General features: G+C 71.1%; 36 protein-coding genes and 3 pseudogenes. 31 read left to right on the forward strand and 8 right to left on the reverse strand.

Translation table 11 applies throughout. From position 1 onward, the window contains the following. The 4 genes from NUM_RS09590 to NUM_RS09605 form a co-directional block, all read right to left on the reverse strand. Positions 1-179, reverse strand: a 179-nt coding sequence (locus NUM_RS09590; RefSeq protein WP_225918407.1) for a helix-turn-helix domain-containing protein, incomplete at its 3' end; no start/stop codon positions are given. A gap of 127 nt (positions 180-306) precedes the next feature. Then, on the reverse strand, positions 307-1,608 hold the full coding sequence (locus NUM_RS09595; RefSeq protein ID WP_207124456.1) for a S8 family serine peptidase: 1,302 nt from the start codon (positions 1,606-1,608) through the stop codon (positions 307-309). A 59-nt stretch (positions 1,609-1,667) separates the two neighbouring features. Then, a complete protein-coding gene (locus NUM_RS09600) occupies positions 1,668-2,963 on the reverse strand; it encodes a hypothetical protein (protein WP_207124457.1) in 1,296 nt (431 codons plus the stop codon). Next, positions 2,960-3,622 carry a hypothetical protein gene (locus tag NUM_RS09605; RefSeq protein ID WP_207124458.1) on the reverse strand — a complete coding sequence of 221 codons (663 nt, stop codon included), beginning with the start codon at positions 3,620-3,622 and terminating at the stop codon, positions 2,960-2,962. The genes NUM_RS09600 and NUM_RS09605 overlap by 4 nt, the downstream gene beginning before the upstream one ends. A gap of 224 nt (positions 3,623-3,846) precedes the next feature. Between NUM_RS09605 and NUM_RS09610 the strand changes: the two genes are divergently transcribed. From NUM_RS09610 to NUM_RS09625, 4 genes are read left to right on the forward strand one after another with little or no spacing between them, the layout of a single operon-like run. Next, a complete protein-coding gene (locus tag NUM_RS09610; RefSeq protein ID WP_207124459.1) occupies positions 3,847-4,383 on the forward strand; it encodes a hypothetical protein in 537 nt (178 codons plus the stop codon). Between the two features lie 3 nt (positions 4,384-4,386). Further along, positions 4,387-5,187, forward strand: coding sequence for a hypothetical protein (locus NUM_RS09615; protein ID WP_207124460.1), 801 nt, complete (start codon positions 4,387-4,389; stop codon positions 5,185-5,187). Positions 5,188-5,203: 16 nt separating this feature from the next. Then, entirely contained in the window at positions 5,204-5,638 is a 435-nt protein-coding gene (locus NUM_RS09620) for a hypothetical protein (protein WP_207124461.1), read from the forward strand. Continuing rightward, positions 5,638-6,693, forward strand: coding sequence for a hypothetical protein (locus tag NUM_RS09625; protein ID WP_207124462.1), 1,056 nt, complete (start codon positions 5,638-5,640; stop codon positions 6,691-6,693). Before NUM_RS09620 ends, NUM_RS09625 begins: the two co-directional genes overlap by 1 nt. Before the next feature lie 93 nt (positions 6,694-6,786). Here the strand turns inward: NUM_RS09625 and NUM_RS09630 are convergent, their stop codons facing one another. Beyond that, the gene (locus NUM_RS09630; protein ID WP_207124482.1) at positions 6,787-7,125 is read right to left on the reverse strand and encodes an RNHCP domain-containing protein; all 339 of its coding nucleotides are present in this window, start codon (positions 7,123-7,125) and stop codon (positions 6,787-6,789) included. Positions 7,126-7,683: 558 nt separating this feature from the next. Between NUM_RS09630 and NUM_RS09635 the strand changes: the two genes are divergently transcribed. The 3 genes from NUM_RS09635 to NUM_RS09645 all read left to right on the forward strand — a co-directional run bounded on the left by NUM_RS09635 (position 7,684) and on the right by NUM_RS09645 (position 10,661). Then, entirely contained in the window at positions 7,684-8,904 is a 1,221-nt protein-coding gene (locus NUM_RS09635) for a glycoside hydrolase family 18 protein (protein ID WP_225918461.1), read from the forward strand. Positions 8,905-8,986: 82 nt separating this feature from the next. Next, positions 8,987-10,108 carry a serine hydrolase domain-containing protein gene (locus tag NUM_RS09640; RefSeq protein ID WP_207124463.1) on the forward strand — a complete coding sequence of 374 codons (1,122 nt, stop codon included), beginning with the start codon at positions 8,987-8,989 and terminating at the stop codon, positions 10,106-10,108. A 70-nt stretch (positions 10,109-10,178) separates the two neighbouring features. Continuing rightward, positions 10,179-10,661, forward strand: coding sequence for an HIT family protein (locus NUM_RS09645; protein WP_207124484.1), 483 nt, complete (start codon positions 10,179-10,181; stop codon positions 10,659-10,661). Here NUM_RS09645 and NUM_RS09650 read toward each other — a convergent pair. Further along, positions 10,651-11,409, reverse strand: a complete 759-nt coding sequence (locus NUM_RS09650) for a potassium channel family protein (protein WP_207124464.1) — start codon at positions 11,407-11,409, stop codon at positions 10,651-10,653. The two genes, NUM_RS09645 and NUM_RS09650, sit on opposite strands and share 11 nt — an antisense overlap. Positions 11,410-11,556: 147 nt before the next feature. On the opposite strand from NUM_RS09650, the gene NUM_RS09655 reads away from it, so the two are divergent. Next, entirely contained in the window at positions 11,557-13,293 is a 1,737-nt protein-coding gene (locus tag NUM_RS09655) for an MFS transporter (protein ID WP_207124465.1), read from the forward strand. Between the two features lie 53 nt (positions 13,294-13,346). Further along, the gene (locus NUM_RS09660) at positions 13,347-13,826 is read left to right on the forward strand and encodes a MarR family winged helix-turn-helix transcriptional regulator (RefSeq protein ID WP_207124466.1); all 480 of its coding nucleotides are present in this window, start codon (positions 13,347-13,349) and stop codon (positions 13,824-13,826) included. A 99-nt stretch (positions 13,827-13,925) separates the two neighbouring features. Here NUM_RS09660 and NUM_RS09665 read toward each other — a convergent pair whose 3' ends face one another. Next, positions 13,926-16,121: an elongation factor G-like protein EF-G2 gene (locus NUM_RS09665; RefSeq protein ID WP_207124467.1), complete on the reverse strand. Its 2,196-nt coding sequence runs from the start codon at positions 16,119-16,121 to the stop codon at positions 13,926-13,928. 440 nt (positions 16,122-16,561) lie between these two features. Here NUM_RS09665 and pgsA point away from each other — a divergent pair. The 16 genes and pseudogenes from pgsA to NUM_RS09745 all read left to right on the forward strand — a co-directional run. Further along, positions 16,562-17,185 (forward strand): annotated as a pseudogene (gene pgsA, locus NUM_RS09670) (phosphatidylinositol phosphate synthase); the annotation flags it as partial. Between the two features lie 167 nt (positions 17,186-17,352). After that, positions 17,353-18,318, forward strand: a complete 966-nt coding sequence (locus NUM_RS09675) for a phosphatidylinositol mannoside acyltransferase (protein ID WP_207124469.1) — start codon at positions 17,353-17,355, stop codon at positions 18,316-18,318. 2 nt (positions 18,319-18,320) lie between these two features. Then, positions 18,321-19,427, forward strand: a pseudogene (locus NUM_RS09680) (glycosyltransferase family 4 protein); the annotation flags it as partial. Between the two features lie 261 nt (positions 19,428-19,688). Further along, positions 19,689-20,225, forward strand: a complete 537-nt coding sequence (locus NUM_RS09685; RefSeq protein WP_207124485.1) for a hypothetical protein — start codon at positions 19,689-19,691, stop codon at positions 20,223-20,225. 242 nt (positions 20,226-20,467) lie between these two features. Continuing rightward, positions 20,468-21,391, forward strand: a complete 924-nt coding sequence (gene pdxS, locus NUM_RS09690; RefSeq protein WP_030447369.1) for a pyridoxal 5'-phosphate synthase lyase subunit PdxS — start codon at positions 20,468-20,470, stop codon at positions 21,389-21,391. A gap of 50 nt (positions 21,392-21,441) precedes the next feature. Then, positions 21,442-22,053, forward strand: coding sequence for a pyridoxal 5'-phosphate synthase glutaminase subunit PdxT (pdxT, locus tag NUM_RS09695; RefSeq protein WP_207124486.1), 612 nt, complete (start codon positions 21,442-21,444; stop codon positions 22,051-22,053). Between the two features lie 126 nt (positions 22,054-22,179). Next, positions 22,180-22,929, forward strand: a complete 750-nt coding sequence (locus NUM_RS09700) for a YebC/PmpR family DNA-binding transcriptional regulator (RefSeq protein WP_207124471.1) — start codon at positions 22,180-22,182, stop codon at positions 22,927-22,929. Between the two features lie 90 nt (positions 22,930-23,019). Continuing rightward, complete coding sequence (gene ruvC / locus NUM_RS09705) at positions 23,020-23,562, forward strand: crossover junction endodeoxyribonuclease RuvC (RefSeq protein WP_030447366.1); 543 nt, start codon at positions 23,020-23,022, stop codon at positions 23,560-23,562. Beyond that, a complete protein-coding gene (gene ruvA / locus NUM_RS09710; protein WP_207124472.1) occupies positions 23,559-24,182 on the forward strand; it encodes a Holliday junction branch migration protein RuvA in 624 nt (207 codons plus the stop codon). The genes ruvC and ruvA overlap by 4 nt, the downstream gene beginning before the upstream one ends. Before the next feature lie 16 nt (positions 24,183-24,198). Beyond that, positions 24,199-25,272: a Holliday junction branch migration DNA helicase RuvB gene (gene ruvB, locus NUM_RS09715; protein ID WP_207124473.1), complete on the forward strand. Its 1,074-nt coding sequence runs from the start codon at positions 24,199-24,201 to the stop codon at positions 25,270-25,272. A 156-nt stretch (positions 25,273-25,428) separates the two neighbouring features. Continuing rightward, positions 25,429-25,713, forward strand: a pseudogene (yajC, locus tag NUM_RS37915) (preprotein translocase subunit YajC); the annotation flags it as partial. 402 nt (positions 25,714-26,115) lie between these two features. Beyond that, entirely contained in the window at positions 26,116-27,999 is a 1,884-nt protein-coding gene (secD, locus tag NUM_RS09725) for a protein translocase subunit SecD (protein WP_207124488.1), read from the forward strand. A gap of 1 nt (position 28,000) precedes the next feature. After that, positions 28,001-29,218, forward strand: a complete 1,218-nt coding sequence (gene secF / locus NUM_RS09730) for a protein translocase subunit SecF (protein ID WP_207124474.1) — start codon at positions 28,001-28,003, stop codon at positions 29,216-29,218. 140 nt (positions 29,219-29,358) lie between these two features. Then, the gene (locus tag NUM_RS09735; RefSeq protein ID WP_225918466.1) at positions 29,359-29,877 is read left to right on the forward strand and encodes an adenine phosphoribosyltransferase; all 519 of its coding nucleotides are present in this window, start codon (positions 29,359-29,361) and stop codon (positions 29,875-29,877) included. Between the two features lie 293 nt (positions 29,878-30,170). Beyond that, positions 30,171-32,450: a RelA/SpoT family protein gene (locus NUM_RS09740; protein ID WP_225918467.1), complete on the forward strand. Its 2,280-nt coding sequence runs from the start codon at positions 30,171-30,173 to the stop codon at positions 32,448-32,450. 95 nt (positions 32,451-32,545) lie between these two features. Next, positions 32,546-32,716, forward strand: coding sequence for a hypothetical protein (locus NUM_RS09745; RefSeq protein WP_207124476.1), 171 nt, complete (start codon positions 32,546-32,548; stop codon positions 32,714-32,716). Positions 32,717-32,808: 92 nt separating this feature from the next. Here the strand turns inward: NUM_RS09745 and NUM_RS09750 are convergent, their stop codons facing one another. After that, positions 32,809-33,681, reverse strand: coding sequence for a peptidylprolyl isomerase (locus NUM_RS09750; protein ID WP_225918464.1), 873 nt, complete (start codon positions 33,679-33,681; stop codon positions 32,809-32,811). 447 nt (positions 33,682-34,128) lie between these two features. On the opposite strand from NUM_RS09750, the gene NUM_RS09755 reads away from it, so the two are divergent. From NUM_RS09755 to NUM_RS09780, 6 genes are all read left to right on the forward strand, one after another. Continuing rightward, the gene (locus tag NUM_RS09755) at positions 34,129-34,866 is read left to right on the forward strand and encodes an MBL fold metallo-hydrolase (protein ID WP_207124477.1); all 738 of its coding nucleotides are present in this window, start codon (positions 34,129-34,131) and stop codon (positions 34,864-34,866) included. A gap of 84 nt (positions 34,867-34,950) precedes the next feature. Next, positions 34,951-36,285, forward strand: coding sequence for a histidine--tRNA ligase (gene hisS, locus NUM_RS09760; protein ID WP_207124478.1), 1,335 nt, complete (start codon positions 34,951-34,953; stop codon positions 36,283-36,285). A 90-nt stretch (positions 36,286-36,375) separates the two neighbouring features. Continuing rightward, complete coding sequence (gene aspS / locus NUM_RS09765; RefSeq protein WP_207124479.1) at positions 36,376-38,202, forward strand: aspartate--tRNA ligase; 1,827 nt, start codon at positions 36,376-36,378, stop codon at positions 38,200-38,202. A 123-nt stretch (positions 38,203-38,325) separates the two neighbouring features. After that, positions 38,326-38,817 carry a hypothetical protein gene (locus tag NUM_RS09770; protein ID WP_207124480.1) on the forward strand — a complete coding sequence of 164 codons (492 nt, stop codon included), beginning with the start codon at positions 38,326-38,328 and terminating at the stop codon, positions 38,815-38,817. Between the two features lie 13 nt (positions 38,818-38,830). Further along, positions 38,831-40,033, forward strand: a complete 1,203-nt coding sequence (locus tag NUM_RS09775) for a sensor histidine kinase (RefSeq protein WP_207124481.1) — start codon at positions 38,831-38,833, stop codon at positions 40,031-40,033. A 14-nt stretch (positions 40,034-40,047) separates the two neighbouring features. Next, positions 40,048-40,707 (forward strand): response regulator transcription factor, encoded by a 660-nt coding sequence (locus tag NUM_RS09780; protein ID WP_225918465.1) that lies wholly within the window; start codon positions 40,048-40,050, stop codon positions 40,705-40,707. Positions 40,708-40,765: the final 58 nt, after the last annotated feature.

Here is a 40,765-nt window from a genome sequence, read left to right on the forward strand (position 1 = left end):
GCGCTGGGCCGGTCGAGTAGACCGGCTGGTCCTTCGGCCTGGTAACGGCGTTTCCACTTGGTCAAGCAGGCGCGAGACACGCCGGCTTCCGCGGCAACGTGGGCCAGCGGTCGGGTGGCGCACCGCTGGATCAGACGCAGCCTTCCGGCCGGTGTGAGTGGGGCGTTAGCGTGGGTCACGAGGGGTAGGTCCTTGCTGGCAGAGACGGTTGGTCGCACTTCCATCCTGCCGCCGGGACCTACCCCTCCCTCATCGCCAGGCCGGTGTCAACAACCTCACGAACCACAACAGCTAGCGGACCGACGCCTACCGGTGCTCGTCCGGAGGCGGGGGAGCGCCCAGGCTCGGCCCCCCGTGCGGTGCGCCCGGGCCGCCGCTCGACGACGGCTCGGTCCACGGCGCCGATCGTGCCTCCCCACCGGAGTCGCCGCCGGCCGGTACGGACATCGACGCGGTGGATGGCCCGGTCGGAGCCGTGTCCGATCGCGTGCTTCGCTTACCCCGTCGGGTCGCCACGACCAGCACGATCACCAGTAGCGCGATGACCGCGACAGCACCGATCGTGAGCGAGACGATCAACAGCCCGTTCGACGTACCGGACTTCTCGGCGGACGCGGCGGACTCGCCCGGGGTCGGCGCGGACGACGCCAACGGGTCGGCGACGATGCCGCCGAGCGGGTTCTTGTCGACCGTCGGTACGTCCGCCGTCAGCGCGGCGACCGGATTCACGATCCCGAACCCGTACCGCTGGTCCCACCCCTTCGGCCCGCGATCGGTGGCGGTCCTGATGATCCGGTTGATCACGTTCGCCGAGTCCATCCGCGGAAACTTCGCCCGCACCAACGCCGCCACCCCCGACACGATCGCCGCCGCGTCACTCGTGCCAGTGCCCTGTGCGTAACCACTGTTGCTCGCTGGTGACGGGCCAACGATCTTCACCGCAGGCGCCGCGAGCGTCGCATACTTGCCTTGTGCCGACCCTGTCCAGAAGTCACCTTCTTGGTTAACGCCCGTGACGTTGAGGACACCCTTCAAACGGCCCGGAGCCCCGACTGAGGTGATGCCCATGTCGGTGTTGCCAGCGCTGCCCACGACGAGCACGTCATGGATCTCGGCATAGTGGATCGCCGAGACGAGCCGTGGCGTGGATGAATTGCTACTCAACGAGATGTTGATGACGGTGACATGCCGGTCCACTGCCCAACGAACGGCATCCGCGACTGCGTTGTAGTCGAGGTCGGCGCCATCATCCGCAGCAACACGGGCGGGAAGGATCTCCACCCCGGGCGCCACGCCAAGCGCGTGCTGCGCGTTACCCCCTTGCGCGGCAATAATTCCAGCCATCGCGGTGCCGTGGCCGTTCGTGTCTTGCCGAGCGGGCGACCCCGCAGCTGCGCCGAACGACCGACCGGGCAGTACATGTCCAGAGAGATCCGGGTGGTTCGCATCGACTCCAGTGTCGATCACCGCGACGGTGACCCCGGCGCCGGAGCTGACGTGCTGTGCCTGCGGCACGTGCAGATAGTCGAGATACCACTGGCCATTGCGCACAGTGTCGGCGCGGGCCGCCGTGGGAACCGCCAAGAGCCCGATCACGGTGAGCGCCACGATCGCTGCGCGCCGTCGCCAGCCTGAGCGGTGCGCTGTCTCCGCGCTGCCTGTGTCGATCACTCAATCGCCCCTGCGCTGTTGGTCTTCGGCGCCAGGTTCTTTGGACGCCAGATCTCGTCATCGTCCTCGGTCAGCCAACTGCGCCGCTCGTCACGCTCCTTGTTGCCGCCGGTACCGCCGTTGTGCGGCATGGCGCCGTACATGTTCGATCGGCCCGCCGTGGCCGCGCCGCCTCTGCCAGCAGCGATGCCTCCCGGCCGGTCCGCTGCGGGACTAGCGGGCGGCATCACGGCCGCTCCGGATCCGATTGCCGGATCCGGCCCACCGATGCCTGTGCCGTAGCCGCCGCTGCCGCCACCGAAGCTGCCAGCTCCCGCGCCTCCGCCAGCTCCGAGCCCACTACCCGGTCCGCCACCAGGCGCGGCCGAGGCGGTACCACCGGCTAGCGCCGATCCGGGAATCTCGGCCCGGTGCGAATAATCGGTCGATTCACCAGACGCCCGGGCGTCGTTCGCCCAGTCCAAATCGGAGCGGCTGGAAGCAGCGTCCCATCCTGCCGCCGCCGGCGGAGGTGACCCGATACTCGGCCCGGTCGAGCCGCCATAGCTGCTGTAGCCGGCACCCCCGAGATCTCCACCGCCGTGGGCTCCTGCGCCGCTTCCGTCGCCAGTCGCATACGGATCCTCAGCACCGGCAACGCCAAAGTTCCCGGAGGGGATGGCGTAGGTCTGTTCGTTGTAGGCGTCGAGAAGGGTGCCGAAGGCGGCACGGGCCTGGCGGGTACCTTCGGCGTACCAGCGCTTGGCGTTGGCGTACCGCTGTGCGTTGGGGTTGGCCGATCCGCGGAAGTTGTTCTGGCTCGGGTCGGGCTTGCCGCCGATCTGCTCGTTGACGTAGTCGAGAAAGCCGCCGTCGTCGTAGCGGTCGCGGTGGGTGCGGAAGAAGTGGTACTGCACCTGGTTGCCGGTCTCCGCGTCGGAGTACTGGATCCCGTGCATGCCGAGGTGGTCGAGGTCGCCCATGTCCGGCAGCGGGATGTCGGCGATCGCGCGGGCCAGCGCGCCACCGGTGTCGCCGGACAGCTCGACCACCTTCGACGTCTTCCCGTAGAACGTGTCGATGGCCTTCACCAGGCCGTCGTAGTGCTTGCGGTAGGCGTCGGCGCCGGTACCCGACCAGTCCTTCTCGTTGAGCCGGCCGCGGATCTCGCGCAGCGTGCGGGATGCGGCGTCGAGGATCTGGAAGTACCTGTTGTAGGCCAGTTGCAGTTCGAACACTCGGTCCGGCCGGCCCGCCATGGTCACCGCGCGGATGATGCCTTCCCAGGTGAACCCGTCAACATCCTCGCTCACGCCCCACCGCCTCCGCCGTAGCCGCCGGTCGACCCGCTGCCGCCCGACCCGCCCGATTCACCGCCCGCGTCGGTTCCGGACCCGCCGGTGTCCCCCGACCCGCCGCCCTGTCCGCCGGTCGGGTCGGCACCCGGCGCATACCCACCGAACGCCGTGGCGGTGCCGTCGGTGCCGGTGCCTGAGTCCTTCGACGTGAGCAGCGACTCGACCTGCTTGGCCAGCAGTCGGTTTCGCGCCTCGGTCGATCGGTATCGCTTGGCAATGAGTTCGGTGCCGTCGGCCAGCTGCTGAATCGCCGAGGCCAGGCTCGTACCGAACTCGCGCGTCGACTCGGCGGCGGCGCCGTATCGCCCCCACAGGAAGTCCGCGTCGGAGAACCGGCCCGACGGATTGTTCCAGTCGTTCATCGCGCCGCCGTAGTGGTGCCCCGCGTGCCGGTCGGACAGCTCGACGATCTGCTTCGCCGCCTTGCTCAGGTCCCGGCTCAGATAGTCGGCGAGGTTGCTCAGCTCGCTGGCGACGTCCGCGAGGTGCTTGGCGTCTGCATGCAGATGGTGCCCGCCGGCTCCCACGGTCAGGTCGGGCGTCGTCGCTGTACCTTCGCCGTCGATCGCGTGCTCCGGCCCGTCGCTCGGCCCCGCCGCCCCGTCCAGCGCCACCCGGCACACTCCTCGCAACTCCCGCAAACCAACCGCCGCGACCCTATCGAACCTCCACCACCCCTCCGTGTCGCCGCCACGACAGGTCGACCGAAACACCCGGGGCTGCCCGAGTCCGCTGCGGCCGGGACCGGGCAGGTTTTCCCGGCGAGAAGGTGCCGTCGGGCGTTTGCGCCGACCTGACAGACTGCCTCGCGATCCATCTCTTTCACGATTGGCCCCCGATGGACGATGACGCACAACCCTGTGAATTGCCGGTCGAAGCGACGTCACCCGATGGGCAGATCATCGGTCGCATGCGAAACCGTGAAACCATCACGGTCGCCTTCCAGCCGTACACGTATCACCACTACACGGATGGCGAGCTGGCGCGCCAGCTCCGTCAGCTCGCTCGGCTCCTCAGCGTGACCTTCCGGCGAGAGTTCGACTCCTACCTGGAGGAGACGCTCGGCGGCCCTCGGACCACGACCGATTCGGCCGACAGCGCGGAGTACCAGCGGCGCCTGGCGGCAATCACCGCAGTCGGGCAGTCCCCTGACGGCTTCGTACGCCTTCGAAGCACCGCGCTCCTCGATTGGGAAGTAGAGGTAGCGACGGGCACGATCGCCCGCTTGCCCGAGACGGCGTTTCTTGACAACGTACACGCCGCCGTCCAGGACTTGATGCGCCGTCACCGGATGCAGGTATTGGCGCTCCAGGACGAGTTGTTCGGGCTGGGCCTTCCCTTCAAATTGAATACCGCCCAGAAGGTCAGGAGGTAGCGAATGAAACGCAGGTTTCGACGCTGTGCTCTCGTGGTGCTCGGGACTTCCCTCACTGTTGCCGTCGCCTCGTGTGGTCGCGCACCGGCCGATGACGCATCCACGCCGGGCAATTCGCCGACCGCAGCCGCCACGAGCGCAACGCCGTGTCGATTGACGGCCGTTGAAAACGGGTTCACTGCGCGCAACATCGATGATGCCGGCGTGATCGAGTGGGCGGCCGTAATAGAGAACAAGTGCGATCGGGTCGCCTACGGTGTCCGTGTCCATGCGGATGCACTGGATCGGCTGGGCAAAGAGATCAAGGTGCAGGGCGGGTATGTTGGCGGCGGCGCGGACTTGTCCGTGATCATGCCCGGCCAGACGGTGGCGGTCGCAGGCACCATAGATGCGGAAGAGAGCGATCCATTCACGACCGACGACGTCAAGTCGTTGAAGGTCACGACTGGTGGAACCGGCTGGTCGAAGGAACCAAATTGGATCACCGTGGACGAGTTGACGAAGGAATGGGGATATTGGCCACGAGTGCGTGCGGTCAAGATCCATCTCAGTGCACGTGACAAGGATGGGTCCGTATGGATCGACTTCGACCTCCGGGCCAGCGGCGGGCGGACGGCCACGCTGATGGATCCGTTTGGTGTCGTGGTGCTGCGCGACAGAAGCGGGAATGTTGTCTCGGGGGAGCGGATTCAGATCGCCGACCATGTGTATCAGCATCAGCGGACTGGTGTTTGGATCCCAGCCAGGGCAGATCCTAGCAAGACCGAAGTCTACGTCAACCAGCAAGCGCCCGACGTCTACTGAGAGACTTGAGGACCGTATGAAGGACAAGGGTTGGGAGTTCGGCATAGATCTCGGGGAGCTCATGTCGATTGGTCGAATTCAACTACCGCATCTCGCCTCGTCCTTCGCGGTAGCGAACAGGGCCGTTGCCCGTACGGCGCAACACGATCAGCAGATGTTCGTGGTAGGCATGGTCCCAGCAGGTTTGGAGCATTCGATGCAGGAGACGCATGGGCTCTTCACGGAGCTACGAGACATTGTTCAGGAGGCCATGGGTCACACTGCCGTGGCGCTGGAGCACTCCGGTCGGGTCATCGTGCACGTAGCGAACGCCTATGCCGACCGCGACGGCGAGGCAGAGGCGACGATGAAGAACTTCCTGAAAGACGATCCGACATATGGTCTGGCAAGCGGCGACACGGCGGACCCGAAGGTTCCCGACGTCTCCATGGTCGGCAGCGAGGCGACCTGATGTCAAACCTGACTTTCCATGGTCGAGATTCGCTCTATGCACTCGGGTTCGACGTACAAAAGGAAGCTGCGCGCGCACAGATTCGGTCTTACAACCATTTCATGAGTGCCACCGAGGCTGGTCGTGAAACCAGTGCCCAGGCCAGAGGTGTCTACGAGGAGACCGGGATAAGCATCCGCAGCGGCCGACATGGAGGAGTTGACACGCCAAGTGGCTTCTCTGATACGGCCTTCGAGATGTGGAAGGACATTCCTGGCCTTTTCGTCCAGTTCGCCGGGGCGAATCCACATGATTTCGAACCGGCGATCAGTGCCTTGTCGGAAGCGGCGTACTGCGTTCATATGGATCTCGCGCCAAGTCGCGCAAGCGGTGGCGATGGCTACGCGGTTCCTGAGAGGTTCCGGGCACCGGATGAGCCGATATCGACGAGGGTGGGAAATATCAAGCATCTGATGCAGGGCTGGAATGGCCGGGCCGCCGGCGCGTTCTCCGGATACATGTCAAAGCTTCCCGCCGCCGCTGAACTGCAGAGCGGGGTATCTCTTTCAATGGCCGCTGCGCTCGCTGGCAGGCAACAGATCCTCTCCGCAGCATACGCGGACATCTGGACCATCGGGACGAAGACCCGCGATGTCCTCCGGGCGTGGGGAACCTGCGACGGGGAAACGGCTACAGTCGTTACCCTGAGCGTCGTCGGTGTGTTGGCGACCATCGTTTCTGAGGTTGCCACCTTAGGGTTCGCGACACCGGAGCTGGTGGCCGCTGGCGCCGCAATAGGATCGGGCGTGGCCGGACTGGCAGGGACCTTTGCCAGCGTCGACCTCGGCGGAGCAAGTGTGCCCCGAATCATCTCGAACATGAAGGTTGCGATCAAAAAGCTCATCGGCGCGATGAAGAACGAGAACGACATGGTCAATGACCTGCTGGGTCGCGTTGCGGCCCGAGCGAATCAGTCTCGGAACTTTATCAGCATTCCGGAGCCGGACGCGCTCTACACGGTCGAGAAGTCCGATGTCTCCTACCTGGAAACTCGTAACGGCTTTTACGATGAATGATCGGAGCAACTGCGCCCGGAACCGCCGAGCCTTGTCGGGTGTGTGCATTGCGTCTGCCCGCCCGCGGGGCTGAGGCCCTCGGGCGGGCCTGCTTCATGGAGCCATCAGGGCAATGAGACGGTCCGGGTTGTCGGGGGAGTGGGTGTTGGTGGCGGTGCGGTTGCGGCGGGTGGCGCCGCAGCGGGTGCACCGGTGGATCAGTTGGTAGCCCTTCTTGCTGTGGTAGTCGACGGCGATCGGTACGAGCAGTCCGCCGCAGTCGGCGGCCCGGTCGCCCGGGAGGACGTCAACGTGCACCGAGTGCAGGCAGTGCGGGCAGTGGTTGCGAAATCCGCCGCCGGTGTGCGGCGGTATCTGGGCATGGCAGTGCACACACCGGAATCCGGTGTTCTGCGCGGCCTTCTTCTTGACGTTGGTGCGGTGCGTGGCGATGGTGCCGCCTCCGGCGAGTCGACGTGGTCGAGGACTCGGCGGGGCAGGGTTACGTTCGTTCTTCCCGCACGGGGCGGGTTCCGGGCTGGGGTGCGCGAGGGACTCGGTTCACCGCCGTCTGCTGCGGCGATTACTTCCGGTTCCGACTTCACCGCGTCTCCGCGGATCCGGACCACGACCGGGTTTCCGGCGCCGATGCTCGGTGCCGTTGTACCGGCCACTGTCGCGAAGGGCCTCCCACGCGCCACCGGTAGGTGTCAGCGCACCCGCACCGGCATCGGCGTCTTCCCCTGATCAGGCAGCCATCGCAGCGGGTCGGGCCATCCCTCCTCCAATGCGGTGAGCGGTCTGGTGCGGCGATCACGTTACCGACCGGGCATCCGGATGGCTCGTCCGTTTCGGACGGGCCGCGGGCGGTTATTCGCCTCAGCGCTGCCATGCCGGCGGCGAGGCGGTGGCGCGGTGCGACGTGCGTTGACATTTCGGGCAACCGGCGGGATCTTGGATCCGACAGCGTGGATTCTTTACTGTTTTCCCCTTCTGTCCTCGGAGGCCGTGATGGCCGTTCCTGCGCTCCGGTGGTCGATCCTCGCCGCCGTCCTCGTCGCCTTGTTTCCGCTGGTCGCCGGCACACCCGCGGCCGCAGGCCCGGCCGCCGGTGCCGCGACCGGCCCGCAGCGGCCCGTTCCCGGCACCGCGACCGGTGCGGCGCAACCGATCGCGCGCGCCGCGACGGGTGCGGTACTGCCCGGCCAGGGCGCCGCACGCCCGGACGCGGCGTCATCGGTGTCGGTGTACGGCGCCTGGCACTGTTCCGACGACGCGTGCCTGTGGGGCACCGTGCGCGACATGACCCAGTTCGACGCGGACAACCACTGGCTGATCGACCGGGGCGACGGCCGGCCGTCGGTCAACCTGGTCGTGCTCAGCTTCGTCAACCCGCTGCGGTTGCTGAACCAGACCACCGACGCGCAGACCGCCGACGGGGTGCCGGTGGGCATGAACCAGGCCGTCGTCGACTACTTCACCAGCCACGGGGTGCGGGTGATGCTCTCCATCGGCGGCATCACCTACGTCGACGACTGGAACACGGCACTGGCCACGGACGGCGCCCAACTGGGTCGCAACGCCGCCGCCGTCGCGCGCCGGCTCGGCGTCGGCATCGAGATCGACTACGAGGAGAGCAGCAGCCCGAACCTCACCGGGTTGCAGGCGTTCGTCGACGCCTACCGGGCGGCCGTCCCGTACGACGCGTCCGGCGCCGACCCGGCGGCCCGGCTGACCATCGACCTCGCCGCCGGTGATCGGTGGCTGATCGGCCTGACGCAGAAGGCGACCGCCGACTGGCTGCGCACCGACACGCCGGTCCTGGACTACGCGAACGCGATGGTGCCCAGCCGGCAGCCGTCGACCGGCACCGCCGAGTCGAACTGGACGGAGCATCTGGTCGGCAAGCCCAACTACAGCCCGCCGATCCCGCCGCTCGCGCCGGCCAAGTTCACCGGCAGCCTCTACATCGCCGAGGGTGCCAAGGTGCGTCCGGAGTGCACGGACTTCGCCGACTCGCTGCAGAACTCCACCGGCGACTTCGTCGGCAACGCCGCGCCGCAGGGCGCCGGCGCCAGTACCGGCATGCTCGGGTACATGTTCTGGGCCGCCGAGCGCCCGTCCACCCGCGGCGTGACGACCGATCCGCCGAACAGCTGCGAGGGCGGCGTCGGGGCCGGCGCCACCGCGTACTCGGTGCCGGTCCCGATGCCCGCCCTCCGCCAGAGCTGACGCCGTGCCGTACGTCGCCGATCCGCCGTCGTCCCGGCGGATGCCGGCGCATCATCGAAGGCGGCGACGGTGAGGTGCGGCGATGGTGGACTGGACGGAGAGTCTGACCCGGCGGGCCGGGGTCGATCCCGACCCGCTGGCCCGGGCGGTACGGCTGGTGGCCGGGCGCGGTGGGAGCGCGCAGCTGTGCGTGGTGCACGGCGACCGGGTGCTGGTCGACCGCTGCTTCGGCTGCCGGCCGGACGCGCTGTTCTGGCTGTTCTCCACCAGCAAGCCGTTCGTGGCGCTGCTGGTGCACCGGCTGGCCGAGCGGGGCCTGCTGGATCTGGACGAGCCGGTCGCGCGGTACTGGCCGGAGTTCGCCGCGCGGGGAAAGCAGCACGTCACGGTGCGGCACGTGCTGGCGCACCGGTCGGGGCTGCCGCTGGCGCACCACAGCATCGCCGCGGACTCGCTCGCGATGGTCGACGGGCCGCGCTTCGTGCGTGCCCTGGCACGGGCGCGTCCCCGGTGGGTGGCGGGCGCGGTCCCGGCGTACCACATCATCAGCTACGGCTACCTGCTCGGCGAGCTGGTGCGCCGCGTCACCGGCCGCCCGGTCGGCGCGGCTCTGCGCGAGGAGTTGCTGGATCCGTTGCGGTTGGGCGACATCCACCTCGGCCTGCCCGCCCCGCTGTACGGCCGGTCGGTGCCGGTGCACACCCGCGGCCGCACCCTGCCGGCCCGGTACTTTCTGAACCGCGGCGCGCTGCGGGCGGCGCCGATCCCGGCGGCCGGTGTCTCGGCGACCGCGCGCGACGTGGCGCTGTTCTACCGGATGCTGCTGCGCGGCGGTGAACTCGACGGCGCGCGGGTGCTCGCGCCGGCCACCGTCGCCGCCGCCCGCGAGCCGTCCACCACCGACGGAGAGCTGGACCGGCTGCTGCACGTGCCGGTCCGCTGGTCGTACGGGTTCCAGCTCGGTTCGGCGACGCCCGGCTCACCGTCGGCGAACCCGCTCGGGCAGACCAGCCATCGCGACGCGTTCGGCCACAACGGCTCCAACGCCTGCCTGGCCTGGGCCGACCCCACCCGCGACCTGGTGTTCGTGCACCTGGGCAACGTGTTCACCGCCGGGCACGAGGGGGCCCGCTACCTCGCCGAGGTCTCCGACGCCGTGCTGGCCGCGGTCGACGGCGGCCGTAGGATCGGTGGGCGTGAGTGACGAGCAGGTGATCCGGCAGGACGGTACCGGCGATCCGGACGAGCTGGAGCGACTCTGGACGCCGTTTCGGATGGCCTACATCCAGGGCGAGAACAAGCCGACCGGCCCGGCCGACGACCCGGCCGGCTGCCCGTTCTGCCGGGTGCCGACGCTGCCGGACGCCGAGGGGCTCGTCGTCGCCCGCGGTGCCAGCGTGTACGCGCTGCTCAACCTCTACCCGTACAACACCGGGCACCTGATGGTCTGCCCGTACCGGCACGTGCCCGACTACACCGATCTGACCGACGCGGAGCTGGCCGAGTTCGGCGCGTTCACCCAGACGGCGATGCGGGCGGTACGCCGGGCCAGCGGCGCCGAGGGCTTCAACATCGGAATGAACCAGGGCTCGGCCGGTGGTGCCGGTATCGCCGGCCACCTGCACCAGCACGTGGTGCCGCGGTGGGACGGTGACACGAACTTCATGCCGGTGATCGGGCACACCAAGGTGCTGCCGCAGCTGCTCGCCGACACCCGTACCCTGCTCGCCGCCGCCTGGTCGGCGATCACCGGCTGACGTCCGGGCCGCGATCGGTGCGCGACGCCGGGCGTTGGCCGGGGCCGGCGGGGTCGCGGCGCGCGGTGCGCCGGCGGGGGCGGCCGATGTTGGCGACCGCCATCGCCACCACGGTCACCAGGTACAGCTGGCCGATCACCGCCTCGGAGGCGGCGACCATCTGCCCGAGGCGGGCACGCGGCACGAGATCCCCGTACCCGGTCGTGGTGATCGTGACGAGGCTGAAGTAGAGGTAGTCGACGGGCCGGTCGGGCCCGCGGCCGGCGAAGAACGTCGGCCGGGCCGCGTCGATCAACCCGAACGCGTCCGCGTAGCCGACCGCGACGAGCAGGTAGACGCTCAGCGCGGCGGCGACGGTGGCCAGCGTGATCCGGGGCGAGCGGCCGACCCGGGCCAGCACGAGCGCGATCGTCCCGGCGACGAGCAGCATCGTCAGCGCGTCCCCGGCGATCACCAGCGGCCGGTACCCGGCGAGCAGGCCGGCGATCTCGATGAGCACCGCGACGGCGCCGGTGACGGCCGCGGCCCGCACCAACCGGGCGGGATAGCGGGCGGTGTGTACCGCGAACAGCAGGGTCAGCGCGAGCAGTACCGCGGCGAGGGCTCCGCCGGGACCGCCGAACCCGGTGCACACCAGCGCCAGCAGCACGGCGAACAGCACCACCCCGTACGCGTCGGGTTGCCGGGCCAGTCGCCACAGCCGGCGCAGCTGGCCCGGCGGCGCGGCGGGGCGCGGCGTGTCCGACATGGCTCCAGCATCCCAAGCGGAACCGGTACGGAGCTGGCATTCCGTCGGGTCCGACGTGACGTGCGTCCCGATCCGGCCGGATCGATCGGCGCCGCTATGTTAGTTAGCAGCAAGCAACTAGAATGGCGTGCGGGAGGTTGTGCACGCATGTCAGAGGCTGCCGTGTCGCAGGCCGCATCAGGTCGTCGAAACCGGTTCGATCGGGACCATCCGCGCTACAAGTGGGTGGCGCTGTCCAACACCACGGTGGGCATGCTGCTCGCCACCATCAACTCGTCCATCGTGATCATCTCGCTGCCGGCGATCTTCCGCGGCATCGGTCTCAACCCGCTGGAGCCGGGCAACGTCAGCTACCTGCTGTGGATGATCATGGGGTTCCTGCTGGTCTCGGCCGTGCTGGTGGTCTCGGTGGGTCGGCTGGGCGACATGTTCGGCCGGGTCAAGATCTACAACGGCGGCTTCGTCGTGTTCACCGTCGCCTCCATCGCGCTGTCGCTGGACCCGTTCCACGCCAGCGCCGGTGCGCTCTGGCTGATCGCCTGGCGGGTGGTGCAGGGCGTCGGCGGCGCGATGCTGTTCGCGAACTCCACCGCGATCCTGACCGACGCGTTCCACGAGAAGCAGCGCGGCATGGCGCTGGGCGTCAACCAGGTCGCGGCGATCGCCGGTTCGTTCGTCGGACTGGTCATCGGGGGAGTGCTGTCGGAGTACCACTGGCGGTGGGTGTTCCTGGTCAGCGTGCCGATCGGGATCGTCGGCACGATCTGGTCGTTCACCTCGCTGCGGGAGCTGGGGCAGCGCAAGCGCGAGTCGCTCGACTGGCCCGGCAACATCACCTTCGCCGCCGGGTTGTCGGTGCTGCTCGCCGCCATCACCTACGGCATCCAGCCGTACGGCTCGCACGCCACCGGGTGGGCCAATCCCAAGGTGGACGCCGGGCTGGTCCTCGGCGTGGTGCTGCTCGTCGCGTTCTGCATCATCGAGAGCAAGGTGCGCGAGCCGATGTTCCGGCTCAGCCTGTTCAGGATCCCGCGGTTCTCCGCCGGCAGCCTCGCCGTGCTGCTGTCCGCGATCGGCCGCGGCGGCCTGCAGTTCATGCTGATCATCTGGCTGCAGGGCATCTGGCTGCCGCTGCACGGCTACAACTTCGTCGACACCCCGCTGTGGGCCGGCATCTACATGCTGCCGCTGACCATCGGTTTCCTGCTCGCCGGCCCGGTCTCCGGCTACCTGTCCGACCGGTTCGGGCAGCGCGTCTTCGCCTCCGGCGGGCTGGTCATCGTGGCCTGCACGTTCCTCGGCATGATGCTGCTGCCGGTGAACTTCTCGTACCCGGTGTTCGCGCTGCTGCTGTTCGTCAACGGCGTGGGCTCGGGCATCTTCTCCTCGCCCAACACCTCGCGGGTGATGAGCAGCGTGCCGGCGCACCAGCGCGGCGCCGCCGCCGGCATGCGCGGTACGTTCCAGAACTCCGGCCAGGCGCTGTCGATCGGCATCTTCTTCTCCCTGATGATCGTCGGGTTGGCGGCCACCCTGCCGAGCACCCTGACGCACGGGCTGGAGCAGCAGGGCGTTCCGGCCGCGACCGCGCAGCAGGTGGGCAGCCTGCCACCGGTCGGCAGCCTGTTCGCCGCGTTCCTCGGGTACAACCCGATCGGCACCCTGGTGCCGCCGAGCGTGCTGCACCACCTGACCGCGCACCAGCAGCACACCCTGCTCGGCAAGCAGTTCTTCCCGCACCTGATCTCCGGCCCGGTGCATCAGGGGCTGGTCGTCGTGTTCACCGCCGCGGCGATCATGATGATCGTCGGAGCCGTGGCGTCGACCTTCGACGGCCGCCGTGCCCGCCGCGCCGACACCGATCCCACCGGGGCGGATGCGTAACAGCACGGTGGCCTAGGGTGGGGCATCCGCGATCCGGGAAGAGGGGGAAGGCAGTGTCCGACAAGCCCGCCACGGCCGCCGCTGCCGACACCGTGCCCGCCGCGGACCCCGCCGAGCCGTACGCGGCCGACGCCGCCGCCCTGTTCGTCGCGATGGCCCGGCTCAACCGGTTGGTGCGCCGCAAGGCGCCGGCGCAGCTGGGTCACTCCGCCGTCGCGGCGCTCGCCACCGTGGTGTGGTTCGGGCCGCTGCGGCCCAGCGACCTCGCCGCCCGGGAGGGCGTCAGCGCACCGACCATGACCCGGGTGTTGTCCGGCCTGGAGGCCGGCGGCTACGCGATCCGCGAGCCCGATCCGGCCGACGGCCGGGCCAGCCTGGTGCGCGCCACCGCCGAAGGTGTCGCGCTGATCAAGGGCAACCGGTCGGCGCGTTCCCGGGTACTGCGGGAGCGCATCGCCGCGCTGACCGACGAGCAGCGGGCGGCGCTGCGGGCCGCGCTGCCGGCCCTGCACGCGTTGACCGGCGACGACTGACCGCGCCGCGGCGACCTCCGTGGTCGCCGCGGGTGGCCGTTCGCCCGCGCACGTGGCCGCATCCGGCCGGGGACGGCGACCGGAGGCGGCCCGCGGTCGTCAGCGTGCCGCGTGCTCGGCCCGGATCTTGTCCGCGAGCTGCGCCGGCATCGGCTCGTACCGGACGAAGTGGCGGGTGAAGCTGCCGGTGCCGCTGGTCATCGAGCGCAGCTCGACGGAGTACCGCAGCAGCTCGGTGGCCGGCACCTCGGCGCGCACCAGGGTGCGGTCGCCCGGCTCCTGCTCGGTCCCGAGCACCCGGCCGCGGCGGCTCGACAGGTCGGACAGCACGGTACCGACGTGGCCGTCCGGCACCAGCACGGCGATCTCGTCCAGCGGCTCCAGCAGCGTCACCCCGGCCTGCGCTGCGGCGTCCTTGAGCGCCAGCGCGCCGGCGGTCTGGAACGCCGCGTCCGACGAGTCGACCGAGTGCGCCTTCCCGTCGGTCAACGTCACCCGCACGTCCACCACCGGGAACCCGGCCGCCAGCCCCGCCGCCAGCTGGTTCACCACACCCTTCTCCACGCTCGGGATGTACTGGTGCGGCACCGCGCCGCCGACCACCTTGTCCAGGTACTCGAACCCGCCGCCGGACGGCAGCGGCGCCACCTCGATGTCGCACACCGCGTACTGACCGTGGCCGCCGGACTGCTTGACGTGCCGGCCGTGCCCCGTCCCGGTGCCGGCGAACGTCTCCCGCAGGGCCACCCGTACCGGCTCGGTGTCGATCTCGGCGCCGCCGGCGCGCAGCCGGTCCAGCACCACGTCCGCGTGCGCCTCGCCCATGCACCACAGCACCAGCTGCCGGGTCTCGGCGTTGCGCTCCAGCCGCAGCGTCGGATCGCCGGCCACCAGCCGCGCCATGTTGCGGGCCAGCGCGTCCTCGTCCGACCGGGTGTGCGCCACGATCGCCACCGGCAGCAGCGGCTCGGGCATCTGCCACTGCTCGATCAGCAGCGGATCGGACTTCGCCGAGATCGTGTCGCCGGTCTCCGCGGTACCGGACTTGGTCACCGCGCACACGTCGCCGGCGATGCAGCGCGGCACCTCGCGCAGGGCGGTACCGAGGGGGGAGTAGAGGTGCGTGACCCGCTCGTCGGCGTCGTGGTCGGGGTGGCCGCGCTCGGCCAGGCCGTGCCCGGCGATGTGCACCGCCACCTCCGGGGTCAGCGTGCCGGAGAACACCCGTACCAGCGAGACCCGGCCGACGTACGGGTCGATCGTCGTCTTGACGACCTCGGCCACCAGCGGCCCGGACGGGTCGGCGGTGAGCGGGTCGCGCGGCGAGCCGTCCAGGTCGGTGACCGCGGGCAGGTTGTGCTCGGTCGGCCCGGGGAAGCCGCGCACGACGCCGGACAGCACCGAGTCCAGGCCCACCGAGCTCGGCGCGTCCACCGGGATCACCGGGTAGAACGAGCCGCGCGCCACCGCCTTCTCCAGGTCGGCGATCAGCGTGGCCTCGTCGATCGCCTCCCCGTCCAGGTAGCGGTCCATCAGGGTCTCGTCCTCGCTCTCGGCGATGATCCCCTCGATCAGCGCGTTGCGCGCCTCCTCGATCGCCTCGACGTGCGCGGCCTGCGCCGGCTGCTCGGCCGGCGGGTACCCGTTGGTGTAGTCGAACACGGTCTGGGTGATCAGGCCGATCAGCCCGACGACGGGCTCGCCGGCGTCCTCCGCGGCGTCGGCGGCACGCTCGCCGTGCACCGGCAGGTACAGCGGGAGCACGCCCTCGCCGAACACCCGCTGGCACAGCGCGACGGTCTCGTCGAAGTCGGCGCGGGCGGCGTCCAGCCGGGTCACCACCACGCCCCGGGGCAGGCCGACCGCGGCGCATTCGTCCCACAGCGCGATCGTCGCGGCGTCCATCCCGTCGACCGCGGACACCACGAACAGCGCCGCGTCCGCCGCCCGTAGCCCGGCCCGCAGCTCGCCGACGAAGTCGGAGTAGCCCGGCGTGTCCAGGAAATTGATCTTCGTGTCGCCCACCAGCACCGGTGCCACCGCCAGGTTGACCGAACGTTGCTGGCGCACCGCCGCCGGATCGGCGTCGCAGACCGTACTGCCGTCGGTGACCGTGCCGGCCCGCTCGATCGTGCCGGTGGCCGCGAGCAGCGCCTCGACCAGCGTCGTCTTCCCGACGCCGGAGTGCCCGACCAGCACGACGTTGCGCAGGTTGCGCGGATCATCGACCACCGGCCCAGGGCCGGCGGCTCCCTTCTCGGACCCTTTCTGCGGGCCCGTGCCTCGCTGTGCCATCCTGCTACCTCCCGTGCCGGGCCGTCCCTGCTGCCTCGACGAACGATCTGATCCGTCCCTGTCGCCGTCGGACGCTCCGTACCGGTCGCCCGCCGGACGCTCCGTGCCTGCCGCCGGACGATCCCGGGTCGCCACCACGACGCGTACCGTCACCGTCGCCGGGGCGGATGCTCACGCACCGCCTCCCGCCGATCACACACCCGCGCCCGTAATCGACACAACCCCGACGCGCCAGCCGGACAGCGGCGCCGAGAACGGTACGGGCCGGCCCGACCGCGGCCCTCCGCCGCCCTCCTGGCAACACGCTGAGTGCCGGGTACGGTGCGCTGCACGCCATGGTCGACAACCCGTTAAGGTGGGAAGCCGCGCCCGCCGGCGGGTGCGGGCGTCCGGCCGGAGCGGGTGCACCGGGGCGGACATCCCAACATCCTGGCGGGAGCATGGCGAAGATCTTCAGCGTTCTGGGCAGGGCCGGCGCCGCTCGTGTCGCCGCCCCCGTCGGCAAGGCCCTGCTGCGGGCCGGTGTCACGCCGGACGTGGTGACGCTGATCGGCACCGGGGCGGTGCTGGTCGGCGCGCTCGGGTTCGTGGCCCGCGGGCACATCCTCACCGGCTTGATCATCATCACCCTCAGTGTGTGCACCGACATGCTCGACGGCGCGATGGCCCGGGCTCGCGGCTACTCCACGCCGTTCGGCGCGTTCCTCGACTCGACCATGGACCGCATCGCCGACGCGGCGGTGTTCGGTTCGCTGGCGTTCTGGCTCGGCAACACCGACCACCCGCTGCCGGCGATCGGCGCGTTGATCTGCCTCGCCGCCGGTCAGGTCATCTCGTACGCGAAGGCCAGGGCGCAGAGCGTCGGCTTCGAGTGCAACGTCGGCATCGCGGAGCGGGCCGAACGGCTGGTCATCGTCGGCGTCGGCGGCCTGTTCTACATCTTCGGCCTGGACCTCGTGTTCTGGATCGCGATCTGGGTGCTCGCGGTGCTGTCGCTGATCACCGTCGCGCAGCGGATCCTGTACGTGCGCAAGCAGGCCGCCGGGATGCGCACCCCACTGGGCACCGGCGCCACGGGCGCACCGGCACCGGAGCGCGCCCCCGGCACGCCGACCGCGGAGCGCGCCCCCGGTACGTCGGCCGCGGAGCGCGCCCCCGGGCCCGACGCCGCCGATGCCGCCGACGGCGACTCCGGCGACCCGGTGTCCTCGCCGGGCAGCGGGGCCGGCACGTGAGCGGCCGCGGCGTCGAACTGGCGTACGCGGCGGGCTGGAAGCTGGTCCGGCTGATGCCGGAGCGCCTGGCCCGGTGGACCTTCCGGGCCGTCGCCGACCAGCTGACCCACCGCGGCAACCGCGGCGTCTGGCAGCTGACCCGCAACCTGCGCCGCGTGGTCGGCCCCGGCCCCAGCGAGGCGGAACTCGCCGACCTGGTCCGGGACGGCATGCGGTCCTACGCGCGGTACTGGCTGGAGGCGTTCCGGTTGCCCGGCGTGCCGCCCGCGGTGATGACCGAGACGTTCCACCTGACCACACCGGAACTGCTGGACACCGTCGCCGGTGGCTGCGTGCTCGCCCTGCCGCACGCGGCGAACTGGGAGCACGCCGGCGTCTGGGCCACCTCGCAGGGCATGCGGCTCACCGCGGTCGCCGAGCGTCTCCGGCCCGAGGGTCTCTACCAGCGCTTCGTGGCGTACCGGGAGCGTCTCGGGATGGAGATCCTGCCGACCCGCGGCCCGGACCGCGCCACCATCGACACCCTCGCCGACCGGCTCCGCGACGGTGGGGTCGTCGCGCTGCTGGCCGACCGCGACATGTCCAGCCGGGGCGTACCGGTGACGTTCTTCGGCCATCCGACCCGGATGCCGCCCGGGCCGGCGCTGCTCGCGATCCAGACCGGCCGGCCGCTGATCGTGGTGTCGCTGTGGTTCGGCGACGACGGGACGTACGCGAAGCTCACCGGGCCGCTGCCGGTGCCGGTGGAGGGCCCGCTGTCCGAACGGGTCGCCACGCTCACCCAGCGCGTCGCCGACGAACTCGCCGCCGGTGTCGCCGCCCACCCCGCCGACTGGCACATGCTCTCCCGCCTGTGGCTCGCCGACCAGCCGCGCCCCGCCCGTACCCCCGCGGGCGACGCGACCGCCGACTCCGACGACGCCACGGCCAGCACCGACGGCGCCGCGACCGGGGTGCGGTGAGGATGCGCGTCGGCATCGTCTGCCCGTTCTCCTTCGACGTACCCGGGGGAGTCCAGTGGCACGTGCGTGACCTGGCCGAGACGCTGATCGCGCTCGGGCACCGGGTCAGCGTGCTCGCACCGGCCGAGGACGAGACCCACCTGCCCGGTTACGTGGTGCCGGCCGGGCGCGCGGTTCCGTTGCGCTACAACGGATCCGTCGCCCGCGTGTCGTTCGGCCCGATCTCCGCCACCCGGGTACGGCGGTGGCTGTCGGCCGGCCGGTTCGACGTGCTGCACGTGCACGAGCCGATGTCGCCGAGCCTGTCGCTGCTGGCCTGCCTGGCCGCCCGCGGCCCGGTCGTCGCCACGTTCCACTTCGCCACCGGTGGCCGGTCGAAGATGCTGGCCGCCGCGCAGGGCCCGCTGCAGCTGGTACTGGAGAAGATCACCGCCCGGATCGCGGTCAGCGCGCTCGCCCGCCGGGCCCAGGTGGAGCACCTCGGCGGCGGCGCGGTCGAGATCCCCAACGGCGTCCTGATCGACCGGTACGCGCACGCCGACCCGCTGCCTGGCTGGGACCACGACGGCACCACCGTCGGCTTCCTCGGCCGCTTCACCGAACCGCGCAAGGGGTTCGACATCCTCACCGCGGCGCTGGCCCGGCTGGTGGCCGAGCGCCCCCGGCTGCGGCTGCTGGTGGCCGGCCCCGGTGACGAGGACGACCTGTACCAGCGGCTGCCCGGTGCGCTGCGCGACCGGGTGACGTTTCTCGGCCGGGTGAGCGAGGACGACAAGGCGCGGATGCTGCGCTCGGTCGACGTGTACTGCGCGCCCAACACCGGCGGTGAGTCGTTCGGGATGATCCTGACCGAGGCGATGGCCGCCGGTACCACGGTGCTCGCGAGCGACCTGGACGCGTTTCGCCGGGTGCTCGACAACGGCAGCGCCGGCGCCCTGTTCCGTACCGGCGACGCCGACTCGCTGGCCGCCGAGCTCGGCCCGTTGCTCGACGACGCGCCACGCCGGGCGGCCCTCGCGGCCCGCGGTACCGAGGTGGTCGCCGGGTACGACTGGCCGGTGGTGGCCCAGCGGGTGCTGGAGGTGTACAACTCGGCCATCGAGGCGACCAGCAACGCGCCGACCGTGCGCGGCGACGACCCGACGCTGAGCCAGCGGCTCGCCGCGGTGCTGCGGGACAGTGAGGCGGGTGCGCTGTCGGCGGACGGCGAGCCGGCCGCCGACGACTGGGACGGCGGCCGACGCGGTCCGCGCCGGCGGTTGCGCCGGGCGACGACCCGGCAGCGCTGAGTCGACATCACCTCGCGCGGACCGCCCCGACGGGTGGCTCGGCCCGCCGCGCGCGGTGCCCGTACCTGCCGGCCGGTTACCATTCCGGACGTGAGGTGGCTGGTCGGAGTCGTCGTCCTGGTGGTCCTGGTCGCCACCTACCTGACCTGGCTCGCGGCCCGGGTCGATCGACTGCACGCCCGTGCCGCCGGTGCCAGTTCGGCGCTGGACGCCCAGTTGCGCCGCCGGGCGGTGCTGGCCGCCGGGCTGGCCGAGGCGGCGCTGCGCGAGCGGGGCGACGCGTGGGCCGGTCAGGCCGTCGCGGTGCGCGGCGCGGCGCGGGTCGCGGTGGACAGCGCACCGCCGGACCGGGAGGCCGCCGAGAACGACCTGACCCGGCTGCTGCGCGAGCTGCCGCTGTCGCCGGAGGAGCCGGACGTCGCGGCCCTCGATGCCGCGTCGCGACGAGTGGCGCTGGCCCGGCAGGTACACACCGACCTGGTCCGGGACGCGCTCGCGGTGCGCACCCAGCGGGTCGTCCGGCTGCTGCGGCTGGCCCGCCGCCATCCCCGGCCCAGTTACTTCGACATCGACGACCCGGGGCCGGTGGCCCCGGCCACGCCGCTGCCCACCCCGTGACGTGACGGGCGGGTTCGTCCTGTTCAGCGCCCGGCGAGCGGCTTGTGAGGCGTGCCTCTCACCGCTGGGGTGATCGGCCGCGATGGGTAGGATGAAAGTGCTGTCGGCGCGGCCGACCAGGCGCCCCGGCATCGCGAGCCCCGCGGTACCGCGCCGGGTCCGGTCCGGGCGGGCAGGCCTTCCGTTCGGCCCGCGCCGGACGCCGGCAGACATCGACGATCAGGTAAAGGAGCGCGTCGGTCGTGACCACCGAGCCCACTTCCGAAAGCGGCGCGAACAGCGCGCCCGGCACCGGCACCGCCCGCGTCAAGCGCGGCATGGCGGAGATGCTCAAGGGCGGCGTGATCATGGACGTCGTGACCGCCGAGCAGGCGAAGATCGCCGAGGACGCCGGCGCGGTCGCGGTGATGGCGCTGGAGCGGGTGCCGGCCGACATCCGGGCCCAGGGCGGGGTGGCCCGGATGAGCGACCCCGACCTGATCGACGGCATCGTCAACGCGGTGTCGATCCCGGTGATGGCCAAGGCCCGGATCGGCCACTTCGTCGAGGCGCAGGTGCTGCAGTCGCTCGGTGTCGACTACATCGACGAGTCCGAGGTGCTGACCCCGGCCGACTACGCCAACCACATCGACAAGTGGCAGTTCACCGTGCCGTTCGTGTGCGGCGCGACCAACCTGGGCGAGGCGCTGCGCCGGCTCACCGAGGGTGCGGCGATGATCCGGTCCAAGGGCGAGGCCGGCACCGGCGACGTGTCCAACGCGACCACCCACATGCGGAGGATCCGCGCCGAGATCGCCCGGTTGACCTCGATGAGCGGTGACGAGCTGTTCGTCGCCGCTAAGGAGCTGCAGGCCCCGTACGAGCTGGTCGCCGAGGTGGCGCGCACCGGCAAGCTGCCGGTCGTGCTGTTCACCGCCGGTGGCATCGCCACCCCGGCGGACGCGGCGATGATGATGCAGCTGGGCGCCGAGGGTGTGTTCGTCGGCTCCGGCATCTTCAAGTCCGGCGACCCGGCCAAGCGCGCCGCCGCGATCGTCAAGGCCACCACCTTCCACGACGACCCGGACGTGATCGCCAAGGTGTCCCGCGGGCTGGGCGAGGCGATGGTCGGCATCAACGTCGACGACATCCCCGAACCGCACCGGCTCGCCGAGCGCGGCTGGTGACCAGCACGAGCCTGCACGCCGGTACGGGTGCCGACGGCGTCGAGGACCCGCTGGTGGTAGGGGTGCTCGCGCTGCAGGGCGATGTCCGCGAGCACCTGCGCGCGATCGGCGGCGACGGCGTGACCGCGCTGCCGGTGCGCCGGCCGGGCGAGCTCGCCGCGGTGGATGCGCTGGTGATCCCCGGCGGGGAGTCGACCACCATGTCGAACCTCGCGATCGCGTTCGACCTGCTCGACCCGTTGCGGCAGCGCATCGCCGCCGGCATGCCCACGTACGGGTCGTGCGCCGGCATGATCATGCTCGCCGACACCGTCCTGGACGGCCGGCCGGACCAGCGCAGCTTCGGCGGTATCGACATGGTGGTGCGGCGCAACGCGTTCGGTCGGCAGGTCGACTCGTTCGAGAGCACGGTGGAGTTCGCCGACATCGGCGGCGAGCCGTTCCACGCGGTGTTCATCCGGGCGCCGTGGGTCGAATCGGTCGGGCCGCAGGTGCAGGTCCTCGCCCGCGTGGCCGGCGGCCCCGCGGACGGTAGGATCGTTGCGGTACGACAGGGCAACCTGCTCGCCACCGCATTCCATCCCGAGTTGACCGGCGACCTGCGGGTGCACCGGCACTTCGTGCAGATGGCGCGGGCGGCGCGAGCGGCACGCACGCACTGATCCGGCCGGGTCCGACGGGGCCCGGCGGCGGCGTGCATGATCACGAGGGCGGAAACGCCGTGCGAGCGGCATATGGCATGCTGTTGCGCGCGAAGACGGTGGGCGCCGTCGGGGACGGAGAGGTGAATGTCCGGGCACTCCAAGTGGGCCACGACGAAGCACAAGAAGGCGGTCATCGACGCCAAGCGCGGCAAGATGTTCGCCAAGCTGATCAAGAACGTCGAGGTCGCGGCGCGCACCGGCGGCGGTGATCCGGCCGGCAACCCCACGCTGTACGACGCCATCCAGAAGGCCAAGAAGAACTCGGTCCCGAACGACAACATCGACCGGGCGGTCAAGCGCGGGTCCGGCCAGGAGGGCGGCGGCGCCGACTGGCAGACGATCATGTACGAGGGCTACGGCCCGAACGGCGTCGCGCTGCTGATCGAGTGCCTCACCGACAACCGCAACCGCGCCGCCGGCGAGGTGCGTACCGCGCTCACCCGCAACGGTGGCAACCTCGCCGACGCCGGCAGCGTCTCGTACCTGTTCAACCGCAAGGGTGTCGTGATCGTCGGCAAGGGCGAGCTGTCCGAGGACGACGTGCTCGTCGCGGTGCTGGACGCCGGCGCCGAGGAGGTCAACGACCTCGGCGAGGAGTTCGAGGTGGTCAGCGAGGCCACCGACCTGGTCGCGGTGCGCACCGCACTGCAGGACGCCGGCATCGACTACGAGTCGGCCGACGCGAGCTTCCTCGCCAGCGTCAACGTGCCGCTGGAGGCGGACGGCGCCCGCAAGGTGTTCAAGCTGGTCGACGCGCTGGAAGACTGCGACGACGTGCAGAACGTCTACACCAACGCGGACGTGCCCGACGAGGTGCTGGCCGCGATCGACTGACGCCGGTCGACGACCGCGTGTCGCACCGGCGACCGTCCCCGCCGTTACCGGTACAGTCCTCCTCGAACGTTCGTTCGAGGAGGACTCGTCGTGTTGGTGCTCGGGATCGACCCCGGCCTGACCCGGTGCGGTGTCGGTGTCGTGACCGGTCGGCCGGGCGGTTCCTGCTCGCTGGTCGCGGTCGAGGTGGTCCGCACCCCGTCCGACGCCGACCTGCCCGACCGGCTGCTCGCGCTGGACCGCCGGCTCGGTGAGCTGGTCGCCGAGCACGCGCCCGACGCGGTGGCGGTCGAGCGGGTGTTCAGCCAGCACAACACCCAGACCGTCATCGGCACCGCGCAGGCCAGCGCGGTCGCGGTGCTGGCCGGGGCGCGCGCCGGCCTGCCGGTCACCACGTACACGCCGAGCGAGGCCAAGGCCGCCATCACCGGCTCGGGTACCGCGGACAAGGCGCAGGTCACCGCGATGGTGACCCGGCTGCTGCGGCTCGCCGATCCGCCCCGGCCGGCCGACGCGGCGGATGCGCTGGCGCTGGCCATCTGTCACATCTGGCGGGGCAGCGCGAAGGCAAGGCTGGCCGCCGCGGCCGGCGGCGGGGCACGGTCGGGTCGGGGATGGGGAGGGCGTCGATGATCTCCAGCGTTCGCGGGCGGGTCACCGCGGTGGGACCGAACGAGGCGGTGGTCGACATCGGCGGTGCCGCCGGTGGGCTGGGCTTCTCCGTCCAGTGCGCCCCGGCGACCCTGGCGACGTTGCAGGTCGGTGCGGAGGCCACGCTGCACACCAGCCTGGTCGTCCGGGAGGACTCCCTCACCCTGTACGGATTCGCCGCGCCGGCCGAGCGCGGCCTGTTCGAGCTGCTGCAGACCGCGTCGGGGGTCGGTCCCAAGCTGGCCCAGGCGATCATCGCGGTGCTCGACCCGCTGACCGTGCGACGCGCGCTGGCCAGCGGAGACATCGCCACCCTCACCCGGGTTCCGGGGGTGGGGAAGAAGTCCGCCGAGCGGATGATCCTGGAGCTGCGCGAGCGGATCGGCCCGGTGCCGTCGGCCGAGCCGGCGCCGGCCGCCGCCGCGCCGGCCGCTGCCTGGCAGGACCAGGTGGCGCAGGGGTTGATCGGGCTCGGCTGGTCCGGCCGGGACGCCACGGCCGCGATCGCCGCCGTGGCCGAGTCGCTGCCCGAGGGTGAGCCCGTTCCGGCGATGCCGGTCCTGCTGCGTCAGGCGATCCGCCAGCTGGGGCGGACGAAGTGACCGGCGGGTGCGGTCGATGAGCGGCGACGGCGAGCCGAGCCCCGTCTCGGCGTACGCGGCGGACGAGGAGCGCGACGCCGAGGTCAACGTCCGACCCCGGCGGCTGGCCGAGTTCATCGCGCAGGACCGGGTCCGCGAGCAGCTCCAGCTGCTGCTGGCCGGTGCCGCCCGCCGCGGCGACCCGCCCGACCACATCCTGCTGGCCGGCCCGCCAGGGCTGGGCAAGACCACGTTGGCGAACATCGTGGCGGCCGAGCTGGGGGCGGCGCTGCGGGTGACCAGCGGGCCGGCGATCGAACGTTCCGGCGATCTCGCCGCGCTGCTGACCAGCCTGGGCCCGGGTGACGTGCTGTTCATCGACGAGATCCACCGGATCGCCCGTCCCGCCGAGGAACTGCTGTACAGCGCGATGGAGGACTTCCGGGTCGACGTGGTGGTCGGCAAGGGGCCCGGCGCCACCGCGATCCCGCTGGACGTGGAGCCGTTCACGCTGGTCGGTGCGACCACCCGGTCCGGGCTGCTGACCAGCCCGATGCGGGACCGGTTCGGTTTCGTCGCGCACCTGGACTTCTACACGCCGCAGCAGCTCGACGCGCTGCTGGTGCGCTCGGCCCGCATTCTCGGTGTGGCGCTGACCCCGGAGGGCGCGGTGGAGATCGCCGGCCGTTCCCGGGGCACGCCCCGGATCGCCAACCGGCTGCTGCGACGGGTCCGTGACTTCGCCGAGGTGCGGGCGGACGGGGTGATCACACGCGAGGTGGCGCATGCCGCCCTTCGCGTCTACGACGTGGACGAACGCGGCCTCGACCGGCTCGACCGGGCGGTGCTGACCGCACTGGTCGCCTCGTTCGGCGGCGGTCCGGTGGGGCTGACCACCTTGGCGGTGGCGGTCGGCGAGCAACCGGATACTGTCGAGGAGGTGTGTGAGCCCTACCTGGTCCGAGCGGGCCTGCTGGCCCGGACACCCCGTGGCCGGGTGGCGACCCCGGCGGCCTGGATCCATCTGGGCCGCACACCGCCGCCAGGCACGTTCGGTGCGGCGCCGGATCCGGGCGCACCGGACGAACAACCAGATCTGTTCGATACGTGAGCCGTGATCGGACCGTGACCTACGCCGTTCAGGGTTCCCGAAGTCTGACCGGCTAGACTCCGGCCGGTCTACACCAAAGAATTATTGGGAAGGTCACCAGTGCATTTCGCACAGCCCTTGGCGGCATCTAGCAGCGGCGGCGGCAGCAGCTGGACCATGATCCTGCTGTTCGTCTTGATGATCGTCGCCATGTATTTCCTGCTCATTCGCCCGCAGCAGAAGCGCAAGCGGGAACAGCAGCAGATGCAGTCCAACGCCGGAATCGGCGCCGAGATCATGACGCTCGGCGGGCTCTACGGCACGATCGTCGACACCGACGACGAGTCGATCACCATCGAGGTCGCTCCCGGCGTCACCAACCGGTACGCGAAGGGTGCGATCGCTCGCGTCGTCACCCCGGCCGACCAGGTCGCCGACGAGGTCGATGAGGACGACGAGGTCGACGAGGAATACGTCGAGGAGTCGGACGCCGCGGTGGAGCCCGAGCTCGCCGACGCCGTCGAGGAGTCGGACGAGGACGAGTCGCCGGCCAAGAAGACCAAGAAGGAGGAGGTCGTCGCCAGCAACCAGGCGTTGCCGCGCGACCCGACCGCCAACTGAACACGCCGCTCACGGCCCCGCCGCCGCGTCCCACACCGACGTCGGCGGCCGGGTGGTGCACGGTGAGCCCGGTCGGTGCGCCGGCCTCGTCGGCGATACTGCACAATCAGCTCTGAACGTCGCGTCGGGCTACTTTCGGCGCGTGCCCGGCCGGTCCCCGCTCGGGGTGGACGGGGGCCGGGGTGACCATCTGGGGACCTAGCTAGGAGACATCACGTCGTGGCACCACCTCCGAAGGGTCGGATGCATCCGTCCCGCTATCTGGCCGTGCTTGGCGGCATCTTTGTCGTTCTGTACGCGCTGGTGTTCTTCACCGGGCCGGGCTCCATCGGCGACGTCCATCAGAAGCTGAAGCCTCGGCTCGGGTTGGATCTGGTCGGTGGCACGACGCTGACGCTGATCGCGCAGACCGACGACGGCAAGGCGCCGCCGAAGACCAGCCTCGAAGAGGCCCGCAACATCATCGAGCAGCGGGTGAACGGCCTCGGTATCGCCGAGCCGGAGGTGGTCACCGAGGGTGACCAGAACATCGTCGTCTCGGTGGCGGGGCAGAACAGCGACGCGATCAAGCAGGTCGGCCAGCCGGCCCAGCTGCGGTTCCGCAAGGTGCTCAACGCGACCCAGGACCAGGGCCCGAAGGCCTCGCCCACCCCGAAGCCGAGCGCGAGCTCCAGCACGAAGCCGAAGGCGTCGGGCAGCGCGAAGCCGTCGACCAGCAAGACGCCGTCCGCGAAGCCGTCGGCCAGCGGCAGCGCGAAGGCCAGCAAGAGCCCGTCGGCGAGCAGCACCCCGTCCGCCGCGGCCAGCCCGACCGGCGACAACAACGACGTCGCGGTGAACGGCACGGCCAAGAAGCAGCTGCTGGCCAAGGTGCAGAAGAAGCTGGGTGCGACCTACCAGCTCGCGCAGCAGGTGACCAGCCCGGACCAGGTCGCGCAGGGCGGCGCGCAGGCCGAGGAGGCGCTGAAGGCGTTCCGCAAGCTCAGCCCGGCCGAGGTCGCGGTGTTGCCGACCACGATGCAGTTCAACATCCCGCAGATCAGCTGCAAGCAGCTGGACAACCGGCCGGCCGGCTCGATCGACAAGGCGAAGGAGCAGGTCGTCTCCTGCGACTCCGGCCAGAAGCTGCTGCTGGACCAGGCGAAGGTGCTCGGTACCGACGTCAAGAGCGCCGACTACACCTACGACAACCAGCAGGGCGGCTGGAAGGTCACCCTGTCCTTCAAGGGCAAGGGTCAGTCCAAGTGGACGAACCTGACCAAGGAGGCCTACGACAACTCCGGCAAGAACAAGTGTGAGCAGGCGGCGCTCGGCGCCGAGGGCCACTGCCGGGTGGCCATCGTGCTCGACACCAAGGTCGTCTCGTCGCCACAGATCACCTCGGTGATCGCCGGCGACGCGGAGATCTACGGCAGCTTCACCCAGGACCAGGCGACCCTGCTGGCCAACCAGCTCAAGTTCGGTGCGCTGCCGCTGACGTTCCACCAGGGCGAGGCGAACCAGGTCTCGGCCTCGCTGGGTACCAGCCAGCTGGAGGCGGGGTTGATCGCCGCCGCGATCGGCCTGCTGATCGTCATCCTGTACTCGCTGTTCTACTACCGGCTGCTCGGCATCGTGATCTTCCTGAGCCTGGTGCTGTCCGGGTTGTTGGTGTTCGCCGCGCTGATCCTGCTCGGCCGAAACCCCGGGCTGACCCTGACCCTTGCCGGCTTCGCGGGATTCGTGGTGTCGTTGGGTGTGGCTGCCGACTCGTTCGTCATCTACTTCGAACGGCTCAAGGACGAGATCCGGGACGGCCGAAGTCCGCGCAGCGCGGTGCCCCGAGCCTGGGCCCGCGCGCGCCGAACGATCATCTCGGCCAACGCGATCACCGTGCTGTGCGCCGCGGTGCTGTACTTCCTGTCCGCCGGGTCGGTGAAGGGCTTCGCGTTCGCGCTGGGGCTCGCCACCATCCTGGACCTGATCGTGGTGTTCCTGTTCCGACACCCGATCATGACGCTGTTCGCCCGCAGCAAGGCGTTCCTGTCGCCGCGGGTGTCCGGCCTGGGCCGGGTGCTCGAAGGGCACCGGTCCGAGGAGAAGCCGACCCGTCGGCGCTCCGGCCGCACCGAGACGAAGGAGGCCTGAGATGAGCGAGAAGCGGCACGGCCTCGCACATCGGCTCTACATGGGGCAGGCCGGCCTCAACGTCGTCGGCCGGCGCAAGGTCTTCTACCTGGTCACCCTGGTGATCCTGGTGCTGGGCCTGGCCAGCTTCTTCATCCGCGGCTTCCACCTGGGCATCGACTTCCGGGGTGGCGAGCAGTTCCAGATCCCGAAGACCTCCTCGGTCAGCCTCGAGGACGCCAAGAAGGCGGTCACCGACGGTGGCGCGGTGGTCATCACCGGCCAGTCGGTCGGCGGGACCCACCCGACCTACCTGATCAAGACCGAGCCGCTGAGCGAGGGTGCCGCGGTCAAGGTCAAGGAGACGATCAGCAGCGACCTGAAGATCCCGGCGAACCAGATCAGCGAGAACTCGGTCTCCGGCGCCTGGGGTGCGCAGATCACCCAGAAGGCCGGCATCGCGCTGCTGGTGTTCCTCGCCCTGGTGGTCGTCTACCTGATCTTCCGGTTCGAGTGGCGGATGGCGGTCGCGGCGTTCGCGTCGATCATCCACGACCTGTTCGTGGCGGCCGCGGTCTACTCGATCGTGGGCTGGGAGGTCACCCCGAACACCGTCATCGGGTTGCTCACCATCCTCGGTTTCTCGCTGTACGACCTGGTCGTGGTGTTCGACAAGGTGCACGAGAACACCCGCGGGATCACCGCGAGCAGCCGGATGACCTACGGCGAGGCCACCAACCTGGCGATCAACCAGACACTGATGCGGTCGATCAACACCACGGTGATCTCGTTGCTGCCGGTCGCGGGTCTGCTGTTCATCGGTGCCGGCCTGCTCGGCGCCGGCACGCTCAAGGACCTGGGCCTGGTGCTGTTCGTCGGCATGCTGTCCGGTACCTACTCGTCGATCTTCCTGGCCGCGCCGATCCTGGTCGACCTGAAGATGCGCGACTCCAAGTACCGGGCGCACGCGGCGCGGGTGTTGGCCCGGCGCGCGGCGGGCGACACCGGTGGTCGCCGTCGCCGCGCCGACAAGGTGGCTGACAAGGCGACGGCGGACGGGGAGTCGAGCGCCGACGAGTCGGCGAGCGGCGAGGGCACGGCGGAGGACAAGCCCGGTGCCGATCGGGTGCTGGCGGGTTCCGCGCCGCGTCCGGGCGCCCGCCCGACCAACCGTCCCGCGGCCCGCAAGCGCAGCGGTCGCGGGGGCGGCAGCCGGCCCGGTACCAAGCGCAAGTCCTGACCACGACGGCACGAGGGTAGGTACGCCAGGTGACCCGGGTTGACCCAGGCATCGAGCCCGGCGACGGGCCGGACGCCGCAGCCGACCAGGCCGGTACGCCGGCCGACGGTGCCGCGCCGCGCGGAGACAGCGGCGCGGCGGTGGCGGCCGGGGTCGCCAAGCACGTACTGGACGTACCGGACTTTCCCGAACCCGGGGTGACGTTCAAGGACCTCACCCCGCTGTTCGCCGACCCGGACGGGTTCCGGCACGTGATCGACGCGGTCGTCGAGCATCACGGGCCGGACTCGTTCGACGTGGTCGCCGGGATCGAGGCGCGCGGGTTCGTGATCGCCGCCGCGGTCGCGTACGCCACCGGTACCGGGGTGGTGCCGGTGCGCAAGGCCGGCAAGCTGCCCCGCCGCACCATCTCCGCGTCGTACTCGCTGGAGTACGGCACGGCCACGCTGGAGGTGCACGAGGACGCGTTTCACCGCGGTGAGCGGGTCCTCGTGGTCGACGACGTGCTCGCCACCGGCGGGACGGCGGAGGCGACGCTGCAGCTGGTGGAGCGGGCCGGCGGCCGGGTCGCCGGTTTCAGCGTGCTGCTGGAGCTGGGATTCCTGCACGGCCGGCAGCGGCTCGCGCCGCGCCAGGTGCACGCGCTGCTGACGGTCTGAGCGGCCAGTCGGGCATGACCGGCTTGCCGGTGACGCCCGCCCGAGTGCCGTCCCGGCCCGCTTGTCGCCGACCTCGTGGTGCCGACCGACCCGCGGGATACGATGGGCACCCGGATCCGCGGAGCAGACCGTGGGCCGCACCGCGTCGCCTTCCCAGGGGTGTGTGTTGACCGAGCAGAGCTCAGGAGAGCCCGGTGTCTGAGCGCAGTGTGCGGCCGGACCGCAGCGCCGATGCCGCCGGCCCCGCGGCCGCGCCGCCGGCGGCTCCGAGCGGTGCGCCGGCCGACGAACCGGTGGTCCCCCCGTCCGCGCTGTCCAGCGCGCCGACCGGCCGGCGGGTGCGGGCCCGGCTGGCCCGGTTCAACGCGCCGTGGCAGACCCCGCAGGTCTCCGAGGTGCTGGAGCCGCTGGTCGCCACGCACCGGGCGAGTCACCCCAAGGCCGACGTGCGGGAGCTGCAGCACGCCTACGACGTGGCCGCGCGCTACCACAGCGGCCAGTTCCGCAAGTCCGGCGATCCGTACATCACGCACCCGCTGGCGGTCGCGCAGATCCTGTCCGAGCTGGGCATGGACACCACCACGCTGGTGGCGGCGCTGCTGCACGACACGATCGAGGACACCAGCTACACGCTCGCGGACATGCAGCGCGACTTCGGCGGCGAGGTGGCGCTGCTGGTCGACGGCGTCACCAAGCTCGACAAGGTGAAGCTGGGCGACGCGGCGAAGGCGGAGACGATCCGCAAGATGGTCATCGCGATGGCCAAGGATCCCCGGGTGCTGGTGATCAAGCTGGCCGACCGGCTGCACAACATGCGCACGCTGACCTTCCTGCCCCGGCCGAAGCAGGAGCAGAAGGCACGCGAGACGCTGGAGATCCTGGCCCCGCTGGCGCACCGGCTGGGCATGAACACGATCAAGTGGGAGCTGGAGGACCTGGCCTTCGCGACCCTCTACCCGAAGCGGTACGAGGAGATCGCCCGGCTGGTCGCCGACCACACCCCGCAGCGTGACGGGCTGCTGAACGAGGTCACCGAGAAGGTCAAGACCGACCTGCGCGGCGCGAAGCTCAAGGCACAGGTGGTGGGGCGGCCCAAGCACCTCTACTCCGTGTACCAGAAGATGATCGTGCGCGGCCGCGACTTCACCGACATCTACGACCTGGTCGGGGTGCGGGTGCTGGTCGACACGGTGCGTGACTGCTACGCGGCACTCGGCGTGGTCCACGCGAACTGGCAGCCGGTCCCGGGCCGGTTCAAGGACTACATCGCGATGCCGAAGTTCAACATGTACCAGTCGCTGCACACCACCGTGATCGGCCCGACCGGCAAGCCGGTGGAGTTGCAGATCCGCACCTTCGCGATGCACCGCACCGCCGAGTACGGCATCGCCGCGCACTGGAAGTACAAGGAGAACAAGGACGCCACGATCGTCGGCCCGCCGGCGCACATCGACGAGATGGCGTGGCTGCGGCAGCTGCTCGACTGGCAGCGGGAGGCGAGCGACCCGAGCGAGTTCCTCGACTCGTTGCGCTACGACCTGTCCAGCCAGGAGGTGTACGTCTTCACGCCGAAGGGCGACGTGATCGCGTTGCCGAAGGGCTCGACTCCGGTCGACTTCGCGTACGCGGTGCACACCGAGGTCGGGCACAAGTGCATCGGCGCCCGGGTCAACGGCAAGCTGGTGCCGCTGGAGTCGCAGCTGTCCAACGGCGACGTGGTGGAGATCTTCACCTCCAAGTCGGAGACGGCCGGCCCGTCGCACGACTGGCTCGGGTTCGTGGCCAGCCCGCGGGCCCGCACCAAGATCCGGCAGTACTTCAACAAGGAGCGCCGGGAAGAGGCGATCGAGACCGGCAAGGACGAGATCGTCCGGGCCATGCGCAAGCAGGGGCTGCCGCTGCAGCGGATGCTCACCGCCGACGCGCTCACCGCGATCGCCCGCGACCTGCACCACACCGACGTGTCCAGCCTGTACGCGGCGGTGGGGGAGAACCAGGTCTCCGCGCAGGCCGTGGTGCAGCGGCTGGTCGCCGCGTACGGCGGGGAAGAGGGCGCGGTCGAGGACATCGCCGAGACCGCGGTGCCGACCCGCCCACCGCGCAACCACGGCCGGTCGTACGACCCGGGCGTGACGGTGTCCGGCATCAGCGACGTGTGGGTGAAGCTGGCCCGCTGCTGCACGCCGGTGCCCGGTGACGACATCCTCGGCTTCGTCACCCACTCCGGCGGGATCAGCGTGCACCGCACCGACTGCACCAACGCCGCGGAGCTGCGCCGCCAGCCGCACCGGCTGGTCGAGGTGGCCTGGAAGCCGAGCGCCGCGTCGACGTTCCTGGTGGCGATCCAGGTCGAGGCGCTGGACCGGCATCGGCTGCTCGCCGACGTGACGAAGGTGTTGAGCGAGGAGAAGGTCAACATCCTGTCCGCGACGGTCACCACCACCCGGGACCGGGTCGCGGTCAGCCGGTTCACCTTCGAGATGGCCGACCCGAAGCATCTCGGTCACCTGTTGAAGACGGTGCGCAAGGTCGACGGGGTGTACGACGCCTACCGGGTGACCTCCGGAGCCTGATCTGCGCGCCGGTCACAGCGTGTGCGCTCGCTCCAGGCTGCACCGACCACCTACCATGGACGATCCGTGACCATCGGTGGAGTTCGGAGGCGAGCATGAGTGAGGACCGTGAGCAGACCACTCCCGGTCCCACCGATCCCGTGGCCCGGCCGGCGTTGCCGCGACGGGCCCCGACCCGGACCGGCAGCCATCGGGCGCCGGACGCCGACGGGCCGGACGAGGGCGAGCTCGCCGCGATCCTGCATCACCTGCACACCGAGCTCTGAGGGTCGCCGGCGGCCTCCGGACAGACGAACGGGCCGGCACCGCGGCAGCGGCACCGGCCCGTTTCGGTCGAGAAGGGTTTCGGTCGAGACGGTCAGCTCTTGTTGCTGGCCGAGGCCGACGGGGTCGGCGAGGACGTCGACGCCGCGGACACGCGGATCGAGGAGATCTTCACCTTCTCCTTCGGCGCGCCGTCGCCCTTGCTGGCGTTGGCGCCGGTGACGCCCTTCTTCGCGATCGCCTGAACCTTGTCGAGGCCCTTGCTCACGGTCCCGATCACCGAGTACGACGCGGGCAGGTCGCTGTCGCCGTACACGATGAAGAACTGGCTGGAGCCGCTGCCGGGCTGGCCGGTGTTCGCCACCGCGACGGTGCCCGCCGGGTAGGTCGGCTTCTTCCCGGTCGGCAGGTTCTCGTCCTTGACCGTGTAGGTCGGGCCGCCGGAGCCGGTGCCGGACGGGTCGCCGCACTGCAGCACCTCCAGCCCGGAGGCCTTGGTGGTCAGCCGGTGGCAGGTGGTGTCGTCGAAGAACTTCTTGCCCGCGAGGTAGGCGAAGCTGTTGACGTTGCAGGGCGCCTTGGCGGTGTCCAGCTTGACGTCGACCTCGCCCTGGTTGGTCTTGATCGTCATCGTCTGGGTGCCGGACTTGGGCACGTCGCTGTTGCTCGGCATGCCGACGTCCTTGAGCTTCTGCCCGCTCTGCGCCTTGGCCTTGGTGTAGCAGCTCCCGGCGGCCTCGGTGGCCTTGGCGCTGGCACTGGCGCTCGCCTTCGCCTTGCCGTTGTCCTTGCCGTTCAAGGACACGACCAGCGCGGTGGTACCGCCGCCGACGACGACCACGGCGGCCACGATGCCCACGATGGCCAGAACCTGTCGGCGCTTGCGCGCCGCCGCGGCGCGACGGGCCATCTGGCGCTCGAGCTTGGCGCGGGCCAACGCGCGCTGGCGGTTCCTACTGGAAGCCAACGTCAGCTCCCCTCCCCGGTCGGACTGCAAGGACAATACGGGACTCGAATGGTACGAAACGGCGCGTCTGCCGCCGGCGGAGGGCCGAACGAGGAGGTTGTGCCGGGTGTACCGCGGATGTCACCGCACGCGGCGGCGAGACCCAGCGTCAAAGGTTAACCAACTGTGATCGGAGCGCGCGCGGACCGGGCGGAACAAATGGGTAACGGATCTCCCGAAGGCGGCTGTACGGACCGCCGTCCGTGCTCGCCACGGCGTTCGCCGCGCGCCGGCGCCCGCCGTCCACCGCTGCTCGGCACGCTCGTTCAGCCCCTGCTCCGCACGGTGTCGCCGCTGGGTAGGCTGGCCGGGTATCGCATCGCCTACCGCGCGTCCGCGCGCACCGGCCGGTGTCACGCCGGGCATCCCCGGCGCGGGCACCCGCGCCGCGGGTACAGGAAGGACGCCATGTTCGTCGCCGGGTTCCCCAGCGCCGCGTTCGGCACGAACTGCTACGTGCTCGCGCCGGCGGTCGGCGAGCAGTGCGTGATCGTCGACCCGGGGTACCGGGTGGCCGGCGAGCTGGCCGAGCTGGTCGCCGAGTTCCGGTTGCGCCCGGTTGCGGTGCTGTTGACCCACGGCCACATCGACCACACCTTCTCGGTGGTGCCGGTCTGCAAGGCGAACGACGTCACCGCCTACGTGCACCCGGCCGACCGGGCGATGCTCGCCGACCCGACGGTCGGGTTGTCCCCGGAGCTGGTCGCGGCGCTGCATCAGCTGCCCGACGGCGCCGTCGACACCGAACCGGCCGACGTGGCCGAGCTGTCCGACGGCGCGAGCCTGTCGCTCGCCGGGCTGACGTTGACCGTCGACCATGCGCCCGGCCATACCGAGGGGTCGGTGATGTTCCGTCTGCCCGGTGGCGTGCGGCGCGTCGGTGCGCAGCTGCCGCCCGGGGCGGCCGAGCTGGTCGAGGCCAGCGAGGTCTGCCTGGCCGGGGACGTGCTCTTCGCCGGCTCGGTAGGACGCGTGGACATGCCCGGCGGGTCCGCCGCGGCGATGGCCGACAGCCTGCGGCGCCGGGTGCTGCCGCTGGCCGACACCGTCGCCGTCCTGCCCGGGCACGGGCCGCACACCACGATCGGCCGCGAGCGCCGCACCAACCCGTACCTGCTGGATCCGGGCGTGCTCGCGGCCACCTGACCCGTCGTCGAAGATCCGTTTCGCGCGCCACCGGCGGTCCGCCGGGTCGAGTCGCGTCGTACGCCGAGGAGCGTTGAACACACCATGAGCCAGGGCAAACCCACCCCGCTCAGCGGATTCCCCGAGTGGCTGCCGGCCGGGCAGCTCGTGCAGCGGCAGGTGATCGACACGCTGAGCCGCACCTTCGAGCTGCACGGCTTCGCGCCGCTGTCCACCCGCGCGGTCGAGCCGCTGGACCAGCTGCTGCGCAAGGGCGAGACCTCCAAGGAGGTGTACGTGCTGCGCCGGCTGCAGGCCGATGCCGACGACGCCTCCGACTCCGGGCTCGGGCTGCACTTCGACCTGACCGTGCCGTTCGCCCGGTACGTGCTGGAGAACGCCGGGAAGCTGCAGTTCCCGTTCCGGCGGTACCAGATCCAGCCGTGCTGGCGCGGCGAGCGGCCGCAGGAGGGCCGGTACCGCGAGTTCTGGCAGGCCGACATCGACGTGGTGGACCGGGACACCCTGTCGCCGCACTACGAGGTCGAGCTGCCGCTGGTGATCGCGGACGCGCTGGGCGCGCTGCCGTTGCCGAAGGCGACCATGCACGTCAACAACCGGAAGCTGTCCCAGGGCTTCTACACCGGGCTGGGGCTGTCGGACCCGATGGCGGCCATCCGGATCGTCGACAAGATCGACAAGATCGGTCCGGCCGGGGTCGGCGCGACGCTGGCGAGCGAGCTCGGCGCCTCCGACGCGCAGGTCAAGGCGTGCCTGGCGCTGGCCGAGATCCGGACCGCGGACGGCTCGTTCGCCGACCGGGTGGCCGCGCTCGGGGTGTCCGACCCGCTGCTGGACGAGGGCGTCGAGGAGCTGACCCGGGTGGTCGAGACGGCCGCCGAGCACGCGCCCGGCCTGGTCGTCGCCGACCTGCGGATCGCCCGCGGCCTGGACTACTACACCGGCACCGTGTACGAGACGTTCCTGGACGGTGCGGAGGCGCTCGGCTCGATCTGCTCCGGCGGCCGGTACGACAACCTCGCCACCGCCGGCACCGAGAGCTACCCGGGCGTCGGGCTGTCGATCGGGGTCTCCCGGATCCTCGGCCGCCTGATCGGCCGCGCCGAGCTGACCGCCACCCGCACCGTGCCCACCTGCGTACTGGTGGCGCTGCCGGACGACGCGTCGCGGCCGGCGTGCGACCGGATCGCCGCCACGCTGCGCCGGCGCGGGATCGCCACCGAGGTGGCGCCGGCGGCGCAGAAGTACGGCAAGCAGATCCGGTTCGCGCAGCGCCGCGGCATCCCGTACGTGCTGTTCCCGGACGCCGAGGGCGGCGCCGAGATCCGCGACATCCGCTCCGGCGAGCAGACCGCGGTGCAGCTCGACAGCTGGCAGCCGCCCGCGGCCGACCTGCACCCGCGGCTCGCCACCGAATAGTCCGACCCCGGCCGCCGGTCGGTCGCCGGCCGGCGGCTGGAAGAATCGTCGTCGAGGCACCACCGCGATCTTGTCGAAGGAGAAACGCTCGTGATCCGCACCCACGGGGCAGGCACGCTGCGCGCCGAGCACGTCGGTACCCACGTCACGCTGGCCGGCTGGGTGGCCCGCCGGCGCGACCACGGCGGGGTGATCTTCGTCGACCTGCGGGACGCCTCCGGCGTCGTCCAGGTGGTGTTCCGGGGCGGTACCGCCGAGGCGGACGCCGCCGAGGCCGCCGCGCACGTGCTGCGCAGCGAGTACTGCGTGCGCATCGAGGGCACCGTCGAGGCCCGCCCGGCCGGCAACGAGAACCCGGAGCTGCCCACCGGCGACGTGGAGCTGACCGTCACCGGCCTGGAGGTGCTCAGCGCCTCCGCGCCGCTGCCGTTCCCGATCGACGAGCACCTCACCGTCGGCGAGGAGGCCCGGCTGCGCTACCGGTACCTGGATCTGCGCCGGTCCGGGCCGGCGCACGCGCTGCGGCTGCGCAGCGACGCGAACCGGATCGCCCGTACGGTGCTCGCGGAGCGCGACTTCGTCGAGATCGAGACGCCGACGCTGACCCGGTCCACCCCGGAGGGCGCCCGCGACTTCCTGGTCCCGGTGCGGCTGCAGCCCGGCTCCTGGTACGCGCTGCCGCAGTCGCCGCAGCTGTTCAAGCAGCTGCTGATGGTGGCCGGGATGGAGCGCTACTACCAGATCGCCCGGTGCTACCGGGACGAGGACTTCCGGGCCGACCGGCAGCCGGAGTTCACCCAGCTCGACATCGAGATGTCGTTCGTGACCCAGGACGACGTGATCGAGGTCGGCGAGGCGATCACCGCGGCGCTGTGGTCGCAGCTGGCCGGCTACGAGATCCCGCGGCCGATCCCGCGGATCACCTGGCACGAGGCGATGGACCGGTACGGCTCGGACAAGCCCGACCTGCGCTACGAGGTGGAGCTGACCGAGCTGACCGAGGTGCTGCGGGGCACCGAGTTCCGGGTGTTCGCCGGTGCGATCGCGGCCGGCGGGTACGTCGGGGCGGTGGTGATGCCCGGTGGCGCGAGCCAGACCCGCAAGGAGCTGGACGGCTGGCAGGACTGGGCGAAGGCGCGTGGCGCGAAGGGCCTCGCGTACGTGCTGTTCGACGCGGAGACCGGTGCGCCGAAGGGCCCGGTGGCGAAGAACCTGTCGGCCGAGCACCTGGCCGCGTTGCCGGACGTGGTCGGCGCCAAGCCGGGCGACGCGGTGTTCTTCGCCGCCGGCGACCGGATCGGCGCGCAGGAGCTGCTCGGCGCGGCCCGCAACGAGATCGCCCGCCGCTGCGGCCTGGTCGACGAGAACGCCTGGGCGTTCTGCTGGGTGACCGACGCGCCGATGTTCCTGCCGGTGGAGTCCAGCGACGACGTGGCGGTCGGCTCCGGCGCCTGGACCGCGGTGCACCACCCGTTCACCTCGCCGACCGGGGAGTGGCTGGAGCGCTTCGAGCAGGACCCGGAGCGTGCCACCGCCTACGCGTACGACATCGTCTGCAACGGCAACGAGATCGGCGGCGGCTCGATCCGTATCCACCAGGCCGAGGTGCAGAAGCGGGTGTTCGACCTGCTCGGCATCACCCCGGACGACGCGGCCGACAAGTTCGGGTTCCTGCTCGACGCCTTCCAGTACGGGCCGCCGCCGCACGGCGGCATCGCGTTCGGCTGGGACCGGGTCTGCATGCTGCTCGGTGGGCTGGACAGCATCCGCGAGGTCATCGCGTTCCCGAAGTCCGGCGGCGGGTTCGACCCGCTGACCGGCGCGCCGACCCCGATCACCCCGCAGCAGCGGCGCGAGGCCGGGGTGGACGCGAAGCCCAAGCCGAAGGCGGCGGAGCCGGCCGACAAGGCGGAGTGATCGGCCGGTGCCTCCACCCCGGGGTGGAGGCACCGGACCCATCCCGGCGCCGATGCCGCCGGGCCGCCGGTTCCGTAGCGTCGATTCCGTTGGCGATCGACTCTGCACGGAAGTTGGCGACGCATGTCCTCCGAGACCACGTCCTACCTGCTGTACGGGCTGCTCGGGCTCGTCCTGCTGATCTGGATCATCTCCCGCCAGGTGGGGGAGCGGACCTGGACGACCCGGCGGCTGGTGATCATGCCGCTGATCTTCGTGGTCGTCGCGGTGATCAACGGCCGCACGCTCGGGCACGATCTGTCCACCGGGCTGTCGATCGGCCTGTTCGCGGCCGGGCTGGTACTCGCCGTCGTGCTCGGACTCGCCCGCGCGGCCACGATGGCGACCCGGCCCGGTTCGGACAACACGGTCGTCACCCGCAGCAACTGGTGGACGATTGTCCTGTGGCTGGTTTCCATCGCGATACGCGTCGGCCTGGCGTTCGGCGCCGCCTCGCTCGGCGCGCCGGAGGGCATCGCCGAGTCGATGCTGTTCGCCGCCGTCACGATCGGTGCGCAGAACCTGGTCGTCGCCCGCCGCGGCGGGCTGCTCGGCGCGGTAGCGCAGCGGGTCTGAGCGGGGCGGCGCGGTGACCGACGGCGTGCGGGACGGCGGCGTCTTCTTCCCCGACAGCCATCTGGGCCGCTTCCGGCTCGCGATCCGGGTGGCCGGGTTGGCCGCCTGGGTGGCGGTGTCGATCCTCGGTGCTCCCACCGGGAACCGGCCGCTGACCAGCGTGCTCGTCGCCATCGCCGGTGCGGCCGTGATCGTCAGCGGGATGCTGTTTCGCCGCCGGTACTGGTGGGTGTCGGCGGTCGGCGTCGCGATCTTCGCGGTGCTCGGGCTGGCGCTGACCGCGATCGGGCCGAGCTGGGTCGGCTGGGCGCCGGTCGTGTTCGCGCTGTTCTGGTCGATCATCCGCCTGCCGGGCCGGCTGGTGGTGGCCACCTCGACGGTGCTGCTGGTCGCGATGGTGATCGTCGGCTGGCTCGCGCTCGGCCCGGGAGCCGTCGTCGGGCAGCTCGCCACCTGCATGGGCGTCGCCGTCCTGGCGTACTCGATGCGCAGCGCGCGGCAGCGTGCCACCGACGCCGAACGGCTGCTCGCCTCCGAACGCGCGGCCCGCGAGGCGACCGAACGGGCCAGCGTGCTCGCCGAGCGGCAGCGGCTCGCGCGGGAGATCCACGACATCCTGGCGCACACGTTGTCCGCGCAGGTGGTGCAGTTGGAGGGCACCCGGATGCTGCTGCGCCACGGCGCCGACACCGACGCGGTACTGGCCCGGGTCGAGCAGGCGCAGCGGCTGGCCCGGGACGGCCTGGACGAGACGCGCCGCGCGCTGGACTCGCTGCGCGGCCGGTCCCGGCCGCTGGCCGAGACGCTTCCCGCGCTCGCCGCCGACGCCGGCGCCGGGTACGCCAGCGAGGGCGACCCGCGGGACCTGGGTCCGGAGGCGTCGCTCGCGATCGTGCGCACCGTCCAGGAGGCACTGACCAACGTGCGCAAGCACGCCCGCGGCGCGGCCACGACGGTACGGCTGCGCTACGCGCCGGACGCGGCCACCGTCGAGATCGTCGACGCCGGCGGGCCGGGGCCTGCCGACGCGGACGGGCCCGGCACGGACGGCGCCGAGACTGGTGGGCCGGCGCAGGACGCGGCGTCGCTCGCCGGCTCCGGCGGCGGGTACGGTCTTGCCGGGATGCGGGAGCGCGCCGAACTGCTCGGCGGGGCGCTGTGGGCGGGGCCGCTCGCGGACGGCGGCTTCCGGGTCCGGCTGCGCATTCCGGCCTGATCGAGGGGAGTGCGGTGGACGGGCCGATCCGGGTCGTGGTGGCGGACGACCAACGGGTGGTACGCGAAGGCATCGAGCTGATGCTGTCGCTCACCGACGGGGTCGAGGTGGTCGCCACCGCCGCCGACGGCGAGCAGGCGGTGGCCGCGGTCGCCCGGTACGACCCGGACGTGGTGCTGATGGATCTGCGGATGCCGCGCTGCGACGGCGTGGCGGCGACCCGGCTGGTACGCCGGGACCATCCGCGCTCGCAGGTCGTCGTGCTCACCACGTTCGCCGACGACGAGTCGGTGCTGGCGGCGCTGCACGCCGGCGCCCGCGGCTACCTGACCAAGGACGCCGGGGCCGAGGAGGTGGCGCGGGCGGTCCGGCGGGTGGCCGCCGGCCAGGCCGATCTCGACCCGGACGTGCAGCGCCGGCTGCTGGAGCTGCTACCGGCACACCGGCCGGTGCCGTCCGCGCCGGCGGGCCCGGCGCCGGACGGACTGACCGAGCGCGAGGTCGAGGTGCTGTCGCTGATCGCCGCCGGGCTGTCCAACACCGAGATCGCGCAGTCCCTGGTGGTCAGCGAGGCGACGGTCAAGACGCACGTGAACCACCTGTTCGCCAAGACCGGGGTGCGCGACCGGGCCCAGGCCGTCGCCTACGCCTACCGCCACGGCCTCGCCGGCTGACCGCGACGCCGACGACCGCGACGCCGACGACCGCGACGCCGACGACCGCGACGCCGAC

This window comes from Actinocatenispora comari (assembly GCF_017312725.1).
Taxonomy (GTDB): Bacteria; Actinomycetota; Actinomycetes; order Mycobacteriales; family Micromonosporaceae; genus Actinocatenispora; species Actinocatenispora comari.

Coding starts and splice junctions, on each gene's coding strand:
- NUM_RS09755 (WP_207124477.1), top strand. CDS start 34,129: ATGTTCGTCGCCGGGTTCCCCAGCGCCGCGTTCGGCACGAACTGCTAC.
- NUM_RS09700 (WP_207124471.1), top strand. CDS start 22,180: ATGTCCGGGCACTCCAAGTGGGCCACGACGAAGCACAAGAAGGCGGTC.
- NUM_RS09655 (WP_207124465.1), top strand. CDS start 11,557: ATGTCAGAGGCTGCCGTGTCGCAGGCCGCATCAGGTCGTCGAAACCGG.
- NUM_RS09645 (WP_207124484.1), top strand. CDS start 10,179: ATGGCCTACATCCAGGGCGAGAACAAGCCGACCGGCCCGGCCGACGAC.
- ruvB (WP_207124473.1), top strand. CDS start 24,199: ATGAGCGGCGACGGCGAGCCGAGCCCCGTCTCGGCGTACGCGGCGGAC.
- NUM_RS09620 (WP_207124461.1), top strand. CDS start 5,204: ATGAAGGACAAGGGTTGGGAGTTCGGCATAGATCTCGGGGAGCTCATG.
- secD (WP_207124488.1), top strand. CDS start 26,116: ATGCATCCGTCCCGCTATCTGGCCGTGCTTGGCGGCATCTTTGTCGTT.
- NUM_RS09615 (WP_207124460.1), top strand. CDS start 4,387: ATGAAACGCAGGTTTCGACGCTGTGCTCTCGTGGTGCTCGGGACTTCC.
- NUM_RS09625 (WP_207124462.1), top strand. CDS start 5,638: ATGTCAAACCTGACTTTCCATGGTCGAGATTCGCTCTATGCACTCGGG.
- NUM_RS09635 (WP_225918461.1), top strand. CDS start 7,684: ATGGCCGTTCCTGCGCTCCGGTGGTCGATCCTCGCCGCCGTCCTCGTC.
- NUM_RS09665 (WP_207124467.1), bottom strand. CDS start 16,121: ATGGCACAGCGAGGCACGGGCCCGCAGAAAGGGTCCGAGAAGGGAGCC.
- NUM_RS09770 (WP_207124480.1), top strand. CDS start 38,326: ATGTCCTCCGAGACCACGTCCTACCTGCTGTACGGGCTGCTCGGGCTC.
- NUM_RS09650 (WP_207124464.1), bottom strand. CDS start 11,409: ATGTCGGACACGCCGCGCCCCGCCGCGCCGCCGGGCCAGCTGCGCCGG.
- ruvA (WP_207124472.1), top strand. CDS start 23,559: ATGATCTCCAGCGTTCGCGGGCGGGTCACCGCGGTGGGACCGAACGAG.
- NUM_RS09745 (WP_207124476.1), top strand. CDS start 32,546: ATGAGTGAGGACCGTGAGCAGACCACTCCCGGTCCCACCGATCCCGTG.
- NUM_RS09610 (WP_207124459.1), top strand. CDS start 3,847: ATGGACGATGACGCACAACCCTGTGAATTGCCGGTCGAAGCGACGTCA.
- secF (WP_207124474.1), top strand. CDS start 28,001: ATGAGCGAGAAGCGGCACGGCCTCGCACATCGGCTCTACATGGGGCAG.
- NUM_RS09640 (WP_207124463.1), top strand. CDS start 8,987: ATGGTGGACTGGACGGAGAGTCTGACCCGGCGGGCCGGGGTCGATCCC.
- hisS (WP_207124478.1), top strand. CDS start 34,951: ATGAGCCAGGGCAAACCCACCCCGCTCAGCGGATTCCCCGAGTGGCTG.